A 50,011-nucleotide genomic window follows, 5' to 3' on the forward strand; every position below is an offset into this window, starting at 1 on the left:
GTTCCGGAACCGGAACCGGACTACGAGGTTCCGCCGTCGAGCGCGGCGCGCTCTTAAGCGGGTGTCTCATGTGGGGAGTCTCTTCCAGCAAGTGAGCACGGCGGCGACCGCATCGCGGGCTACCTGATCGCCGACGCGCTCCTCGCGCGCTCGTCCTGCCAGAGGAGAGCGTTGCGCAGGGTTCCGAGATCTTGGCCGTTCCAGCGATCATCAGCCGTTCCAGCGATCCTGTCAACTTCACGACACCGGACGGCTATTCGGGCTGTCGGGCGGGGACGTCACCGCCTTCGTCCGGTGGCGTGCCCGGGTGCGAGCAGGACGGCCCACCATCTCCACCTGCAGGAACATACGAGACGAGGGTTTTCGGCGATGCGAAAAAGATTCCAGCACCACCCCCGAGCAGCGGGGAGACCGCGCCGCGCTAGAGTTTCCGGACTAGTCCGATCATCTCGGATATTTGCTTTTCGACAAACAATCAGGACCAGTGACGATGGCTCTCCGTGACAAACTCGCCGCGCGCGCCCAGCCCTATCTCGCCCCAGGTGAGACCGTGCAGCACGTCTTACAGGCGCAGACCGGGCCGACCCCGTACTTCTTCCTTCTCACCATGTTGATCATTTTCTGGATCGACTACCGCATCGTGGTCGTGACGGACCAGAGCATTCTGGTGCTCAGGGCCGGCAAGCTCGTGCCAACGAAGCCGAAGGGAGACGCGCCGCTCGCGCGCCTGCCCCGCGAGACCGTTCTGGGGCCGGTCAGCGGTCTGTGGGGGACGACGGAGGCGACCGGCGAGAAGCTGCGGATACACAAGCGCTTCCACAAGGACATCGCCGCCGCCGACGCCGCGATCGGGCGGTAGCGGAGCCGCCGCCCGCCCTTCACCGGTCCCGCGCCGGTACCGGGACCGCCCCGTCGGTAGCGGCACCACCAGCAGCACCGGCGCCGGCGCCGGTGCGCAGCAGGGACAGGACGACGATCGCCAGGGCGGCCACGATCGCGGCGAACACCAGGCCGGCGGTGGTCAGGCTCGTCAGCTCGACGAGCAGGCCGACCCCGACGACCGGCAGTGAGAGCGCCACGTAGGCGACGACGAAGAAGGCGGAGGCGGCCTCGGCGCGGCGGTCGGCCGGGGAGGCCGCGTTCACGGCGGCGAGGCCGGCCCGGAAGGCGATCCCCTGGGACGCTCCGGAGATCACGCCACCGATCACGAGGCCAGCGACCGACGACGTCGCCAGGCCCAGCGCGAGCACGCCCATGCCCAGCACCAGCCCGGCGCAGCCGACGGTGAGCCCGATGCGCTCGGGCGGACGTCCTGGTGCGGCGAGCCGGCGGGTGACGACGTCGAGCGAGGCCTGGCCGCAGGCGGAGGAGGCGAAGACCGCGAAGACGACCAGTCCGGTGATGGCCCGGTTCGGCGGATCCAGCACGGCGCCCAGGAAGGCGGGTGCCACGGCCGTGTAGAGGCCGAGGACGGCGAATCCGGCGAAGGCAGCCAGCGCGACGCCGACGAAGACCGACCGGGCGCTCGGTGGCACCCGGGGGCGCTGTGGGCGCAGCCGGGCCGGGCCTGTCACCTCGACGGTCTCGGGCATCAGCCAGATGCCGACCGCGGCCGGGACGAGCAGCGCCAGATCGACCACGAAGGTCAGCCGCAGCGGGTTGGGGGCGTACTGGGAGAGCAGGCCGGCCAGCAGCGGGCCGCAGCCCAGACCGCCCATGTTGGCGATGGTGGCGACCAGGGTGGCGCGTCCCCGCCGGTGCGGTGGCGCGAGGTCGAGGAGCGTCGCGGTGGCCGTCCCGGTGAACACGCCCGCGGACAGGCCGGAGAGCACCCGACCGACGAGCAGGACGCCGACGTTGTCCGCCAGCAGGAAGACCGCGGCGCTCGCGGCCGAGGCGAGCAGGCCGGGCAGCAGCGCACGGCGGCGGCCGACCTGGTCGGAGAGCCGTCCGAACAGCAGCAGGGCCGCGATCACGCCGACGGCGTAGGTCGCGAAGACCACGGTGACCATGAGCTGGGAGAAACCGAACCGCTCACGGTAGAGCGGGTAGATCGGCGTCGGCAGGGTGGTGCCGAGCATGGTGACGACGAAGGCGTACGTCGCGAGGACGAACCCCGCCCGGCGGCTGGTCGACGGGCGCCGCCGGGCCCGGCCGGCTGGGGGCTGAACCGGGGCCGCGCGGGTGGGCGGGGCGGCGGCGTCCGCCGTGGTCCCCGTGTCCGGGCCACCGGAGGCGGCCCCTCCCGGTAGGTCGGCAGAGCCAGCGGCGGACATGCCCCTACCTTGCCCCCCACCCAAAGGCCGGCGATAACGAGACCGAGGTGAGGAGCGTCGCATCCCACCGCGGTGGACGGCCGGCGCCGCACCGCTCGTGGCCGTCTGACCGGCCGGGGGCGGCCTGCCCGGCTGCGGCGACCCGGCCAGATACGGCGGTCTGACCGGCTACGGCAGGATGTCCGATGTGGTCATTCCGATTCACGACATCAATCCGCTGCGGCGCAGGCCGGTCGTGACCTGGCTGCTGATCGCCGCCAACGTCGTGATCTTCGTGTTCTTCACGCCGGTGGTCAGCTCGGTTGCCGGGGTACAGACCTCACGGACGCAGAACGCGTGCGAGCAGCAGCGCTTCTTCCAGGAATGGGGTGCGATCCCGAAGGAGCTGCTGTCGAACGAGCAGCTGTCGGTGGCGAACTCCGGCCGGCTCGCGGTGGACGCGCGGGGCCGGGTGGGCTGCCTGCAGGAGTCACCGCCGACGTTCGACAAGTCGCCGGCCCTGTCGGTGCTCAGCGCGATGTTCCTGCACGGCAGCTGGCTGCACCTGCTCGGCAACATGCTGTTCCTCGGGGTGTTCGGCAACAACATCGAGGATCGGATGGGCCGGCTGCTGTACCTGCTCTTCTATCTGACCTGCGGTTTCACGGCGGCGTACGGCTTCGCCGCGTTCGAGGGGAACACCACCGACACGCTGATCGGCGCGTCCGGGGCGGTGGCCGGGGTGCTCGGCGCGTACCTCGTCGTGTTCCCCCGCGCCCGGGTCATCGGGCTGGTCTCGGTGTTGTTCTTCCTGCCGTTCTGGCTGCCGGCGTGGATCGTGCTCGGGTTCTGGTTCGCGCTGCAGTACGTGTACTTCACCGGCTTCGGGGTGGCCGACGGTGGGAGCGTCGCCTACGGCGCGCACGTGGTCGGGTTCGTCGTGGGGGCCGTGCTGGTCGCGCCCTTCGTCCAGCGGCTGCGCGCGGCCGGGCCCGATCCGCGCCGGGCGGTCCAGCATCGCTGGGTGCGTGAGCCACCCGGATTCGGCCAGCAGCGGCGGCCCCGTCACCGCGGCTGAGCCCGGCGGGCGGGCCCCACAGGGGCGGGCCCGCCCGGGCCACCCTGCGGGTGTGGGGAAAAACCGCTGGTGACGAGCCTGGCGATACGGCACCGTTGGTGCGGCTATGACAACCGCATATCACCGCGCCCTGGCCACGCCGGGTGCCGCCCGCTTCGTCCCCGCCGCGTTCCTGGGCCGGCTCCCGATCGCCATGGTCTCCGTGGGGACGGTGCTGCTCGTCCAGGCCGAGACCGGTTCCTACGGGGTGGGTGGGGCGGTCGCGGCGGCCGGTGCCGTCGGTGAGGCGCTGCTCGCCCCGCGCCTCGGGCGGGCCCTCGACCGGTTCGGGCAGGCCCGGGTGCTGTCCGGCTGCCTGGCCGGTCATCTGGCGGCGATGACCACGCTGACCGTGGCGGTGACCGCCGGCGCTCCGCGTCCGGTGTGGTTCACCGCGTCGGCGGTCGCCGGCGGTCTGCTGCCCCCGGTGGGCGCCTGCGTCCGCGCGCGGTGGAGTGCCCGGCTCGGCGGCGGGGAGCTGCTCGGCACCGCGCTGGCGCTCGAGTCGGCGCTCGACGAGGTGGTGTTCGTCCTCGGCCCCACCCTGGTGACGCTGCTGGCGGTGCTGATCGCGCCGCCCGCCGGCCTGGTCGCGTCGATGGTTTTCCTGGCGACGGGCACCGGTGCGCTGATCGCGCTGCGGGAGAGCGATCCGGGGCCGCGCGGCGGCGGCGCGGCCGCCAGCGCCCGCATGCTGCGCGACGGGGGCACCCGCACCCTCCTGCTGATCTTCCTGTGCATCGGCATCGCGTTCGGCGGGGTGGACGTGTCGATGGTCGCCTTCGCCCGGGAGGAGGGGCTCGCCGCGGTGGGCGGGATGCTGCTCGGGCTGTTCGCGGCCGGGTCGGCCGTCTCCGGACTCGTGTACGGCGCGCGGGCGCACACCCGGCCCCTGTCCGGCCGGTTCCTGCTCGCCGCGGCCGTGATGGCGGTCGGGATGGCCCTGCCGCTGGCCGGGGTGACCCTCGAGCTGATGATCCCGCTCGCGCTGCTGGCCGGGGCGACCGTCTCCCCCACCCTGATCACCGGCAACGCGGTGGTCGAGCGCCTGGTCGGCGCCGGGGCGCGTACCGAGGGGTTCGCCTGGCTCACCATGGCGGTCGTCAGCGGGATAGCCGTCGGGGCGCCGGTCGCCGGCAGTCTGGTGGACGGCGGGGGCGCGCACCGCGGATTGCTGGTGACCGCGGGGGCCGGTGTTCTCATCGGTTCGGCCGCGCTGACCGGCCGCCGCCCGCTCTCCTCAGGTCGACTGGTGGATCATCGTCCACACAACGATTGAACCCGGCTAACCAGCCGTTCACCAGAGTTATAATCTGCATGCTGCACGTGACATACAGCGACGTTCTTCAACGACAGCGGGGTCGGGCGGAGTCAACGGTGTCAGAGGTATCAACGGGCAGTTCCGGGGCCGGCGTGACGCCCGCCCAGCAGTCGCGGGCGGGCTCCATCCGCGTCTTCCTTCTCGACGACCACGAGGTCGTCCGCCGCGGGCTGCGTGACCTGCTCTCCGAGGAATCCGACATCGTCGTGGTGGGCGAGGCCGGGCGCGCCGACGAGGCGATCGCGGACATCATCATGTTGCGCCCGGACGTCGCCGTCCTGGACGCACGGCTACAGGAGGGCAGCGGGATCGAGGTGTGCCGGCACGTCCGGTCGCACGATCCGGAGATCGCCTGCCTCATCCTCACCTCGTTCGACGACGAGGACGCCCTGTTCACCGCGATCATGGCCGGGGCCGCGGGCTACGTCCTGAAGCAGATCCGGGGCACCGCGCTGGTCGACGCGGTGCGCCAGGTGGCCGCCGGCCAGTCCCTGCTCGACCCGGCGGTCACCTCCCGGGTGCTGTTCCGGCTGCGCGAGGGGCCGGTGGAGGACGAGCGCCTCGCCGGCCTCACCGACCAGGAGCGACGGATCCTCGCGCTGATCGCCGAGGGGCTCACGAACCGGCAGATCGCCGCCCGCATGTTCCTGGCGGAGAAGACGGTCAAGAACTACGTGTCGAGCATGCTGTCCAAGCTCGGGATGGAGAGCCGCACGCAGGCGGCCGTGTTCGCCACCAAGCTGTCGTCCTGACAGCCGGCGTGGGAGCCCCGGCCCTGACTGGCCGCTGGGGCGCCTGACGGGGAGCACCGCGCCGCCGGACCGGTTCAGGGCCCACCAGGCCCCTCCGCGGGCCCGACGCCGAGTCGCGGGGCGGGGGTGTTCCCGGCCGGCAGCGCGCATGGTGGCGGGATGGGCTGAACCAGCGGCACGTGCCAGGTCACCGTCGTGCCGATGCCGTCCTCGCCTGGGCCGAACTCCATCCGGCCGCCGAGGTCGAGCGCCCGGCGGCGCAGGTTCGTCAGGCCGCTGCTGCGCGACGCGCCACCCGGGCCGCAGCCGTTGTCGCGCACCTGCACCGAGACGTCGGTGTTGGTGACCCGCACCAGCATCTCGATGCGGGTAGCCCGGGCATGCCGTGCGATGTTCGACAGCGCCTCACGGATGGCCGCCAGCAGGTGCGGATGGATCACCTCCGGGATACCGCGGTCGACCGGGCCGTCGATGCGGGCCGTGGGCCGGATGCCCAGCGCCTGCTCGGCCTGCGACACGATTCCGGCGATCTCGGCCCGCAGGTCGACGGGGCCGGCGGACGCCGTCAGCGAGAAAATCGTATGGCGGATGTCGGCGATCGTCTGATCCAGCTCGCGGACGGCGTCGTTGAGCCGCACCGCGGCGCCCTCGTCGATCACCCGGGCGAGGCCCTGCATCTGCAGACCGGTGGCGAACAGCCGCTGGATGACGACGTCGTGCAGGTCGCGGGCGATGCGGTCGCGTTCCTCGAACACCGCGAGGCGTTCCCTGTCCCACTGCACGCGGGCGAGTTCCAGGGCGAGCGCGGCCTGGCCGGCGAACGCCGCCGCCATCTCCAGGTCGAGCTGGTCGAACGGGACCGCGCCCGGGGCCGCGGTGAGCATGAGCACCCCCAGCGGCCGCCCGGCGGCCAGCAGCGGGATGACCATCACGGTGCCGATCACCAGGCCGTCGACGGCCTCGCCCAGCAGGCTGTGCGCGGCGGGATCGGCGCGCTCGGCGGGGACGAGCACCGCCCGGCCCTCCTTCATGATCTTGAACAGCCCGACCCGCTCGGGCAGCATCCGCCCCCGCAGCTGCTCGGCGAGCGGACCGTCGACGACGGCCACCTCCAGCGACCTCGGGGCCGCGCCGGCCCGCGCGGCGGGCCGGTGGGGCTGGACGCCGAAGCGGCCGGGCCGGGCCGCCTCCGCGCTGTTCACCGGGAGCACGATCGCGGCGAGCAGGGCCGAGGTGATCTGCCTGGCACGCCGGGCGACCAGCCGTAACGCGTCGACGGGCTCGGCCACCGACAGCAGCGCCGTGGTGATCTCGGCACTCGCGGTGAGCCAGGCCTGACGCCGTCGGGTGGCCTCGTAAAGACGGGCGTTCTCGATGGCGAAGCCGACGGCCGCGGCGAGCGCCTCGACCAGGTCCTCGTCCTCCTGGGTGAACTCGGGTCCGTGCTTGCCCACCAGGTACAGGTTGCCGAACGCCTCCCCGCGGACGGCGATCGGGACGTTGAGGAACGTGGTGAAACGAGGCCGGCCGGGCGGGAAGCCGAGCGTCTCCGGCGCGACGACGGCGGTGCCCACCCGCGGCGCGTTCCCGCCCGGGTGGGGGCCGCCCCCGGGCTCGCCGATCAGGCCGCGGCCGGGCGGCATCCGGGCGATGTCGCGGGGAACCTCCTCCCCCGGGCCGACCGCGATCAGCTCGGTGATGGCGCCGTCCTGGCCGAGGACCCCGAGCGCGCCGAGCTCGCAGTCCACCAGGGAGCGGGCCGCCTGCGCGATCCGGCGTAGCGTCACTGGCAGGCTCAGCTCGCGCGCGACATCGACCACGGCGTCGAGCAGGCCGCGCATCCGGCTCTGCACCGCGTAGACCTCCGACCTCGGAGCGGGCTTGAGGCAACGGCCGGCGCCGGTCTGGACCATCCCACGCCTCCCGTCCGATCGCCTCCCGTGACGATAACGAGCGCATGCCCCCCCCGGGGACTCCCCCGCGTATCCGGCGAACTCCTCCCTGCCACGAACGGGGCACCGGGATGGCGTAGAGTCCCTCGTATGGCCGTACCGGGCTTCCTGCTGCACAGCGACCGCGTGACCGACCTGAGCAGGGTCGTCACCGCGGCCTGTACGACCCGGGTCTGACCGCCGGCGGGCTGTTGCCCGCCGCCCGCCAGGCCCGTCCCGCCCGCCCCGCAAGGCCTGACGCCGCGGGGCGCCCTGAAGAGGCACGCCGAAGCCACCAGCCCGCACCCCCGGGGGGCTGATCCCAGCCACCGCACCCGATGCCCCGGGGCCGGTCACCGGCCGCGGCCCGCCCGCGCATGCGCGCCGGTCCGCGGGAAGCGCCGGTCAGCCGGAGACGTCGACGGCCGGTTGGGAGCCGCCCCGCCTGCGCCCGGCGCCGGCTGTCGGCACGAGGCCTCTTCACTCCGCTCACCGATGCGTTCGACCCACCGATGCGTTCGACGTGTCCGCGATGGCGTCACCTGCGTGACGTCCGCCCGCCAGCACTCGCGTCGCGCGTGGCACTCGTGCAAGGAGGCACCGATGCCGCTGATCCACCCTGCGCTGCTCCGTCCGGCTGTGGCGGCCATGCATGAGGCCACGTCGCCCGGCGCCGCACCGCCCGGCGCAACGTCACCCGGCGCCGCGCCGTCCGGCGTCGCGCCACTCGTGCCGGACCGGTTTCTCGTCGACGAGCCGATGACTCTCGGCCTCGCGGACCTGCGCGAACTGGTCGCCCGGCTGGCGGGCGCCGACCTCGCCTGGCGGCCGCTCGTCCGGCACGACCCGGACAGCCGCTGGTACACCCGCCTGCTGCTGTCCGGCGCCGTCGAGGTGTGGCTCATCGGCTGGTACCCGGGGCAGCGGACGGAGATCCACGATCACGGCGGCGCGCTGGGGGCGCTGGCCGTCGCCGAGGGCGCCGTGGACGAGGACGAGTGCGGGGCAGACTGGCAGATCACCCGGACGCACCGGCACGGGGCGGGGGCGCTCGCCGTCTTCCAGCCGGATCACGTCCACCGCATCGTCAACCGCGGGCACGGCCTGGCCACCACGATCCACGCCTACTCGCCGCCCGAGCTGCCGCTGCGGTACGCGCCGGACCTCGCCCGGCGGACGGAGCCGCCCATGCCCCGCGAGTCGCGGGAGTCGCGGGAGTCGCGGGAGTCGCGGGGCATGGCCGCGGTGGTCCCGGCGTGAGCGAGAGCCGGGTCGACGCGATGCTCGGCGCGGCCCGTGCCCGGCTGCGCCGCCTCACCCCCGAGCAGGCCGCGGCGGCGCTGACCGACGGCGCCGTCCTGATCGACATCCGGCCGGCGGCCCAGCGGGCCGCCGAGGGCTCGATCCCGGCCGCCGTGGTGATCGAACGCAACGTGCTCGAATGGCGGCTGGACCCGACCTGCGAAGCCCGGGCCCCCTTCGCGACCGGCGACGACATCGTGCCGATCGTGATCTGCTCCGAGGGCTACACCTCCAGCCTGGCCGCCGCCTCACTCCAGGACCTGGGCCTGCCCGCGGCGACCGACGTGATCGGCGGGTTCCACGCCTGGGCGGCGGCGGGCCTGCCGACCACCAGCTGATCTCCAGCCCAACCACCGGCGGACCGCCGACCGAGCTCGAGTCGATCGCCGGCTGATCCGATCCGAGCTGAGCGCCGGCCGCCCGGCCGCCGGCCGTTGATACGTTTCAAACCCACGGTACCCTCATGTGGTCCTGAGCACATTTCAAGGCCGATGAGCGACGACATCCGGAATCCGGCGGCATTTTGTACCTTTTTTACCTGCCGGCAACCCGCTCCGGAGGCGGCCTCCGGCCGCGCCCGACCGGCGCTCCCCGCACCGACATCTCACCGCCACGGTGCCGTCACACCGATCTTGCTGCCTCTACAGAATGCCTGTACAGCAGCCGCTTGTATGCCTGGGAGACCTAGCGCACAGCGCGCGCGGAAACGGTGACGTAACCGCCATGGACCTGGGAAGGTGAGGTCCGCCGCCCCGGAGCACCACCAATCGGGGGGCCCGGAGGGTTCCGGACGTCGGCGTTCCGGAACCCTTGCTATCCGGTCGAGAGAAGTCTACGTTCCTCGGTTAACGAGACGAGACGGGATCGTTTCCGAGCGGGGCTCCGAGTACACGCCGGGCGCACTGTTGGGAAGCACCTGGGGGCTTCTCGACTCGTGCTGGTAGGCCCGCCTGTCCGGTGTACGGCGCTACGCCGGACGTGCGTTACCGCAGCGCACCTGTCCGCCTTTGCAACGTCAGCAGGAGACGGTATGCCCAGTCAGCCCGGCATGCTACCGGTCGGTAGCCCCGCCGCACCCATGTCCCTGTCGCCGTCCGATTCCGTCCGCGAGGGAGGCAACCGATGAGTGCCGGCGTACCCGTACTTCCCGGTCGTGACCTCCCGCCGCAGCCGTTCGGCGAGGGCTGGCCCGTCTACTGGCGCCAGGACGCCGCGTGCCGCGACGGCGACCCGGACGCCTTCTTCCCGCCGGACGGGCGCAACACCAAAGCACGTGCGGCCGCCGAGACCCGGGCCCGCAAGATCTGTTCCGACTGCCCGGTGCAGCGGGCCTGCCTGGCCACCGCGATCTTCCGCCAGGAAGAGCACGGGGTCTGGGGCGGGCTGACCTCGGACCAACGCTCCGCCCTCGTCCCGCGGGGCCGGCTCAGCGCGGACGACGCGCTCGCCGCCGCGGACCGCCTCCTGCTTTCCATCGCCGTCGCGAGCTGACCCGGCCACGGGCCGCACGTCCTCCGGCCCGGTCATCGTCCCCCCCGGCGATGACCGGGCCGTCCTCGTCGGACGCCTCACGCCACCACATCGAGACCACAGGCCGGTGAGCGGCGTAACGAAGGCATTGACGGAGACCTCCGGCGATGGGCAGTCTGCGAGTCGTCACGGCGCCTGTGCCGGCGCGTTCGACGGGCGTTCGACAGGCGACAGACGGGGAGGACCATGGTGTCCGGTGGCGACGGGTTCGCGCGTGCCGAGGCCGCGCGGTGAGGCCCACCTCGCGCCTACTGCTGCTGCGGCACGCCAAGTCCGACTGGACGTCCGACCCGGAGGTCCGTGACCAGGACCGCCCGCTCTCCCCGAAGGGGCGCCGCGGTATCGCGCTGGTCGCCGACTACCTGGCCGCGTCCGGTCTCGAGCCCGACCTCGTGCTCTGCTCGTCCGCCGTGCGCACCCGCGAGACGGTGGAGCACCTGGCCGACGCGCTGCCCGGCGACGTCCCGGTGCTGGTGGAGGACCGGCTCTACCTGGCCGAGGCGAACGACCTGCTGGCCCGGCTGCGGGAGATCGACGACGGTGTCCCGACCGTGCTGCTGGTCGGCCACAACCCGGGCATCCACACGCTCGCGGTGGGGCTGCTCGCCCCGTCCGAGCGGCACCGCGTGCCGACGTTCCCGACGGCGGCGCTGGCCGTGCACGGCCCCTCGGTGCCGCGCTGGGCCGAGCTCGGCCCGGCCACGACGAGGCTGCTCGACTTCGTCACCCCGCGCTCCCTGCGGACGTCCGCCGGCACCCCCGGGGACCCGGCGGACGACTGAGCCGCCAGGGAGCGACTGGCACCGGCAGGGGCCCGGCCGGGCCGTCAGGCGGGTTGGGCTCGGTCGGGGCCGGTGCTGCGGCGGTGCACCCGGCCGGCGGCCGAGCCCAGCCGACGGGCGGCGTCCCGGGCCACGCCATGGCCACGCGGGCGCGGCGAGAGGCGGTCGAGCGGGCGCATGACCATCGCCTCGTTGTAGGCGATGAGCGTCTGCGGGAGGTCCGGCGAGCCCACCTCCACCGGCTCCCCGAGCAGGAGCGCGAGCGCGAGCCAGGGCAGGTTCAGCCCGGCCGCCGCCGACTGGTAGGTCCCGGAGGCGGCCCGCGTGTTGACCTCGAGCAGCACCGGCGTGGCTCCGCGGTAGCGGACCTGGACGTTGTTCAGGTACGCCAACCCGAACTCCTCGACGACGCGGGTGGCGAGCTCCGTCACGGCCGCGTCCGCCCGCAGGTTGCGGGTCCAGGGCAGGCCGTCCTTGCCTCGCGGCACCGCCGCCAGGACACTGCCGGGCATCGCCACCGGGCCCGCCCCGGGCGCGGGGCTCGTGCCAGAAGCAGGGCGGGAGAGCACGTCGACGCTGAACTCCGGCCCGTCCAGGAACTCGCCCACGACGAGGGCGGGGAAGCTGCCGGCCCGGCCGAGGATGCGTTCCATGGTGGCGGGGCTGACCCGCACCGACGGCGGCTCGAACAGCGCCGTCAGGCGCTCGGCGTCCCCGTCGATGATCCGGAAGCCCTGGCCGCCGTGGTCGACGTCCGGTTTGACGCAGACCGTGCAGCCCGCGGCCGACAGCTCGTCGCAGGCGGCCTCGAACTCCGCGAAGGTTGTCACCGTCCGGGTGTGGGGCACCGGCAGGCCACGGGCCGCCATCGCCGCGTACTGCCCGGACTTGGTAGTGAAGATCCGCGCCGAGGCGGCTGGGGAGCACATGACCCGCACTCCGGCGGCCTCGAACTCGCCGACCCGGGCGGCGACGCCCAACATGTTGCGCCCGGGGACGAACACGTCGATCCCGTGCCGGCGGCACGCCGCCAGTGCCTGCTCGACGAACTCGTCGCCCTCGCCCGGTGGCTCGTCGATGACGGCGTCGCAGGCCTGCAGGAACGGGGTGCTCGGGATCTGGTGGGAACCGAGCACCGTCAGCCGGCCGGGGCCGGCTCCGTCCCGCAGCAGCCCGATGAGCTGGTAGGTGCCGCGCCAGGTCTGGTTGAACCAGAGGCGCGCCGCGCTCAGTACGCCTGCTCCATGATGTTGGAGGCCAGGCCGATGGCGGCACCCGCGACGATCGCCACACCGGCCGCGATCCACAGGGGCACCGAACCGAGGATCAACGCGAGAGTCCCGAAGATGAAGGCGGCGATAATGATGTACACCGCCGCCCAAGAGCCCACGTTGCCCCGCACATGACCGGTCTCCGACACGTCCACTCCTGTCTCGTCGTCCACGGTAACCATGCCCGACCTCCCGCCGAGCGTACCCGCCCGGGAACGTCTCAGGAGAATCCAGCCAGGTGACGCAGATCCGCCAGTTGGTCGTTGAGCCATCGCCGGACGTCGTGCGTGCGGACCTGCTCGGCGGCCGCGGCGAGCCGACGGTGCCGTTCCTCCATCGGCATCGTGAGCGCGGTGTAGAGGGCGTCGGCCATCTGCTGGACGTCGAACGGGTGCAGCGTGACGGCGAACTCACCCAGCTCCTCGTGCGACCCGGCCATCTCGGACAGCGCGAGCACGCCGCCGCGCCGGTTGACGACGGCGACCTCCTTGGCCACGAGGTTCATGCCGTCGGCGATGGCGTTGACCATCAGCACGTCACAGATCGAGTAGGCGGCGACCGCCAGCGCGAAGTCCTCCACCATGCGGAGATCGATGGGCTGGCGCCCCTCCTTGGTGTGCTTGGCGTTGATCTCAGCGACGACCGCGCCGATCAGCGCGATGTAGTCGGCGTACTCCGGGACGTCGGTCCGGCTCGGCTGCAGCAGCGCGAGGAAGCTGACCCGCCCGACGAGCTCGGGATGTTGGTCGAGCAGGGTGCCGAAGGCCAGGAAACCGCGCACCACGTTCTTGCTGGGGTCGGTGCGGTCCACCCGGAGCACGAGCTGGCGGTCCTCGTCGAGGAACACGTAGCGCAGCATCGCCATGTGGGCGGCGACGTCCTCGCTGGCCAGCGTGGCGTCGAGGGCCGCCGGGTCGACGGAGATCGGATAGTAGCGGGCGCTCACCACCCGGTCGTTCACCGTGACGGTCAGGTCGTCGAGGTTGATCGGCAGGCCGAGCAGCTCGCCGGCGCACAGCACGAAGTTCCGGGCGTAACGGCGGGTGTGAAAGCCGACGACGTCACTGCCGAGCAGGCCGCGCAGCAGACGTTCCCGGATGTTCCCGGGCAGCACGCGCCATTCGTCCGGGCCCGGCCACGGAATGTGCACGAAGTGGGTGAGAACCACATCGGGGCACTGTTCGCGGACGTGTTCGGCCACCAGGTAGAAGTGGTAGTCCTGCAGCAGCACCAGCGCCTTGCCGCCGCGGGACCGCACCTCGTCGGCGACGGCGTCGGCGTAGGCCCGGTTCACCGCGGCGTAGCCGTTCTCGAACGCGTCGTGCTCGGCCCGGGTGAGCACCGGAGCCAGCGACCGGCCGTACAGGCCGTGCTGGATGAACCACAGGATCGGGTTCGACCAGACGCTGTAGAAGTCGGCGTAGGCGTCCGGATCGGTCACCACCAACCGGACCCTGATCGACGGGCCGTCCGGCTGCCCCTCGACGACGTGCGGGGTCGGCTGGGTCTGCACCAGGATCGCGCCGCCGTCGTTCTCACCGGCGACGGCGGCGTCCTCGGGGGTCGCGGCGCCGCACACCCAGACCGCGTCGTCGAGGTGCTCGGCGAGGCCGGACAGCGCGGACACCAGCCCGCCGGCGCCACGGTTGACGGTCCGGCCGGACGCGTCACGATCGAAGCTGACAGGACCTCGGTTGGACAGCAGAACCAGCGGAAGATCGAGCAGGTCGATGTCCGACACGGCGGAAGAAGCCCTCCTGGTCGTCATGGTGCCCGGCACCGTCGGTCGGCGCACGGCCGGCAATGTGGGCACTGTCGGCCACGGCCCGCCGAAGGGTCGGGCGCACGGGACAATCCGGACTGTAGTGAGCCTGGCTATCGGATGCACCGCGTTGCCGCCCGGCCAGGACGTTGTTACCCGGACACCCGGCGGGTTACCACCACCGCACAGCGCGTGCGGGTCTCCGTGACACGGACCCCGACCAGTTCGTCCACGTACGCACCACTGCGCGACCAGTGCACATGCCCGGCCGGTCCGGCCGCACCGCGCGCCGCGGTTCTCCCCCGCCGACACCGGTCCCACCGGCAGTGTGTCCGACACCACGCCGGATCCGGGCCGGTGGTACGCCCCCGGTCACAGACCGTCGCGGTAGACCTTGACCTCCTGGACGGCGTTGCCGAGCGCGGCGAGCGCGTTCTCCAGGCTGTCCCTGGTCTCGACCAGCGCACTGGTGAGCTGCTCGACGGCGAGGTGCTCACTGCCGTCGGTGGCCGCCACGACCATCGCCTGCGCTTCCTCGATCATGTTGAGCGCGCCCTCGAGCTGGCCCGTCACATCTTCCGTGCGCCGGAACGCCTCGTCGAGCTGTGCCTTGACGTCGGCGATCGTCCCTGCCACCGTGCACTCCGTTCGTTGACCGACTGGGTCCTCTCACCGGCTGGGTCCTCTCACCCACTGGTCCCCGCACCGGCTGGTCCCCGCACCGGCGCGGGCTGCCCGGCCCCGGCCTCAGCGCCGCCCGGATCCGCCCTGGCCGGTGGGTTTGGACGAGCCGGTGGCCGCGCCGAAGCCCAGCCCGAACCGCAGCGCGAGCGCGAGCACGGCCAGCGAGCCGACGGCCCCCGCCGGCTCGATGGGCACGAAACCGAACGTGGCGAAGACGGCGACCGCCGCCGACGCCGCGGCGAGCAGGGCGCTGCGCACCGCGGCCGCCGCGGACGAGCCGGTGGCCGCGACCACCGCGATCGCGCCCACTCCCCCGGCCGCGGCGAGGCACGGCAGGGCCGGCGCCGCCACGAACACCCGGGCCGCCACCGTCAGCGCGCCGCCGAGCGCGCAGCACAGGGCGGTGACCAGCCCCGCGGACATCCCGGAGGCGCCCTTCGTCACCGCGCGCAGCTCGGCGGAGCGGGCCATCACCTCCAGGCACAGCCGGTAGGCCAGCTTCTTCGCCCGCTCCGGGTCGACCAGGCCGTCGGCGCCGACCAGGCCGCCGGACGCCGCGCCGAGCCGCTTCCCGCCGCGCTGACCCATGGAGGGCTGCTCGTCGACACCGCGGGCCCGCGAGCCGCGCGACGCGCGGCGTCCGCCCGCCGCGTCGATCGTCACAGCCGTGGGACGGCCGCCGCGGCCACGGTCGAGCCCGTCCAGATCGCCGGCGTACCGCTGGTAGACGGCCTCGAGGTCGGGCCCCTCGCCCCTGCGGGGGCGCACCTGGTCGAGCTCACCCAGGCCGTGCGGGGCCAGCGACCCGCCGACGCTCCCCCAGACGACGCCGATGCGTGTGCGTATGTCGTCGGCCGCCGAGCGGTGCCGGCGGGCGATCACGTCATGCCCCTCCTGGCGGGCGGCGAGGCTCTCGGCCAGCCGGGCCCGCACCGCGTCGGAGGCCCCCATCAGCTCCCGGTACCGGTTGGCCGCTACCAGCGGATGGTCGAGCTCCCGCGGCACGAACGCGCCGGGCCGGGGCGGCACGGCCGCGGCGGAGCCGGACCGGGGGGTGGGAGCGGTGGCGCCTGAGGGCATGGTCGGCACGAGCGGCCCGTCCGGGATCTCGGCGAGGCCGGAGCCGATCGTCCCGCCCGCCCCCGGGGCGCTCCCGCCGCCGCTCACGCTCCCGTTCCCCCGCCCGTGGCCGAGGTTGGGATCGGGACCGGAGCCGGGGTCGGGAGGCCCCAGCCCGCCGCTGGCACCCGCCCCGGCAGCGTCGGGACCCGTCGGGAGTCCATATGGATCAGCCACCCTCCGCGCATTCCCCGCCTCGGGCGGATCACTCACCCCACGCCGGCCCGCGCCGCTCACACCGCCGCTCCGCTCTCGGCCGCCGACCCCGTGCCGAGCGGGGCGAACGGGACGACGGTGCGCGGCTCGGCCTGGGCGTGCCGGTCGAACAGCACCGCCCGGTTCGGCGTCGTGCCCGCCGTGACCGGACGGTGTCCCGCCAGGCCGAACAGGTCACCACCGGGCAGGCCCGTCGCCGCCCAGGCCGCGATGTCGTCCCGGTGCCCCGGGCCGAGGTCGTCGACGAGCCGGGACGGCGCCCGCCACCAGCAGAGCAGGTGCACGCCGGTGGCCGGGCCACGCCGGGTCAGCGTCCGCAGGTCGTCGAGACCGGACCGGCGCGACGCGTCGTCGCGCGCCTCGAGCCCGGCGCGGCCGGCGTCCATCGCGAACACGACGATCAGCCGCATGCCCGCGGCGGCCTCGCCCCGCCCGGCCAGCGCGGCCTCCTCCCGGGCCCGGATCTCCGCCGCGGCCGACCCCAGCACCCCGCGCAGACCGGTGACGTCCGTGACATGGGTGGGATGCCCGGAGCGCCGCAGGACGTCCGCCATGACCTCGGCCGCGGCCACCGTGGCCGGATCGGCGGCGACCACGTCGACGACCAGCCCGCCGCGCGGCGTCTGGGCACCGACGGACACGGCGGCCGCCTGGACCATGCCGACCGCCTCGCGGCGCAGCGGGCCGAGGATCGCCAGGTGCCGGCCCGGCAGCCGGGCGAGCCGCACCCCCACCGCCGGCGGGGCCAGGTCCAGCGGGACGCCGACGAAGGCCAGCGGGTCCCCCGCCGCCTCCCCGGGCAGCGGCGCCGGCCGCCCGGCCAGCGCCTGGAAGGCCGGGTTGTCGGCGAGGACGGCCGGCGCGTGGCCGACGAACACCCGCGGCGCCCGCATCGGCGGGACGGCCCGGGCCACGAGGGCCTCGATCCGCTCCCGCAGCCCGGCGATCACCTTCGGGTCGGGATAGGCCACCCGGACGTGCTCGTTACCGATCGGATGGCCGTTGCGCCGGTTCACGATGGCCTCGCCGACCCCGGACAGCGCGCCCGCCGCCTCGTTCGCGGTCGACAGCAGAACCCGGGACTCGGAGATCGACGTCCGCAGCGCGACGCGCAGCGCGAACTGGCCGAAGATCGATCCGCGCTTGCCCGCGGTCGCGTCCAGCGCGTCGATGCCGGACAGCGTCTGGCTGGCCAGCAGCAGGTGGATCCCGTAGGCGCGGCCCTGGCGGGCGATCACCTCGAGCAGCGCGACCGCCTCCCGGGCGACCGCGTCGAGTGGGGTGAGCATGACCTGGAACTCGTCGATCACGATCAGGGTGCGCGGCCAGGCGGAGCTGCGGTCGGCGGCACGCAGCCCGCGCAGGTCGCGCGCGCCGACGGCCCGCATCGTCACCGAGCGCCGCTGCATCTCGTCCCGGGCGGCGCGCAGCACCGCGACGCCGAACTCCCGGTCGCTCTCGATGCCGACGGTGTCGGCGTGCGGAAGGTAGAAGGGGTCGCCCGGACGCGCGGCGAACTGGGCGAACTCCAGGCCCTCCTTGAAGTCGAGGAGGTGGAAGCGGAGCTGGTCCGGGCCGTAGCGGGCGGCCAGCCCGTAGACCACGTCGAGCAGCAGGGTCGACTTCCCGGCCCCGGCCTGGCCGCCCACGAGGCCGTGCACGGTGTCGTCATCGAAGGCGAGGGTGACCTCGCCGTCCGGGCCGTGCGCCACCGGGACGGAGACCCCGGCCGAGCTCTCGTACTCCCAGAGCCCGGCGGGCAGCAGGCCACCCAGGTCCGGCGCACGGGCGGCGGCGCGCTCCACCCCGGCCGCGACCCGGGCGGTGACGTCCGAGACGACCACCGACGGTGGGGGGGCGTCCAGGACGCAGCCGAGCAGGCCGGACAGGGTGGTGCGCCAACCGCCGGGCATCCCGCCGTCGCTCTCGCCGCGCAGGGCCAGCAGCTCGACCGCGGTGATCGTCTCCGCGTTCGGCAGCCGCCCCGCGGCCCGCCCGCCGGGGACGTCGACCCCACCGCCCCCGGGTTCGACGACCGCGATGACGTGCACCCCGCACGAGGGGCCCTGGGAGGCCACCGCGTCCAGCGCACGGGCGGCCTCGTCGGGCAGGGACGGCCAGCCCAGCAGCACCAGCAGCCGCCACGGCTCCGACCGGGGCAGGCCGGCGTCCTCCCGTTCGCGTAGCGAGTCGAACCGGCCGGCGAGGCGTTCGACGGTGATCCGACCGACCTCGCCGGAGAGCTCGGCGAGGGCGAGCTCGAGGCGCGCGCGGCTGGTCAGCGTCGGGCCGACGACCCCGGCCACCCGCAGCGGGGCGAAAGCGGCGAGGCCGGCCCCGAGCTCGTGCGGGTCGTAGACGGTGATCCGGACGCCACCCGGGGGGACGCTCGCCAGGATCCGGGTGAGCAGGCCGCGGACCAGGCCGACCGCCTCGCCGCGGCGGGGGCGGGTGGTCTCGATCTGGAGGTTTCCCGCGTCGAGCAGCGGCACCGCCAGCGGCACCTCGACGGTGCGCTCGCCGCGGGCCAGCGGCGGCACGAGGATCCGGCCCAGCCGCCACAGCCCCGGCCGGACCGGTGGCCCGGGCGTGGGGTCGGCGCCGCCCGCGGGCAGTGTTCCCCGCCACTCCGGCGCGTCCCAGCCGGCGCCGGCGAACGCGGGCGCCTGCCGCCGGGCGAGCGCGCCGGCCTCGCTCAGCGCGAGCGCGACCTGGTCGAGATCGCCGGCGAGGTCGGCCGGCACCGCGCCGAGCGTCTCCGGGTCGAGCGCGGCGGCCGACGGGACGGGCAGCGCGCCGGAGGCCAGCTCGGTCGCCTGCTCGTCGAGCTGGTCGGCGAGCGCGAGCGCCGCCTCCAGGCTCTCCGTGATGCCGGAGACGAGCAGGCGTGCTCGCCGCGTGCCCGACACCGCGACCTCCTCGCGACAGACGACCGGAACGTCTCCTGACCGGGCCGCGTCCGCGACGCCACGACACCCGCCGCCACCTGACCTGGTGCCAGCTGGCGGATCACCACCAGCGATCAGTCACTGGCACACCACGCTAGCGACCGTTGCGTCACGTCGGGCCGTTTCACCGCATGCGGAACCGGCGACCACCCGGGTGTCTCCGGCCGGTGTCCCCGGCCAGTTCAGCCGATAACCGTGGGAAACACCCGATGATGAACTGGACCGTACCGGATGCCCGCCGGGACACCGACGGTTTATCCGCTGTGTCGCGCGTGTTCAATGGCCCGGCGGAGGAGCATCGACGTGGACGCCGTACGGGAGGCACACAAGTGGCGGATCCGGGGCGCATGTCCGGCCTGGACGCGGGGTCGGAGACCGAACCGGACGGGCTGGCGGGCCCCGGGGCCCCGGCCGGCGTTTGTGGCGGCGGCGGTGCGGGCGACGTGGATAGCGTGACCGGTATGGAAGGCGTGGCTGGTCTCGACAGCGTGGCTGAAGTTGACAGCGTGGCGGGTGGCCCGCTTCAGGCCGCCGCCGCGGCGGAGGCGCCGGCGGACCGACCGCTGGCCGTCATCGACGTCGACGGGGTGGTCGCCGACGTGCGGCACCGCCTGCGCTTCCTGCGGGCCCGCCCCGGTGACTGGGACGCGTTCTTCGCTGCCGCGGACGTCGATCCGCCCCTGGTCGAGGGGGTGGAGCTGGTGCGCTCGCTCGCCCGCGACCACGAGGTGCTCTGGTTGACCGGGCGCCCGGAGCGTTCCCGGGCCGCGACCGAGCGCTGGCTGCGGGAACAGGGGCTGCCCCTCAACGAGCTACGGATGCGCCCGGACGCGGACCGCCGCCCGGCGCGGATCTTCAAGCGCTCCGAGCTGCGCCGGCTCGGCGTGCACCGCCGGGTCGCCGTCGTGGTCGACGACGACCCGGCGGTCGTGGAGCTGCTGCGCGCCGACGGCTGGCCCGTGCTGCGCGCCGACTGGGTCGCCTACGAGCCCACCCTGGGCAACGCCCAGAACACCGAGGGACGCACCTGAGGCCGCGGCCCGCCACGATCGGGCCCTGCCGCGATCCGGGCGGCCTGATCTCGCGGCCTCGTCAGCCTGCGGCGTCCCTTCGGAAGGCCCGGACGGCCAGCGGCCCGAACAGCAGCAGGATCCCGCCGCACCAGGCGAGCGAGAGCAGCAGGTCGTCAGCCACCGGGCCGCCGAGGAACAGGGCGCGCACGGCATCCACCGTGACGGTGACCGGCTGGTGGTCGGCGAACGCCTGCAGCCAGCCCGGCATCGTGTCGACCCGGGCGAAGGCGGAGCTGGCGAAGACGAGCGGGAAGACCCAGATCATCCCGCCGGACTGTGCCGCCTCCGTGCTGCGGACCGACATGCCGATCACCGCCGACACCCAGGAGAAGGCGTAGGAGAAGATCAGCATCACGCCGAATCCCGCCAGGATGGCCGGAACCGTGGTGTCACCGAAGCGGAAGCCGACCGCCAGGCCGACCAACAGCATGATCAGGATGATGAAGGCGTTACGGACCAGGTCGGCGAGTGTCCGCCCGGTCAGCAGGGCCGAGCGGCTCATCGGCAGCGACCGGAAGCGGTCGATCAGCCCCTCCTCCTTGTCGTTGGCGAGGCCGATCCCGGTCATCATCGCGCCGAAGATCACTGTCTGCACGAAGACGCCGGGCATCAGGAAGTCGACGTAGTCGAGATCCGGGCCGACGTCGATCGCGCCCCCGAACACGTAGCTGAACAGCAGGACGAACATCACAGGCTGGATGGTCGCGAAGACCAGCAGCTCAGGCACCCGCCAGGTCTTCATCAGGTTGCGCCGGCACATCACCCAGGCGTCGAGGAGCTCCCAGGTCAGCCGGCTCCGCCGCGCGACGGGTGTCAGATCGAGAGTGGTCATGCCTTCACCAGATCCCGCTCGTCGTCGCCGGTACGCGGGCCGGGAGGCCCGTCGTCACCGCCCGGCCCGCCGGGGCCGGTCGCACCCGTCGGGGCGGCGCCGTGACCGGTCAGGGTCATGAAGACGTCGTCGAGGGACGGGCGGTGCAGCGCGACGTCGACGATCGTGACCCCGATCTCGTCGAGGCCGCGCACGACCTCGGCGAGGATGCCCGCGCCGGAGACCGGGACGCTCACCCGGCGCTCGTCGGCGTCCACGGTGGCCGCGCCGGTACCGGACCGGGCCAGCACCTCGGCGGCACCGCCGAGGTCGCAGCCCTCGGCCACGGTGATGTCGAGCCGGTCGCCGCCGATCTGGCGCTTGAGGTCGTCGGTGGTTCCCTCGGCGATGACCCGCCCGGTGTCGACGACGGAGACCCGGTCGGCGAGCTGGTCGGCCTCCTCCAGGTACTGCGTGGTGAGCAGCACGGTGGTGCCGTCGCGCACGAGGTCGGCGATCACCCGCCACATCGCCTGGCGGCTGCGTGGGTCCAGCCCCGTCGTGGGCTCGTCCAGGAACAGCACGGCCGGCGCCATGATGAGGCTCGCCGCGAGGTCTAGGCGCCGACGCATGCCGCCCGAGTACGTCTTCGCCTGCCGCCCGGCGGCCTCGGCGAGGTCGAAGCGCTCGAGCAGCTCGGCCGCCCGCGCCCGCGCGGTGCGGGCTGACAGCCGGTACAGCCGGCCGAACATCTCCAGGTTCTCCAGGCCGGTCAGCCGCTCGTCGACGGCCGCGTACTGGCCGGTCAGGCCGATCCGGGGACGGACCAGCTGCGGCTGGCGCAGCACGTCGACCCCGAGGACCTCGGCCCGCCCACCGTCGGCGGCGAGCAGCGTGGCCAGGATGCGGACAGCGGTCGTCTTGCCGGCCCCGTTGGGGCCGAGAACGCCGTGGACCGTGCCCTCCGCGACGAGGAGGTCGAGCCCGGCAAGGGCCGTATGTCGGCCGTAGCTCTTGCGAAGGCCCTCGACGAGGACCGCGGGATGATCCGTCACACGGGGACCGTACGCCAGGCCACCGACAGTTCCCCAATGGTTTTTCCCCGCGGGGCGTGCCGATCAGGCCGAGCTGCGCCGCCGCCGGCGGTGGGCCAGCTCGTCGCCGGGGTGCGTCGCCGCCGGGTTGCCGGGGCGCTCGCAGGGCAGCTCCGCGAGCTGGCCGCGCATGTCCTCCAGCGCCCGCCCGACCGCGATCGCGAAGACGCCCTGACCACCCCGGACCAGGTCGATCACCTCGTCGTCCGAGGTGCACTCGTAGACGGTCGAGCCGTCGCTGATGAGGGTCAGGTGGGCGAGGTCCGCCACTCCCCTGGTCCGCAGATGGTCGACGGCGGCCCGGATGTTCTGCAGCGACACCCCGGCTTCCAGCAGCTTGCGGACGACCCGCAGGACCAGCACGTCGCGGAACGAGTAGAGGCGCTGGCTGCCGGACCCGCTCGCCCCGCGCACGCTGGGCACGACCAGGCCCGTGCGCGCCCAGTAGTCAAGCTGGCGGTAGGTGATGCCGGCCGCCGAGCAGGCCGTCGGCCCGCGGTATCCGACGTCGTCACCGGGCGGCTGCGGGATCTCGTCGCCGAAGAGCTGACCCTGCTCGATCATGGTCGTCCGCTCGGCATCCACCCAGGCGGGATCGGCTTCCTCCGGCGCCACCCGCGCGGCTGCTCCGATCGAGGTGCCACCATTCACCAGTCCCATCCTCCGGACAGTCCGGGAGCCTCACGGCCCGCCCGCTGACGACACCGCCCACACCGGCGCCGCGCCACACGCCCACCAGCCCGGGCCCGCGCCGCGTCGGCGGCGGGGCACCGTGGCCGCCCCCGGCGGCGAACGGCGACGCATCCCCGCGCCGGCCGGCGCACCGGATGGGCAGTCGGTTCGCCCGACCGTAAGGGCGGGGCATCGTCTCTTCAATGATCCAAGCCGGCGTGTCCGTAGTCCAGCGGACATGCTGGCCGCACCAGGACAAGTGTGCGCCCAACCGGACGAGCTACCCCGCTCGGGTCACATCCGGCGCGGCACCGGGGCCTCGCGGCCCTCCGAGCCTGGTTCAGGAGCCCGGCGTGTTGAAATCCTCCGGCGAGATGGTGTCCAGGAACTCCCGGAACTTCTCCAGCTCGCTCTCCTGCTCCTGTTCCTGCTCCTCCGGGACGGTGATCCCGGCCTCGGCCAGGACCGCCTCGACCCCGTACACGGGCGCGCCCATCCGCATGGCCAGGGCGATCGCGTCCGAGGGGCGGGCGGAGACCTCCACGCCGTTACCGAACACCAGCGTGGCGAAGAAGACTCCGTCCTGCAGGTCGGTGATGGTGACCTGGGTCAGCTCCGTCTGGAGTGCCCGCAGCACATCCCGCATCAGGTCGTGGGTCATCGGCCGGGCCGTGGTGATGCCCTCCTGGGCGAAGGCGATCGCCGTCGCCTCGACCGCGCCGATCCAGATCGGCAGGTACCGCTCCCCGCCCACCTCCTTGAGCAGGACGATCGGCTGCTTCGACGGAAGCTCGACACGCACGCCGACGATGTCCAGCCGATGCACCGATCTACCTCCTAGCGCAGGTGGGGTAGGGCGGGACGCTGTGACCGGAGCCAGAAAACCCCACGGGGAGACAGTATCCCCGCTACCGCCCCGCGTCAGCGCGCCCGCCAGTTCTCACTTTCCGTGGAAGATGGCGCCGTTTTGGGTGACCGTGCCCCGCTAGCCTGGCCGGCTGCCGGTCAACCGGGTCCGCAACAGCGCGGCATGCATGCGCACCAGCAGGGTGGCGAGCTCGTCGGCGGTCTCCGCGGCGCGACCATCCGACTCCGACAGACGACCGGACCGCAGCGGCGCGACCGCCGCCTCGATGAGACCTGCCTCACGATCTGCCGCCGCGCGGGCGGCACGCAGGTGCCGCGCCTGGACGCCGTGCGCCGCGAGCAGGGCCACGGTACGGGCCACCAGCAGGGCGTCGGAGTCGTAGTAGCCGCCGCCCGCGATCGGGCCGACGAGCCCGTTGCCCTCCAGTTCGGCCAGCGAGTCGTCGTCGAGGCCGCTGGCGGCGAGCAGCTCGCGGCGGGACAGACGGACCCGCTCCGCGCCCAGCAGGCCGTCCAGGCCGCGGACAGCCGGCCGGTCGGGCACGGCACGCGGGCCCGTCCGGGGCAGCGGGGTGTCGCCTCGGTCGAGCGCCGCGAGCTCCTCCTTGATCACGCGCAGCGGGAGGTACCGCTCACGCTGGGCGTGCAGCACGTGCCGCAGGCGCATGACGTCGTCGAGCGAGTACTTCCGGTAGTTCGCGCTGGTGCGCGCCGGCTCGACCAGCCCCTCGGACTCCAGGTAGCGGATCTTCGAGAGGGTGATGTCGGGGTACTCGGTGCGAAGTCTGTCCAGCACCTCGCCGATGTTCAGGGTCTTCGCGGCATCCTCGGGCCGCTGTCCCGGGCCGCCCCGCCGCGACGATCCCGGCCGGGACTCCTCCGCACGACCGGACGAGCGCATGGGTTCCGCCGCGGCGCTGCTGCCGCCGCTCACCTCGTCGTGGACCTGTTCACCGAACCCCGACCCCCCCATAGGTCGCGCCCGTCAGGAAGACCAGGCGGAACTTGCCGATCTGGACCTCGTCGCCGCCGGTGAGCTCCGCGGAGTCGATCCGCTCCCGGTTCAGGTAGGTACCGTTCAGGCTGCCGACGTCACGCACGGAGAATCCCTTGGTGTAGGGCGACCGGTGGAACTCGGCATGCCGCCGGGAGACCGTGACGTCGTCGAGGAAGATGTCGCTCTCCGGATGGCGCCCGACGGTGGTGAGATCGGCGTCGAGAAGGAACCGGCTGCCCGCGTTCGGGCCTCGCTTGACGACCAACAGGGCCGAGCCGGGCGGAAGCGCGTCGACGGCGGCGACGGCGTCGCGCTCGGTCGACTCGTCGACGTGGTCACCCTCGATGCCGGAGAGCGCGGCGGCCAGGTTGAGCGTCGACGTCTGCTCCGCGGGTCGCTCCGGCGCCACGGGCTCGCCCGGACGCACCAGAGGCGACCCGCACCGCGCGCAGTACAGCGCGTCGGACGGGTTCTGCTGGCCGCACCTCGTGCAGAACACAGTCTCGTCCGCTTCCTGCCGGATGCCCGCAGGCGGGAGCCCGGCCGCTCGGTCCGCCGCCCTGACGGCGGCAGGAATGTTCCCCGACAGGGGCCTGACCCGATGTGATCGGGCACTCACCCCGCGCGAACGGCCGAACGCGGCGGTGTCCGCGGCCGATGCCGTCACGGCGCACTTCGAGGCTAGTGCATCAGGCGCACCGTCGTGAAAAGGGTGCGTCGGGTGTTTGTTCGGCGTGGCGCCACCGCACACGGGCGGTGGCCGCCCTTCACTTGACATCGGACGAGGTAGGACATAACCAGGCCAATGCGCATAGCACCGTCCAATGACCGCGCCCGCCCCGGGAACGCCCGTCCCGGAATGACAGTCCGGCCACGAACTTCACGCCGGCCGCGAACTTCCCGCGCGGCTACTGCTCCTTGACGTGCTCGCGGTAGGCGGCGGCGTCGAGCAGGTCGTCGAGGACGGCCGCGTCCACCACCGTGACCTCGACCAGCCAGCCCTCCCCGTAGGGGTCGGAGTTCACCAGCTCGGGAGCGGCGACGAGCGCCTCGTTGCGGGCCGCGACCTCGCCGGAGACGGGCGCGTAGATGTCGGAGACGCTCTTGGTCGACTCGACCTCGCCGCACGGCTCCCCGGCCGAGACGGCCTGCCCGACCTCGGGCAGCGACACGAAGACGATGTCGCCGAGTGCCTCCTGCGCGTACGCGGTGATGCCGACCCGCACCCTGTTCCCTTCGGCCCGGGCCCACTCGTGCTCACGGGTGTACTTCAGGTCGTCCGGGTACACCGGAATCGCCTCCTGCGGTCGTGGTGCCGAGCGCCGGCACGGGCGTCGACGGACGCATGGGACCGTCCGGACGGCCGGCGCCCACCGCGACGGCGTCGTCGCGGGGCACGCCCCTCAACCGGCTGGACGGGCAAAACGGGGGGTCGGAACGGCCCGCAGCGCCCTGATCTCGATCCGATCCGAGTTCGTGACCTCAGCATGCGCGCCATCCCGGGTAGCTACCGTATCGAGCACTCCGCCAGGAATCCGCATTGCCTGGGCAAGCGTGTGCGCGTCCCCGACCACGCGCAGGTCGTAGGGCGGCACGACACTGCCGCCGTCCACGGTCATACCGCCGCCGGGAGCGTCGACAATGTAGGTGGAGGCCACAACACGGACACCGGAGAGCTCGATCGCCTCGGCACCGGCGTCCCGCAGCTCCTGCAGGGCGTCGACGAGGATCCACGCCTCGACGGTCCCCCGCGGGTCGTCGATGCGGAGGGTGACGCCCGGCCCGGTCGCCGGGCCGGTGCCGGCGAGTACCGCCAGGGCCTCGGCCTCGCGGCGGGCCCGGTCGAGGTCGGCGTCGCCGCGCGCGCCGTCGGCGACCGCGGCGCGGGTCTGCTCGAGACCGGTGGCCTCCACCTCCAGCCGCCGCCCGGCGACGGCGAGGTCCTCCAGCTCGGTGGCGAGCTCGTCGGGCCGGGCCGCCGCCAGCCGCTCGGGCGTGTCGGCGATCCGGATCATCACGACGACACCGAATCCCAGCACCGCGAGCAACAGAACCGTCACGTATCGCAACAGCCGCACCCGGGAGCCGGTGCCGCCGCTCGTCGCCTTCCCGACAGTCGGGCGCACGACAGCGGGGCCGCCGCCGGCCGGCCCCGTGGTGTCCGGCGGCTCCCCGAGCGGCGGCTCACCGGGAGGCGACTCGCCGGGCGGCGGCACGTGGAGCCGAGGAGTGCGGGACGGCAGCTCGTCGGTCACAGTTTCAGCAGCGATCGGCGGACCGCGCTCGCGTTGGTGAAGATCCTGATGCCGAGGACGACGACCACCGCGGTCGACATCGCGCCGCCGACGCCGAGCGCGTCGCCCAGCGCGACGAGCGCCACGGCCAGCAGCACGTTCGACAGGAAGGACACGACGAAGACACGGTCGGAGAAGACCCGCTCCAGCGCCGCGCGCAGGCCCCCGACCGCCGCGTCCACCGCGGCGACCACCGCCACCGGCAGGTACGGGTCCAGCCAGGTCGGGGGCTTCGGCGCGACGAGAAGCCCGGCGACGACGCCGACAACGAGCGCGAGCAGGCCGGTGATCGCACCTTCACGGGTCAAGATCCGCTCCCTCGGGCATATCGGAGGCTCGGGCTGGGGGCCGCCGGCACGGTGACGTCGTCCAGGCGGGCGACGGTCACGGCGTTCGGGGGCGCGCCCATCCGGGTGCGCAGGCGCAGCGTGACCGCCGCGGCGGTCACCCCCGGAACGATCGTGTCAGGGTCCCCGACGACGTCGACCACGTAGGGTGCCGCGACCGGGCTCAGGCCGACCAGGATCGTGTCGCCCGCGGCGCGCACCGCGCTCAGCGCGGTCAGCCGGACCCCGTTCACGGCGATGGCCTCGGCGCCGGTGGCCCACAGCGCGTTCACCATGTCGGCCAGGTCGTGGTCGGCGAGCCGGCCGTCGGGGCCCTGTGCCGTCGGCCGCGGGTTGCCCGCGTCGGCGGGCGGCCCGGCCGACGGGTCGACGAGGGTCACCCTCGCGCCGGGGCCGCGTGCCGGCGCCAGGCCGGCCGGCGCCGCGAGCGCGTCGATCTCGGCGTTCGCGACCGCCCAGAGCCCGTCGGCCGTCCGGCGCCGGTTCACCAGGCCCTCAGTGGCGGAGCGGAGCACGGCCACCGAGGAGGCGAGGCCGTCCCGGTGGGTGGAGCGGGCCTCGTACTCGGCGCTCAGCCGCGCCCGCAGCCGCTCCCGGGACGGCGCGCCATCGACCGCCTGGCGCACGCTCACGGCGACAAGCAGGCCCGCGAGAAGCAGCGTCAGGGGCAGCAGCAGCCGCCTGGCCCACCCGTCACCGCGCCGACCGCCACCGCGCCGACCGGCTCCGCGCGCGGCGTTGGAGTCCCGCGCGTAGGCGGGCTCGAGCGCGTCGGCCACGATCCGCTCGAGCACCGTCGCCGCGGCGCCGCCCGCCAGCGGGCTCCCCCCGCTCGCGCGCGTGGTCAGCCGTGTCCGTCCGTGCACATCCGGCATTCTCGCCGATGGCCGGCTGGCCACTGTGGCATACCCGTCGCGTTCCGCCGCCGGGAAGCCATTACGATCATGGACGGTTGACGGGAGCCTGCTCCGGCGGCACCGTCTCCACGACGGCGCTCCACCGGCGCACCAGCTTCTGCGCGCCACCCAGATCCGCCGCCTCGGCCCACAGGTGGGTCACCGCCTCGGACGGGTCGGGCAGCACCAGCACCCAGGATCCGTCCGGGCCGACGACGCGCACCCCGTCGGTGGTGTCGACCTGGTCGCCCGAGTCGACGTCCACCGACTCGACGACGCGGCGCATGACGGTGCCCTTCTCCGCCCACGGTGTGGGCACCGACGCCCGCACCATCGCGACCGGAGGGATCCGCGCGTCTATCGCGCTGAGCGTCAGCCTGGTCCGGGCGACCAGCGCGACCAGCCGGACGAACGCCGCCAGGCCGTCGATCACGGGGGCGAACTCCGGCACGACGAACCCGCCCCGCCCGTCGGCGGCGAAGACGATCGGCTCGGCCTGCACGACCCGGGAGAGCTCGGAGCCGGACATCGACATCCGCCGCACGGTCAGGCCGTGGAAGCGCCCCACCTGGTCGGCGACCCGGGTGGTGGTGACGGGCACCGCCGCCTGGGCGCCGCGGTTCTCCGCCGCGACGAGGTCGAGCATGACCAGCAGGGCCCGCTCGTCGCTGATGAGGTCGCCGCGCTCGTCGACGATGGTGATCCGCTCGCCGATGTGGTCGAAGCGGACCCCGAACGCGGCGCGCGAGCTCGCCACGAGCGCGCCCAGCCGGTCCAGGGCCCTGCGCTCCTGCTCGGCGCCGGGCTCGGGGTAGGTCTCGTCCAGCCGGCCGTTGACGGTCAGCACGTCGACGCCGAGCCGGCCGAGCAGGGTGGGCAGCAGCAGCGACGCCGCTCCCCCGGACGGGTCGACGACCACCTTGAGATCCGCCTCGGCGAGCCCGCTGGTGTCCACCCGGTCGAGCAGGTCCTGGGTGTAGACGTCGGCCGTGCGCGCCGGGAAGCGCAGGTCGCCGATCTCGCCGGGGAACGCTCGGCGGAACTCCTGCCGGGTGAACACGCGGTCGAGCTTGCGCTGCGCGGCCGGGGAGAGATCGTCGCCGTCGGCGTCGAGGAAGACGATGTCGATGCGCTCGGCGTCGCCCGGCTTGGAGCGCAGCATGATTCCGCCGGCCGCGTCCGAGGTGCGGACGTCGAAGCGCGCGACCGGCAGCGGGGCCACCTCCAGGTCACGGACGTTGATCGCGCCGGCGGTGAGGGCGCTGATCACGGCCCGTTTGAGGGCCCGGGCCGCGCGCGAGCCGTCCCGCGCGGTGGTGACGGTGGAGCCCTTCTTCAGCGTCGTCGCGTACGCGCTGGCCAGGCGGACCACCAGCTCCGGTGTGATCTCCGCGTTGACCAGTCCGGAGACCCCACGCGGGCCGAACAGCGACCGCTGCCCGCGCGACTCCCAGATGACGCTGGTGTTGACGACCGCCCCGGCCTCGATGGTCTTGAACGGGTAGACCTTGACGTCATGGGAGACGAACGCCTCCTCCTGGATGACGCACTCGTCGCCGATGACCGCGCCCTCCTCTATGCGCGCGGCCCGCAGCACGTCCGTGCTCTTGCCGATCACGCAGCCGCGCAGGTTCGTCCGCGGGCCGATGAGCGCGTTGTCCTGGACGACCACCCGGTGCAGGAAGGCCCCCCGCTTCACCACCACGTTGCTGCCGAGCACGGTGAACTCGCGCAGCTCGGCGCCGGCCTCGACCTTGCTGTAGTCGCCGACGACCAGCGGTCCCTTGAGGATGGCGTCAGGATGGACGTCGGCGTCCTCGCCGATCCACACCCCCGGGGAGACCTCGAACCCGCCGATCGAGACGTCCACCTGCCGGTTCAGCACGTCCGCCTGGGCGCGCTGGAAGCTGGCGATGGTGCCGACGTCCTCCCAGTAGCCGCCGGCGACATAGCCGAACACCGGCGCCCCGGCGGCGACCAGCCGGGGGAAGACATCCCCGGACCAGTCGACCGCCTCGCCGGCCGGGACGTGGTCGAGGACCTCCGGCTCCATCACGTAGATGCCGGTGTTGACAGTGTCGGAGAACACCTGGCCCCAGGTCGGCTTCTCCAGGAACCGGGAGATCCGCCCGTCCTCGCCGGTGATCACGATGCCGAACTCGAGCGGGTCGGGCACCGACTTGAGCGCGACGGTGACCAGCGCGCCCTGCGCCCGGTGGTAGGCGACGAGGTCGGTCAGGTCGATGTCGGTCAGGGCGTCACCGCTGATGACCAGGAACTCCTCGTGGCGCAGCGCGTCCTCGGCGTTCTTCACGCTGCCCGCGGTGCCCAGCGGCGTGGTCTCCGTCGCGTAGGACAGGTGCATGCCCAGCTCGTCGCCGGAGCCGAAGTAGTTGCGGATCATCGCCGCGAGGAACTGGACCGTCACCACGGTCTCGTCGAAACCGTGCCGCTTGAGCAGCCGCAGGACGTGCTCCATGATCGGGCGGTTGACGACCGGCAGCAGGGGCTTCGGCAGGTTCGCGGTCAGCGGCCGCAGCCGGGTGCCCTCGCCGCCCGCCATCACGACGGCTCTCAAGGGTTACCTCCCTATTTTCGCGCCGCGGCCAGGCGGGCGCGTTCCCCGGCCAGCCGGCGGGCCTGTTCTGCGTAGAGGAGGCCGGACCACCAGTAAAGAGCGATACCCCAGATGGCGAACGCCCACCCGAGCGGGCGGGCCGCCGTCGCCAGCCACGAGTCGCCGGCGGACAGCAGCAGGAGCGGGAAGGCGTACAGCAGGTTGAAGGTGGCCGCCTTGCCGAGGTAGTGGACGGGCAGCGCGGTGCCCACCCCGAGCCGGCGCAGCACGGGCACCAGGCCCAGCAGCGCGACGTCCCGGGCGACGAGCGCCAACGCGAACCACAGCGGGACGATGTCGCGCAGGGTGAGCGCGGCGATGGTCGCGAAGATGTAGAGGCGGTCGGCCAGCGGGTCGAGAGTCACCCCGAGGCGGCTGGTCTGGTTCAGCACCCGGGCGAGCTTGCCGTCCAGGTAGTCGCTGATGCCGGCGAAGGCGAGCACACCCAGCGCGGCACCGTCCGCCTCCGGGCCCAGCGCGAGCCAGAGGAAGAGCGGCACGCCCAGCAGGCGCAGACCGGACAGCAGGTTCGGGATGGTCCAGATCCGGTCGGAGGCCTGCGTCTCCGCCGTCACGCCGCGTCCCTCCTCCCCGACCCGGCCGCACGAAGACGGGCGCCGACGGCTCGCGCGCCGACCGCTGGACGCGGGTCGTCGGCTCTGACGCTAGCGGATAGGCGCCGGCCGGGTCGCCGAGTGGTCGCCGCCGTCCGGGCCCGGCGTGGTGCGGGACGGCGCGCGGCCAGGTGCGGGAGCGCGGAGCGGCACTCGGCCCGAACCGGGCCGAGTGCCGCCCCGCGCGTCACATGATCCGGCCGACCTTGTAGGTGGAGCTGTAGATCGGGCGGAGCGACACCACACCGCCGGTCTGCGGCGCGGCCCACATGTAGCCGTTCCCGGCGTAGATGCCCACGTGGTAGATGTTGCCCTCGGTCCCGTAGAAGATCAGGTCGCCGGGGCGCTTACCGGACTGCGGCACGTGGGTAGACACGTTGTACTGGCCCTGCGCGGTGCGCGGCAGGGAACGTCCGAGCTGCTTGAAGACGTACTGGACCAGGCCGGAGCAGTCGAACGAGTAGGGGCCCTCCGCCCCCCACACGTACGGCTTGCCCTTCTGCAGCGAGGCCAGGTAGACGGCCTTCTCCCCGATCGAGCTGCCCGGGATCACCGACGGGATGGCCTGGCTGACGGCCGGGCGGGGCGCCGTCGGCGCCTTGATCGTGATCGTGGCCGCGCCGGCCAGCGAGGGCCGCAGCGCGCTCGTGCCGTCGAAGACGGCGGTGATCGTCGTGGTGGTCAGCAGCCGCGCGGTGATCTGGGCCTGACCGTTGGTGTCGGTCGTCAGCGCCGTCGAGGTCTGCCACTTCGGCCCGTTCACCACGACGATGCGGACCCGCTGGTTGGCCAGCGGAGCGCCGCCAGCCTCATTGGCCCGGACGGTCAGCACCACCGGGGCGTTCGGCGCGACCGTGGTGTTGTCCGCCGTCAGTGAGACCTTGGTGAACATCGGCTCGGAGGACGCGATCGCCCCCGCCAGCGGCGCGGCGGCGGCGGCGGCCGCGGCGGCGGCCGCGGCGTCCGGCGCGGCCGTCCCGCCCTGGCCCGGCAGAACGGAGGCCGTCTGGGTCGCGCCCGGGTCGATGGACGCGGTGCCGTCCGGGGTGGCCGGCACCGTGGCGGCGAAGGCCGCCGTCGAGGCCGCGAGCGTGCCCGTGGTGAACGCGGCGATCGTCGCCGCCCGACGAGGCGGCTGGGAGGTGCGCCGCCGGGCGCCCGTACCCGATCGGGCGTTCGAGGGGCGCTGTCGCCCCTTGACGAACTGCTCCCAGTCCTCGGGCAGCCAGGCAATTCCACGACGGGGCAACGCGTGTCCTTCTCTCTACCGGCGCCTGTGAGGCGCTCTGCCGCGCTCGGCATCGCACACCGACCTGCCGGCCAGCACGGCCGGCAGGACCGGATCGGCCGTCCGGCGGCCGGACGGATCGCCCGGTCACCGGGACCGCCGAGGTCCCTCGTCCTGCCCCGCCTGTCTCGGAGGGGTCGTCGGGCCGGGGGCAGGACACGGCGCTTCGGCTCGACGCTTTACATACATCGGACGGTGCTCGGCACTCTCAAATAGCTGTGCACGCAGGTGCCGATGCTGAAGATAGTGGACTTCGGCACTTGCCCGACAATCACCCCCCTCACAACAATCGCCCACCTTCCCGGAACGCGAGGGTTCGATCACGACATGGAAATAGCCGCTTACTTTCCGTCGGATCAACACCCGGCGGGCGTGGGGCGGGCGGGCCGTGACGGCACCCGGGGAGAGGCCGCTGATGCCTGCCTGATATAGGCATTCGGGCTTCCGGCGCCAGCCGGGCGGATCATCAGGGCGACGCGCGCCGGAACGCCCCCGCACGGGCCGCCAGACCGCCCCGGACGTGGCCTTTTGGGTCCGGGCGCCAGCGACGGCGGGTCTGCGCGGCCACACCGGGCAATACGCGTGAAACAGAATGGGCGGGGCGGGCTCGACCTTCGTGGGGGGCGCGCGACCGCCGCGGAGCGCCCGCAAAGCACATTGGGGCCACCGCGAAACATCCGGCGAAAGGTCGCCGGCCGGCTCAGCCGGTTGGGGCCGGCGGAGCGGGGGCGTTCGGCGCCGCGCCCGCGCCTGGCACGGGCGCGGCGGGCGCGGGCATGGCCGTAGCGGGCGTAACAGGCACAGGCGCGACAGACACCGGGGCTGCGGGTGCCACCCCGACCGGCACAGGGATGGCGGGCGCCGGCGCGACTGGAGCGGGCACAGCCGGCGCGGACACGGCCGGCGCGACTGGAGTGGACACGGCCGGCGCGGACACGGCCGGGGACGGGGCGCCGGCGGGCGGCGCCCCGGCGCCGGGCGGCTGGGCGCCCGGCACGGACGGGCTGTTCGCGTGCGCGTAGACGATCAGATTGCTCAGGTAGTGGTTCGTGTCCTCGTCGAACGCCCCGCCGCAGGTGATCAGCCTCAGCTCCGGCCGGCCCACCTCGCCGTAGACGCGATCGGTCGGGAACGCCTTCTTGGTCGTGTCCTCCGTGCGGTCGACCGTGAATGTCGTGCGCAGCCCGGTCGGCGAGGTGACCTCGATCTGGTCCCCGGCGCGCAACGCCCGCAGGCGGTAGAAGACGGCCGGCCCGGAGGTCGAGTCGTAGTGGCCGACCAGCACCGACGGGCCGAGCGCGCCGGGCGCCGGGCCCCGGTCGTACCAGCCGACCTCCTGCCACTTCTTCGGCACGGCCAGCGAGCCGTCGGCGTTCAGCCCGAGCCGGACGATCGCCGCGTCCACTCCGATCGCCGGGATCCGCACCCGCGTCGGGTCGGTGACCACGACCGGCGGGAGCGCCGGCACCGGCGCGGCTGCCGCCGGGCCGGTGGGCGCACCCGTCCCGTCCAGGGCGCCGGCCTGGTCGATCGCGGTGCCGAGGCCGGCGACGTCGACCCTCTCGGTGTCCGAGGGCGGGGCGGGATCGGACTCGGTCAGCCGGAACCCGCTCCCGACGACCAGTACCACGCCCGCGACGAGCAGCAGGCGGGAGAACGTCATACGCACCGGCGACCGCTCCGTCGCTCCACGCTTCACGACTGTCTCCGTCCAGCGACCGTCCATCGACACCGACCCACCAAGAACTACGCAAGGTGATGGTATCGAGCCTCGGTGGTAGCCGAGCGTAGTTGCGCGCCGCGTCGCGTGACGCGAACGACCCACGCCAGGACCACATCCGGCAAGGAGGTGCGAGGCGGTCGCGCGCCGCAGCTCAACCCATGTCCCGCAATGGATGCCGGTCCCGCGCCGGTCGCACCCGCGGCCCGTTCGGACCCGTCGCACCACGCCGTCTCGCTGCGTCCCATCCCGACCACTCCTCGCTATGGTGTCACTCTCAGCGACCAAGCAATAACCATGCGTGAGAGAGGGGACCAGATGAGGAAGGGAATGGGACGGAGCGCCGCGCTTCTCGCCATGTCGAGCGCGGCAACCGTCATCCTCAGCTTCGGACCCGGACTGACGGCCGCGCACGCCGACACCTTTGACGACAAGGGTAGGTGCGACGACAAGAAGTCCGAGGAGTGGGACATCTTCGACGACAAGGACAGGGACGACAAGGACCGCGAAGGCGACAAGGAGGCCCGTGCCTTCGTCGACGACAAGGACGCCGTCAAGGACGACAGAGACAAGGACGACAGGGACAAGGACGACGACTGGTTCGACGACAGGGACAGGGACTGCCCGGTCGGCGTCGCCGGTGTCGGTGTCGGTGTCGGCGCGGGCGCCGGTGTCGGCGCGGGCGCCGGTGTCGGCGCGGGCGCCGGAGGGGCCCCGGTCGGCGGCGTCGGCGCGGGCGGTGGCGGCACCGCGGACAGTGGCAACTCGCCGCTGCTGCCGATCGCCGGGGCCGGTCTCGGTGCCATCCTGATCGGCGCGGGCATGCGCCGCCGCGGCCACGGGTCGATCTGAACCGACCGCCCCCCAGGAGCCTAGGACGGATCGGCCGGCGTGGTCATGTCGCGCCGGCCGATCCCCCGGGACGGACCTGAGCCGGTGTGTGAGATCGACCCCCACCACAGCGCCGGATCTCCGGTAGGGTAACGTTCGTCAGCACGGGACGTGGCGCAGCTTGGTAGCGCACCAGACTGGGGGTCTGGGGGTCGCAGGTTCAAATCCTGTCGTCCCGACACAAAACGGTTCACCGCCCGCTGGACAGGCAGAAGCCTGGTCAGCGGGCTTTTTCGTGCTGTCGGGACCACCTGGCCGATCCCGGTTGAAGGGCTCCGCCTCGTCCCCGTTGGGACCTCGGGACCTGATCCGTCAGGTGCCGCGCCGCCCGGCGGCTCCCCGCTTCCGGGCCACGACGAACCGACGGCACCGGATGCAGGAACGTCACGCTGTCGTCAGCGCGAGGTATGTCCACCCGACTCCCGTTGTTTGCGATCAGGCGCCCGACACCTCCTCCTGCATGACTGGATGCATGTCCGGGGTGATGCACTCTGTCGGGAGCGAGCTCATTCCGCAGCCGTGTCTTGATGGCCAGGGACGCCAGCTCAGGCAGGAAGACGATGAACAGCACTGCGTCCGAAGCTCATCGGGATCCGGTGCTCACCCCGCAGGATCCCCGCCAGATCGGTCTCACGTTCGGGATCCCGGGCGGATTCGTGAAGGGCTGCGGCAGGCTGGCACCGCCTACCAGTTCCGCCATGCCGAGCTACAACGGCACCAGGCCGAGCGGCCGTGCTCTGCTGTACCGGCACACACCGCTCCGTCACCACCGAGAAGGACCGCGGGTACGACAGCACGGCTCAGCCCCGGGGCTAGCGGTGGCGGTCGGGACGCTCGCGGACCCGGATCGAGATCTCGATGGGCGTGCCGGCGAAGCCGAAGTCCTCGCGCAGTTTGCGCTCCAGGAAACGCCGGTAGGCCGGCTCGAGGAATCCGGTGGTGAACACGACGAAGCGCGGCGGGCGCACCCCGGCCTGGGTCGCGAACAGCACCCGCGGCAGCTTCCCGCCCCGCGACGGCGGCGGCGTGGCCGCCACGACCTCGCCGATCCAGGCGTTGAGGCGACCGGTCGGGATGCGCGTTCCCCACGAGTCGAGGGACGTCCGCAGCGCCGGGGCGAGCCGGTCGGTGGCGCGGCCGGTGCGGGCCGAGATGTTCACCCGCGGCGCCCAGGCCACCCGACCCAGCTCGCGGACGATCTCCTGCTCCAGGTCGAGACGGCGCTCGGTGTCGAGCGTGTCCCACTTGTTGAAGGCGAGGACGAGGGCCCGGCCGGCGTCGGTGACCATGCTGATGATCCGCTGGTCCTGCTCGGTGACCGGCTCGTCCGCGGCGAGCAGGACGATCGCGACCTCGGCGGCCTCCAGCGCGGAGGCGGTGCGCAGCGACGAGTAGTACTCGGCGCCGGAGGCCTCCTTCACCCGCCGCCGCAGGCCGGCGGTGTCGATGAACATCCAGGTCTCGCCGCCGACGGTGACGAGCTCGTCCACCGGGTCGCGGGTCGTGCCCGCGACGTCGTGCACCAGCGAGCGCTCGCTGCCGGCCAGTTTGTTGAGCAGGCTGGACTTGCCGACGTTCGGCCGCCCGATCAGCGCCACGCGCCGGGGGCCGTCCTCCTCGGTGAACCGCTCGCGGGGTGCCTCGGGCAGCACCGCGAGGACGGCGTCCAGCAGGTCGCCGCTGCCCCGGCCGTGCAGCGCGGACACCGGATACGGCTCGCCCAGCCCGAGGCTCCACAGCGCGGCGGCGTCGGCCTCCGTGCGGGCGTCGTCGACCTTGTTCGCGGCGAGGATCACCGGCCGGCCCGACCGGTGCAGCACCCGGGCGACGGCCTCGTCGGCGTCGGTCGCGCCGACGGTGGCGTCGATCACGAACAGCACGCCGTCGGCGGTGTCGAGCGCGGCGCGGGCCTGGTCGGAGACCCGGGCGGCGAGGCCGCGGGCATCGGGCTCCCAGCCGCCGGTGTCGACGAGGGTGAACCGGCGGCCGTTCCACACCGCGTCGTAGGCGACCCGGTCACGGGTGACGCCGGGGACGTCCTCGACGACGGCCGCGCGGCGGCCCAGGATGCGGTTGACCAGCGTCGACTTGCCCACGTTCGGCCGGCCGACGACGGCGAGGACGGGCTGTCCTCCCGCCAGCGGGAGGGCAGCGCCCACAGGGCCGTCGTCGACGGACGCGGCGAGATCTTCGGTGTTCATGACGGCTGCACTCCGCTTGGGCTGGACATCTCGGTGAACTGGCTGCGAGCTGTCCTTCCGCGGACGGCGGACCCGTCCGGCGCACTCGGAACAAACAGCGATCCGGTAGAACTTACTCCGCCGCCGACGAATCCCGGCTCTCGCCGGCACGCACCGTCGCCAGATGATCCGCCAGCCGGACCCGGATGTCCTCCGCCACGGCGGCCAGCGCCCGCCGCGAACGCGGGTTCGCCGGCACCTCCACCTCGAACGGCTTGCCGAACACCACCCGGACCTTCACCGACCGACGCGGCCACTTGGCGCCCCGGGGCAGCGCGGCACCGGTGTTGATGCAGGCCACGGGAAGGACACGGCAACGCCCGTGCACGGCCAGGTAGGCGATGCCGTGCTGGACGGCGGCCATCTCACCGCTGCCCCGGGTGCCCTCGGGGAACACGCCGATGGCGCCGCCGCGGGAGAGCTCGTCGAGCGCGGTGTGCAGGGCGTCGCGGTCCGGGCGGCCGCGGTTGATCGGGATCTGGCCGACGAACAGCAGCAGCCTGCCCAGGATGCCCTTGTACATCTCGGACTTCACCAGGCACCGCACGGTGCGCGGCGCCTCGATGACGACGAGCGGCCCGTCCATCCAGCTGCTGTGGTTCCCCGCGAAGATCAGAGGCTCGCCGTGCGGGACGTTCTCCCAGCCCTCGTGGACCACGTTCATCACCAGGTGGTTGAGGACCTGGCGGACCGGCGGCTTGAGCACGCGGTGGGTGATGTCGTTGAACGGCTTCGACGCGGCACCGCGGTGCGCCGGCGCCCCGACCGAGGTCGCCGGACGGACCCGCTCGGCCCGGGCCCCACTCGTCGCCGACTCGACGCCGCTCGGAGCTGGCACGACGGCCTTCGGCGCCGGCTCGACTCCGCCCGCGGCCGGAGCCGCCGGAGCCGACTCGACCGCGGCGGGCTCGACCGGAGCGGGCTCGACCGGAGCGCCGGCCCCGGCTACCGGCTCGGCCACCGGCCCGTCCGGCGTGTCGAGCCGGCCGTCGGCGGCGGTCATGAGGTCGTGGCGAGCACGTGCTCGCCCTGGCGCAGGACCTCGTCCACCACCTCGGGGACCGACAGCGCGCTGGAGTCGAGGACGATCGCGCCCGCGGGAATGGACAGCGGGTCGACCGTGCGCGAGCTGTCGAGGGCGTCACGGCGGTCGAGCTCGGCCAGGGTGCGGGCCACGTCGTCGACGCCCTTCTCTCCCAGCTGCCGGGACCGCCGCAGCGCGCGCACCTCGGTGGACGCGGTGAGGAAGACCTTGACCGGGGCGTCCGGCGCGACGACCGAGCCGATGTCGCGGCCCTCGACCACGATGCCGCCGGCGACGAGGGCCTCGGCGATGATCTCGCGCTGCTGCGCGACCATCCGGGCCCGCACGGCGGGCACGGCGGCGACCGCGCTCACGGCGTTCGTCACCGCCCGGGTACGGATCTGCTCGTCGACGTTCACCCCGTCGACGGAGATCGACGGGCGGTCGGGATCCGTGCCGACCGTGAGGACGGTGCGCTCGACGACCTCGGCCACCGCGGCCGGGTCCTCGATGTCGATGCGGCGCTCCAGGGCGACCTGGGTGACCGCCCGGTACATCGCCCCGGTGTCCAGGTAGCGCAGGCCGAGCCGGCGCGCGATCTCCCGGGAGACGGTGCTCTTCCCGGAGCCGCCCGGGCCGTCCACCGCGACCACGAGACCGGTGGGGGCGGCCCCGGCGGTCACCGGGCCCGGTACCGAGGGCGCCACCGTCGTCCCGGGGCCCCCCGTCCTGAAAGCATCGTCGTGGCTGCCGGTGGCCGAAGCCCCCGGCGAAGCGGACCCGTCGTCGGGGCTCACCCGTCTCCTCCGTCCGGACGCGTGTCTGTGCGACCCGCATGTTCCTTCGTCCACGCCAGGCCGGCGGCGTCTCGGACCCGGGCCGACGGCCCGGTCGCGGCCGGGGCGGCGCGGCGCGCCCACCCCGACTGTCTCCGGGCCGGAAGTCCCAGGCTGGTGGTCCCTAGAACACCTGCCGGACGGCCAACCCGGCTCAGGCTACTCGCTGGTCCGTCACGAGCGCCGATATGCCGTCCATCCGGCCCGCGTCAGCCGTTCGACGAGTCCGTCCGCGCCGTCCGGATCGACCGCGATCTCGACGATGCCGGCGGGGGCGTCCAGGCTGTGCTCGAACGGCCCGACGTCCTCGATGTTGACGTCCCACTCGCCGATCACGGCGAACAGCGCCGCGAGCTGGCCGGGACGGTCGTCGAGCACCACACCGACCCAGCCCCACGGAAGTGCCCGGGCGCCGGCCTTGCGGGGCAGCAGCGACCGGCCGTGCCGCCCGCCGTGGATCGCCGCCGTGACCGCCTCGACCACCTCGTCACGGGTCCCCTCGGCGAGCACGTCCGCGAGGTGGGTGAACTCCCGCCCCAGCCGGCGCACGCGCTCGGCGATGGGCCCGCGGTTGCCCTCAATGATCGACGCCCACAGGACGGGGTCGCTGTCGGCGAGGCGGGTCGTGTCGCGGAAGCCCTGGCCGGCGAACGGCAGGTCGTGCGAGTCGAGGCCGAGCAGGCTCCCGGCGAGCACGCTCGCCACCAGCTGCGGAACGTGCGAGAGGACGGCCATCGCGGCGTCGTGGCGCTCGGGGGTGGTGCGCACCGGTGTCGCGCCGCAGGCGAGGGCGAGGGCGGCGGTCGCCGCGATCGCGTCCGCGCCGGTGTGTGCCACCGGGCAGACCGCCCACACCCGCTCGGCGAACAGGTCCGCGCGGGCGGACACCGCCCCGTGCCGCTCCCGCCCGGCGATCGGATGGGCCGGGCACCAGGCCCCGAGATCACAGCCGAGCTGGACGGCCTCGACCAGCGGGCGGGTCTTCACGCTGCCGGCGTCGCTGACCGTCGTCGCCAGGCCGCCGCGCTGCAGGTCACGCAGCTCGGCGGCGACGGTGGGCAGCGGCGTGGCGATCACCGCGTGGTCGACCCGCTCGCCCTGCCAGGGCCGGCCGGCGCCCATCGCCTCGGCGAGCTTCACCTGGGCGCCGTCGGAGTCGCGCAGGAACACCTCCACGCCGCGCCCGGACAGCGCCAGCCCGATGCTCGTGCCGATCAGCCCGGACCCGACGACGGCCACCCGGCGCAGCTCGGGCAGGTGCGCCGGATCCCACGCAGGCGAGCCCCCCGCGGCCGCCTCGACCCCCGGGCGGACGTAGGGCGGCGAGAACCGCCCGGCCGCCGTGGGGGGCTCGCCGGGACTCACAGCCCGGTCGCCTTGTAGAGCGCCCCCACCTCGTGCCGGGTGAGATGGCGGGCGCGGCCGGCCCGCAGCGTGCCGAGCGTCACCGGGCCGAACGAGACCCGGACGAGGCGGTGCACCGGGTGCCCCACGGCCTCCATCATGCGGCGGACCACGTGCTTGCGGCCCTCGTGCAGGGTGAGCTCCATCATGACCCGGGACGCGGCGACGTCGACGATCCGGGCGGCGTCGACCGAGACGGGGCCGTCCTCGAGGGTCACCCCCGAGCGCAGCCGGCGCGGGACGTCGCGGCGGACCGGGCCGCTGATCTCGACCAGGTAGGTCTTCGGCACGCCGAAGGACGGGTGGGTGAGCCGGTGGGCGAGATCGCCGTCGTTGGTGACGAGCAGCAGGCCCTCGCTGTCGCCGTCCAGCCGGCCGACGTGGAACAGGCCGACGGAGCCGAACTCGGTGAGAAAGTCGGCGATGGTCGGCCGGCCGCGGTCGTCGGACATCGCCGACAGCACACCGCGCGGCTTGTTCAGCGCCAGGTGCACCAGCCCGGTGCGGGTGACGACGCGCTCGCCGTCGACCTCGATCACCGCCGTCTCCGGGTCGACCCGACGGCCCTGCTCGCGGACCACCTCGCCGTCGACCCGGACGCGACCGGAGTCGATCAGTTCCTCGTTGTGCCGGCGAGAACCGATGCCGGCGGAGGCCAGCACCTTCTGCAGACGGATGCCCTCGGACGCCGGGTCCCGGCGGCGGGTGCCGGGGGACTCGGATTCGGTGCCGTTCATGACGCCACGATGTCATCGACATCGTCCACACCCGGCAGCAGGGGTGCGAGCGGGGGCAGTTCGTCCAGGTCACGCAGGCCCATGCGTTCCAGGAAGTAGTCGGTGGTGCGGTACAGGATGGCTCCCGACTCGTGGTCGTGGCCGCATTCCTCGACGAGGTTGCGGGCGGTGAGGGTACGGATGACGCCGTCGGCCGAGACCCCGCGCACCGCGGAGATCCGGCCGCGGCTGACCGGCTGCTGGTAGGCGACGATCGCCAGCGTCTCCAGCGCGGCCTGGGAGAGGCGGGCGGACTGGCCGGCCAGCACGAAGCGCTCGACCCACGGGGCGCACTCGTCGGCCGTGTACAGCCGCCAGCCCCGACCCACGTGACGCAGCCGGAAGCCGCGCCCGTCCCGCTCGTACTGTGCGGCGAGCTCGGCGAGCAGTGCCTCGACCCGCCGGGCGGGGATGTCGAGTGCGGTGGCGAACTCGGCCACGCCGACCGGGTTCTCCGCGACGGTCAGCACCGCCTCGACGAGCGCGATGTCGGATGGCCGCTCGCCCGCGGGCGGAGCCGGCGGCACCCGCGGGCCCGGCGACCGGGGCGGAGCCGGCGACCGGGGCGCGGGAACCGCCCCGTTCGTGCCAGCGGGCGCGCCCGTGCCGGTGGGCCCGTCGGTGCCGGCGAAGCCGTCGGCGCCGACTGGCCCGTTGGTGGAATCAGGGGTCACGCGGTCGGTCTCCTCGGTCGCCTCGGCCGGCGGCGGCCGTCGAGCGGATCGTCCTCAGCTCCGGTGCCCTCCCCCGCTCCGGCACCGGCACCCGCACCGACGGCGGCGGTGTCCCCGGCGGGGGCGGTGCTCACCACAGGGGTGAAGGGCTCGTCCGGCTCATCCTCGCCAGAGTAGAGCGAGGCACCGACAGGACGGTCGTCGTCCTCGGGGCGCGCGACCCAGCGGACGACGAGCTCACCGAGCGGGCGCTCCTGCTCGAAGACGATCCGGCCCTCCCGGAACAGCTCCAACAGGGCCAGGAAGCGCGCGACGACCTCTATCGTCTCGGCCAGGCCCGCACACAGCGCGGTGAACGACGCGGCACCCAGCTCCCGCAGCATCCCGATCACCGCGATCATGTGCTCGCGGACGCTGACCCGGGGCAGGTGGACGTGGTCGGTGGCCACCTGCGGGGGCAGCGGCGGCTCACGCAGCCGGTCGGCGAGCGCGGCGAGCTCGGACGGCCCGATGCTGATCTGCACCTCGGGCAGCGCGGCGGCGTAGCGCGGCTCCAGCGGCACCGCCCGCGGGACGAACCTCGACTCCAGCGCCATCATCGCGGTGAAGATCGCGGCAGCCTCCTTGTAGGCCCGGTACTGGAGCAGCCGGGCGAACAGCAGGTCACGGGCCTCCAGCAGGGCGAGGTCCTCGGCCTCGTCGTCGGAGATCGCGCCGGGCAGCAGGCGGGCGGCCTTCAGGTCGAGCAGCGTCGCCGCGATCACCAGGAACTCGGTGGCCTGGCCGAGGTCGAAGTGCTTGCCCAGCCGCCTGATGTGCGCGACGAACTCGTCGGTCACCTGCGACAGCGCCACCTCGGTGACGTCCAGCCGATGCTTGGCGATCAGCGAGAGCAGCAGGTCGAAGGGGCCGGAGAAGTTCTCCAGCTCGACGACGAACGGCTCGGTGCGCCCGCCACGCGCGGTCGGCACGGCGGCCCCGGCAGGCGCGGCGGGCGCGGCGGCCTTCATCGGCCTGGCGGGTCCGGTGGACCCTGTGGGAGCAGTGGGCCCGTTGGGCACCGGTTCGTCCGCTGCCGGGCCGAGCACGCCCACACCGGTGGCCGTGTCTGTCCCGGACGAGCTCATACGGCCACGTTACGCCCTGTGACGTATCATCCCGACGTGCACACCGGCCGCACCCACCTGGGCCCGCCTACGGCAGATCGATCCCGATCAGGGAGCCCAGGCCGCGGGTGAGCGGCCAGATCAGCTGACCGATCACCGACGGGAACCCGGGGAACAGCACCGGCAGGATGATCACCGCGAGGAGGATCACCACCCCGACGTTGCCCTCGGTGAGCCGGTGGTTCGCCTTGCGCCAGCCCTCGGACTGCGGGCCGAGCAGGAACAGGATGCGCCCGCCGTCCGTCGGCGGCACCGGGACGAGGCTGAGGATGCACAACGACCCGAAGGTGATCGCCATCCACAGCAGCAGCTCCACCGAGAAGGTGCCGCCGACGATCTCGGCCGCGCGGTCCCCGGTGTCGATCACTGCGCGCTGCGTGAGTGCGCGTGCGCCGGCGAGCGACGCGAGCGCGAGCAGCGCGTAGGAGAGCGGGCCCGCGAGCAGGGCGGCGGCCACGTGGAAACGGCGCTTGCGCCAGACGTCGTTCATCCGGATCGGCTCCGCCCACCCGGCACCGCCGATGAGCACGCCGACCCAGCTGAACGGGCTGATCCGCTGGGTGCCCACCCCGGCGGTCAGCCGCCCGGAGCGCCTCGGGATCGGGTCACGGGCCAGCCGGGCCGCGAGGATCTGCGCACCGTCGTGGACGACGATGCCGATGACGAAGGCGAGCACGATCCCGAGCAGCGCCGCGGGCTCGGCGAGGTGAAACAGCACGGCTTGTCGTCCGTCCCCGATCCGTCGTCCTACCTCCAGGACCCGCCGACCGGGTCCCGCTGCCTACCGGCCCACCGGCTGGCCGACAGGTCAGCCGGTGGGCCGGCCCGGGTCACCCGACCGCGGGCGGCGTCGCGTAGCGCGCCATCAGCTCCCGGGCCAGCCGACGGTATCCGGCCGCACCGACAGATGTCGGCGCGTAGGTCGTGATCGGCTCCCCGGCCACGGTGGTCTCCGGGAACCGTACCGTCCGGTTGATCACCGTGTGGAAGACCTCTTCGGGAAACCGCTCGACGACCCGGGCGAGCACCTCGCGAGCGTGCAGCGTACGAGCGTCGTACATGGTCGCCAGGATGCCCGCGAGCTCCAGGCGGGAGTTCAGCCGCTCGCGCACCTTGTCGATGGTCTGCAGGAGCAGCGCCACCCCGCGCAGCGCGAAGTACTCGCACTCCAGCGGAACCATGACGGCGTCGGCGGCCGTCAGGGCGTTGACCGTGAGCAGGCCCAGCGACGGCTGGCAGTCGATGAGGATGACGTCGTAGACGTCCATCACCGGGGCGAGGGTGCGGGCCAGGCTGTGCTCGCGGCCGACCTCGGTGACCAGCAGCACCTCGGCGGCCGACAGGTCGATGTTGCTCGGCAACAGGTCGAGGCCCTCGACCTGGGTCTCGACGATGGTGTCCTGGATGTCGGCGTCGCCGCCGAGCAGCAGATCGTGCACGGTGACCTCGAACTGCATCGGGTTGATGCCCAGGCCCACCGAGAGCGCACCCTGGGGGTCGAAGTCGACGAGCAGCACCCGCCGGCCGTACTCGGCGAGCGCGGCCCCCAGGTTGATCGTGCTCGTGGTCTTGCCCACGCCGCCCTTCTGGTTGCACATGGCGACGACCCAGGCGGGGCCGTGTGAGCTCAGTGCCGGCGGGACGGGGAACACCGGCATCGGACGCCCGGTCGGACCGGGCTTGCCGACACCCTCGTCGGGTTCCTCGCCCCCGACCTCAAGCCGGCCGTCCTCGGACAGGCGGGGCTCGCCGACCGTCACCTCACCGTAGTAGCGGCGGCCCGGCGGACCGGAGACCGCGGCGGAGTCGGAACGGACCACGGTGTACCTGCTCCTCACGACTGCTCGGGCAGTCCCTGCGTGAATACCTCTGGTTCGGGTGCCCCTGCTTCGGCTGTCTCAGCTTCGGGTGCGTCCGCATCAGCTGATACCGCATCAGCTGTTACAGCGTCGGCTGTTACTGCTTCCCGGCGGAGGTCTCCTCCTGTGACGAGCAGAAACGGACCGGTTGGAGCGTACCGACCCGGACCCGGTATCGGCGGTCTCGGGGGCCGCCAGTCGGCGTGTCGCGTTCCTCGCCTCATGTGTGACTCGAACTTCGGTGCCCACCCGGCGCGTTTCGCGGCGATATCTGCGGTACTTCATCTTGCGCTCCATGTACCCGAAGCGCACGTTGCCGCACACCGTCGCCTACGTCACCGCGTACCCGCCGCCTACGTCGCCGCCGCCGGACCGGACGCCGCGGGCGCAGAGCCGCTCCCCCGCCCGCCGGCTCCGGTTGCGCGACGACATTGCGGTGAGATGACGGTCGGGTGTTGGCTGACGTCCAGGTGAGTCGGTGATGACACGGCGATGGTGAAAGGGAGTGCCATGACGGATGGCCCGCAGGCAGTGACGGTGGAGGCGGTCGTCGCGGTCGAGAAGGGCGCGCCGGTGGCGCTGACACGGATCATCGTGCCGCCGCCGGGCCCCGGGGAGGCCCGGGTCCGGGTGCAGGCGTGCGGGGTGTGCCACACCGACCTGCACTACCGCGAGGGCGCGATCAACGACGACTACCCGTTCCTACTCGGCCACGAGGCGGCCGGGACGGTCGAGTCCGTCGGCGAGGGGGTCGCCTCGGTCGCCCCGGGTGACTACGTGGTGCTGGCCTGGCGGGCGCCGTGCGGGACGTGCCGGTCGTGCCTGCGCGGGGCGCCCTGGTACTGCTTCGACTCCCGCAACGCCGTCAACCCGATGACGCTGCAGGACGGCACCCCGCTCTCCCCCGCGCTGGGCATCGGCGCCTTCACGCCGCTGACACTCGTGGCCGCCGGGCAGTGCGTCAAGGTCGACCCGGCCGTTCCGCCGCAGGCGGCGGGCCTGATCGGCTGTGGGGTCATGGCCGGCTTCGGCGCCGCGGTGAACACCGGACGGATAACCCGCGGCGAGACGGTCGCCGTCTTCGGCTGCGGCGGGGTCGGCGACGCGGCCATCGCCGGCGCGTCGGTCGCCGGCGCGCGCCGGATCATCGCCGTCGACGTGGACGACCGCAAGCTCGAGTGGGCCCGCGGGTTCGGCGCGACCCACGTCGTGAACTCCCGGAACGAGGACCCGGTGGAGGCCGTGCGGGCGCTGACCGACGGCAACGGGGCGGACGTCGTGATCGAGGCGGTCGGCCGCCCCGAGACCTACCGGCAGGCCTTCTTCTCCCGCGACCTGGCCGGACGGCTGGTGCTCGTCGGCGTGCCCGACCCGTCGATGACCGTCGAGCTGCCGCTCATCGAGGTGTTCAGTCGCGGCGGCTCGCTGGCGTCGTCCTGGTACGGCGACTGCCTCCCGACCAGGGATTTCCCGATCATCATCGACCTGCACCGCGGTGGCCGGCTCGACCTGGCCGCGTTCGTCACCGAGACGGTCGGCATCGGGGACGTCGAGCGGGCCTTCGAGCGGATGCGGCGAGGTGACGTGCTGCGCAGCGTCGTCCTGATCTGAGCGCCCTCCCGTTCCGGTGAATCCGGACGGGTACAGCGGGCCGACGAAGTGCCTCAGGGGCAGGCCGGACGGGTACGGTCGTCCCGGGTCGGCCGGTGCACGAACCGGCGCGGAGAGGAGTTTCCTGTGGCGGTCAGCGGCGGTCAGCGGATCGATCGGGTGATCACCCGCGGTGACTTCACCCTCGACGGCCAGTCGTTCACCGTCGACAACAACGTGTGGCTCGTCGGTGACGAGCAGTCGGTGGTCGTCGTCGACGCGGCCCACGACCCGTCCGTCATCGAGGCCGCGGTGGACGGCCGGCGGGTGTCCCTGATCATCGCGACGCACGGCCACAACGACCACATCAACGCGGCTGCCGAGCTGGCCGACCGGGTGCGCGCCCCGATCGCGCTGCACCCGGCCGACGCGGTGCTGTGGCGGCAGGTCTACCCCGAGCGCGGGCCGGACGAGGCGCTGCGCGACGGCCAGGTGATCCCGATCCCGGGCGGTTCCCTGCGCGTGCTGCACACCCCCGGCCACTCCCCGGGCGGCGTCAGCCTGTTCGGGGAGATCAACGGCGACCCCGTGCTGTTCAGCGGGGACACCCTGTTCCGCGGCGGCCCGGGGGCGACCGGCCGGTCGTTCTCCGACTTCCCGACCATCCTGAGCTCCATCCGGGCGAAACTGCTCACCCTGCCCTCCGGGACGGTCGTGCACACCGGCCACGGCGACGACACGACCATCGGCGAGGAAGCCGTGGACTACGACGACTGGGTGCTCCGCGGCCACTGAGCTATTCCGGTGCGGCGATCACCGTGAAGCCGTCGGCGGCGCGTTCGAAACAACCCGCGTTTGAACGTGAAGGCGGCGCGCCTGTCGTGCGGTACGCGGTGTGCGGGACCGGCCGTTCCCGCGGGATTTCCCGCCGAGATCCGAGGCGGGATCAGAGCCGATCAGAGCCGGGATCAGATCAGCGTTCGTGCGCCGCATTCGCCGGGCTGATCGCCTTCGTATTCGCCTGGGCATCGGCGGTAACGAACCACCGGTCGAGGCGAAGGCGAAGTCCACGAAACCCGGACAGATCATGATGACCGGCGCGACCGGCCGGCAGAACACACCGGCAGAACCAGCGGATCGGCTGATCCGTGCACCCGGCCCGGTTCACCCGGTCGAGCTCGATCTGTCGGGTGAGGCGGGCCGGGTGGCGGAGCGGAAGGGTCAGCCGGCTCGGGCGGCTCAGGCGGCTCGGTCCTCCCGGCGGAGCTGGCGCAGCTGCCGGCGCAGCCTGATCTGTGGGATCACGCCGATCAGAAGCCCGACCAACAGCCCCGCGGCGGCGGAGGCGGCCAGCGCGGCGGCCACCGACATCACCTGGGTCGACCCGAACAGCCAGATGCTCACCCGCTGGTCGTTCTTCACCACGAACACGATGACCGCGATGGCGATCAGCAGCACCAGCACGGTGATCGCGTAGGTCGAGTAGGCGACGCCCCGGCGGGCGGCCCGGCCGGCCCCGCGACCGGTGGGCCCGGTACCGGTGCCTGGCGCGCCGGGAACCGCTCCGGGCACCGCCGGCGGAACGGCACCGGACGCAGGCGGCGCCGGCGGGACCGCGCCGGCCGGCGGGTACGAGCCCGGGACGGAGGTCGGCGGGCCTCCGACCGGAACGCCCGCGGCCGGCCCGGAGGCCACCGGACGCGGCTGCTCACCCCCGCCACCTGGCTGCTGTGGTGCCGTCATCGCCCGCCCCCTACCCATCGGTACCTGTCGGGCCCGCGCGGTCGGGAGTCGCTCCCCCCCGCCGCCTCACCCCGTGCCCGAAGTCTAGGACGGCCAGTGCCATATGCTGAGCAGCGCGGACGAGTTGGCCGGACGGTCGCGTCGGTACCGGGGCGCGAGCCCGGGTGCCGCCGAGGAACGTCCGGGCTCCACAGGGCGGGGTGGTGGGTAACGCCCACCCGGGGTGACCCGCGGGACAGTGCCACAGAGAACAGACCGCCGGTGCCGCCATGGCGCCGGTAAGGGTGAAACGGTGCGGTAAGAGCGCACCAGCGCCCGGGGTGACCCGGGCGGCTAGGTAAACCCCACCCGGAGCAAGGCCAAGAGGCCCCGGCCGGTCACGGTCGCGGGCTGCGCAGGCGTCTGAGGGCTGCTCGCCCGAGCCTGCGGGTAGGCCGCTGGAGGCCGTCGGCAACGGCGGTCCTAGATAGATGACCGTCACCGGCAAGCCGCGAGGCGACCCGGAACAGAACCCGGCGTACAGGCCAACTCGTCCGCGCTACCAGCGCAAACACCCGGATCATCCGCCCTACCAGGGCGTTTGACATTGCTACATCTTTCGTGCCCTTGCACTCCCTCTCGACTGTCACGGTCCAGAGACGGTCCAGAGATCAAGAACGGCCACCCGATCGGGTGGCCGTTCGTCGTTGCAGAGCGTTATCCGTCCGCCTTGTCTGGACGGTTCTTCGTGATCCATTCTTCGACGTCGCCTTCGGCCCACACGCGGATGTGGCCGACCTCGCCCACAGGTTCCGGGAAGTCCTCGCGATGGGAGAGCTGACGGACGCGTTCGGAGCTGACCTTGAGTCGGCTCGCGACGTCCTTCGACGTCCAGAGCTTCGGAATTCCCATGGGCGAATCCTACTTGCGCAGCGCCCAAGGGATGCGTAGGTTGGGCAGTGCCCAAGTGGTCCCGACCGGAGCTCTCACCCTCCAGTCGGGACCCGATCCGACCCTGAGCAAGCAGGAGCCGAACCGTGCTGTCCACGATCCCATCTCTCGCCCCCGGCGGGCACCTGAGTCCCACCGGCCGGGCCCGCGTCCGCCAACTGCTCGCGCGCCGTCTCGGCGAGGGCCTGGCGGCCACCCGCGCGACCGTGCTCGCCGAGCTGCACACCTCCCGCCCGGCCGCCGGCGGCATCACCCCGGTAGACATCTCCGTCACGCTGGTGACCAGCCCTGACCGCCCGGACGCCACCCCCGATCCGACCCCCGACGCGCCCGTCACCTTCGCCGCGGCGGCCGACCGTCTCGGCGTCAGCGTGGCCACGGCCAAGCGGTACGCCGCGCCCTCCAGTGGCAAGCTCGCCCGCCTCGGTGACGGCATCTCCCGCGTCTCCCTCGAGGCCATGGCGGCAACGCGATGAACCCGTTGATCCCCGCGGCCGACCTCGAGCCGACCGCCGAGCAGATCGCCGAGGAGCGGGCGCGCTTCGCCCGGTGCGCCAACTTCGACGCGGCCCGCGGCGAGCTGTCCGTCGCCATGGTG

Annotated in this window: 46 protein-coding genes, 1 tRNA gene and 1 other RNA gene; 15 read left to right on the forward strand and 33 right to left on the reverse strand. The window is 73.2% G+C overall.

Annotated features, from left to right (window positions below):
- Positions 1-490 precede the first annotated feature (490 nt).
- A complete protein-coding gene (locus AC559T_RS24790; RefSeq protein WP_112108858.1) occupies positions 491-859 on the forward strand; it encodes a hypothetical protein in 369 nt (122 codons plus the stop codon).
- A 19-nt stretch (positions 860-878) separates the two neighbouring features.
- Here the strand turns inward: AC559T_RS24790 and AC559T_RS24795 are convergent, their stop codons facing one another.
- Positions 879-2,276, reverse strand: a complete 1,398-nt coding sequence (locus AC559T_RS24795; protein ID WP_498870264.1) for an MFS transporter — start codon at positions 2,274-2,276, stop codon at positions 879-881.
- A gap of 187 nt (positions 2,277-2,463) precedes the next feature.
- On the opposite strand from AC559T_RS24795, the gene AC559T_RS24800 reads away from it, so the two are divergent.
- The 3 genes from AC559T_RS24800 to AC559T_RS24810 all read left to right on the forward strand — a co-directional run bounded on the left by AC559T_RS24800 (position 2,464) and on the right by AC559T_RS24810 (position 5,445).
- The gene (locus AC559T_RS24800) at positions 2,464-3,333 is read left to right on the forward strand and encodes a rhomboid family intramembrane serine protease (RefSeq protein WP_071063700.1); all 870 of its coding nucleotides are present in this window, start codon (positions 2,464-2,466) and stop codon (positions 3,331-3,333) included.
- A gap of 106 nt (positions 3,334-3,439) precedes the next feature.
- Positions 3,440-4,651, forward strand: coding sequence for an MFS transporter (locus AC559T_RS24805; RefSeq protein WP_498870265.1), 1,212 nt, complete (start codon positions 3,440-3,442; stop codon positions 4,649-4,651).
- A gap of 98 nt (positions 4,652-4,749) precedes the next feature.
- Positions 4,750-5,445, forward strand: a complete 696-nt coding sequence (locus AC559T_RS24810) for a response regulator (protein ID WP_083391024.1) — start codon at positions 4,750-4,752, stop codon at positions 5,443-5,445.
- 74 nt (positions 5,446-5,519) lie between these two features.
- Here the strand turns inward: AC559T_RS24810 and AC559T_RS24815 are convergent, their stop codons facing one another.
- Complete coding sequence (locus AC559T_RS24815) at positions 5,520-7,358, reverse strand: GAF domain-containing sensor histidine kinase (protein ID WP_498870266.1); 1,839 nt, start codon at positions 7,356-7,358, stop codon at positions 5,520-5,522.
- Positions 7,359-7,979: 621 nt separating this feature from the next.
- Here AC559T_RS24815 and AC559T_RS24820 point away from each other — a divergent pair.
- The 4 genes from AC559T_RS24820 (at position 7,980) to AC559T_RS24835 (ending at position 10,990) form a co-directional block, all read left to right on the forward strand.
- Positions 7,980-8,636: a cysteine dioxygenase gene (locus tag AC559T_RS24820; RefSeq protein WP_498870267.1), complete on the forward strand. Its 657-nt coding sequence runs from the start codon at positions 7,980-7,982 to the stop codon at positions 8,634-8,636.
- Entirely contained in the window at positions 8,633-9,016 is a 384-nt protein-coding gene (locus AC559T_RS24825; protein WP_112106298.1) for a rhodanese-like domain-containing protein, read from the forward strand. Before AC559T_RS24820 ends, AC559T_RS24825 begins: the two co-directional genes overlap by 4 nt.
- Before the next feature lie 784 nt (positions 9,017-9,800).
- A complete protein-coding gene (locus AC559T_RS24830) occupies positions 9,801-10,169 on the forward strand; it encodes a WhiB family transcriptional regulator (RefSeq protein ID WP_020462464.1) in 369 nt (122 codons plus the stop codon).
- A 269-nt stretch (positions 10,170-10,438) separates the two neighbouring features.
- A complete protein-coding gene (locus AC559T_RS24835; protein WP_071063710.1) occupies positions 10,439-10,990 on the forward strand; it encodes a SixA phosphatase family protein in 552 nt (183 codons plus the stop codon).
- 44 nt (positions 10,991-11,034) lie between these two features.
- Here AC559T_RS24835 and AC559T_RS24840 read toward each other — a convergent pair whose 3' ends face one another.
- From AC559T_RS24840 to AC559T_RS24865, 6 genes are all read right to left on the reverse strand, one after another.
- Complete coding sequence (locus AC559T_RS24840; protein WP_498870268.1) at positions 11,035-12,126, reverse strand: ATP-grasp domain-containing protein; 1,092 nt, start codon at positions 12,124-12,126, stop codon at positions 11,035-11,037.
- Between the two features lie 92 nt (positions 12,127-12,218).
- Complete coding sequence (locus AC559T_RS24845; protein ID WP_071063712.1) at positions 12,219-12,443, reverse strand: hypothetical protein; 225 nt, start codon at positions 12,441-12,443, stop codon at positions 12,219-12,221.
- A gap of 38 nt (positions 12,444-12,481) precedes the next feature.
- Entirely contained in the window at positions 12,482-14,002 is a 1,521-nt protein-coding gene (locus tag AC559T_RS24850) for an alpha,alpha-trehalose-phosphate synthase (UDP-forming) (protein WP_071063714.1), read from the reverse strand.
- A gap of 393 nt (positions 14,003-14,395) precedes the next feature.
- Positions 14,396-14,659 (reverse strand): hypothetical protein, encoded by a 264-nt coding sequence (locus tag AC559T_RS24855; RefSeq protein ID WP_018499991.1) that lies wholly within the window; start codon positions 14,657-14,659, stop codon positions 14,396-14,398.
- A gap of 111 nt (positions 14,660-14,770) precedes the next feature.
- Complete coding sequence (locus AC559T_RS24860; RefSeq protein WP_498870269.1) at positions 14,771-15,874, reverse strand: hypothetical protein; 1,104 nt, start codon at positions 15,872-15,874, stop codon at positions 14,771-14,773.
- 185 nt (positions 15,875-16,059) lie between these two features.
- On the reverse strand, positions 16,060-18,951 hold the full coding sequence (locus AC559T_RS24865; protein ID WP_112107825.1) for an FtsK/SpoIIIE domain-containing protein: 2,892 nt from the start codon (positions 18,949-18,951) through the stop codon (positions 16,060-16,062).
- Between the two features lie 500 nt (positions 18,952-19,451).
- Here AC559T_RS24865 and AC559T_RS24870 point away from each other — a divergent pair, with 500 nt between their 5' ends.
- Positions 19,452-20,021, forward strand: coding sequence for a phosphatase domain-containing protein (locus AC559T_RS24870; RefSeq protein WP_420849170.1), 570 nt, complete (start codon positions 19,452-19,454; stop codon positions 20,019-20,021).
- Between the two features lie 61 nt (positions 20,022-20,082).
- On the opposite strand, the gene AC559T_RS24875 is transcribed toward AC559T_RS24870, so the two are convergent.
- The 14 genes from AC559T_RS24875 to AC559T_RS24940 form a co-directional block, all read right to left on the reverse strand.
- The gene (locus AC559T_RS24875; protein ID WP_020462472.1) at positions 20,083-20,895 is read right to left on the reverse strand and encodes an ABC transporter permease; all 813 of its coding nucleotides are present in this window, start codon (positions 20,893-20,895) and stop codon (positions 20,083-20,085) included.
- Positions 20,892-21,929: an ATP-binding cassette domain-containing protein gene (locus AC559T_RS24880; protein ID WP_112107824.1), complete on the reverse strand. Its 1,038-nt coding sequence runs from the start codon at positions 21,927-21,929 to the stop codon at positions 20,892-20,894. The genes AC559T_RS24875 and AC559T_RS24880 overlap by 4 nt, the downstream gene beginning before the upstream one ends.
- 63 nt (positions 21,930-21,992) lie before the next feature.
- The gene (locus AC559T_RS24885) at positions 21,993-22,619 is read right to left on the reverse strand and encodes a MerR family transcriptional regulator (RefSeq protein WP_112107828.1); all 627 of its coding nucleotides are present in this window, start codon (positions 22,617-22,619) and stop codon (positions 21,993-21,995) included.
- A 361-nt stretch (positions 22,620-22,980) separates the two neighbouring features.
- Complete coding sequence (locus AC559T_RS24890; RefSeq protein ID WP_006540374.1) at positions 22,981-23,466, reverse strand: bifunctional nuclease family protein; 486 nt, start codon at positions 23,464-23,466, stop codon at positions 22,981-22,983.
- A gap of 159 nt (positions 23,467-23,625) precedes the next feature.
- A complete protein-coding gene (ftsR, locus tag AC559T_RS24895) occupies positions 23,626-24,441 on the reverse strand; it encodes a transcriptional regulator FtsR (RefSeq protein ID WP_071063911.1) in 816 nt (271 codons plus the stop codon).
- A gap of 16 nt (positions 24,442-24,457) precedes the next feature.
- Positions 24,458-25,003, reverse strand: a complete 546-nt coding sequence (locus tag AC559T_RS24900; protein ID WP_020572244.1) for an FHA domain-containing protein — start codon at positions 25,001-25,003, stop codon at positions 24,458-24,460.
- A gap of 409 nt (positions 25,004-25,412) precedes the next feature.
- Positions 25,413-25,793 carry a glycine cleavage system protein GcvH gene (gene gcvH, locus AC559T_RS24905; RefSeq protein ID WP_112107823.1) on the reverse strand — a complete coding sequence of 127 codons (381 nt, stop codon included), beginning with the start codon at positions 25,791-25,793 and terminating at the stop codon, positions 25,413-25,415.
- A 114-nt stretch (positions 25,794-25,907) separates the two neighbouring features.
- Positions 25,908-26,759 (reverse strand): DUF881 domain-containing protein, encoded by an 852-nt coding sequence (locus AC559T_RS24910; protein ID WP_498870270.1) that lies wholly within the window; start codon positions 26,757-26,759, stop codon positions 25,908-25,910.
- Positions 26,756-27,106, reverse strand: a complete 351-nt coding sequence (locus AC559T_RS24915; RefSeq protein ID WP_112107821.1) for a small basic family protein — start codon at positions 27,104-27,106, stop codon at positions 26,756-26,758. Before AC559T_RS24915 ends, AC559T_RS24910 begins: the two co-directional genes overlap by 4 nt.
- Positions 27,103-28,020 carry a DUF881 domain-containing protein gene (locus tag AC559T_RS24920; protein WP_498870271.1) on the reverse strand — a complete coding sequence of 306 codons (918 nt, stop codon included), beginning with the start codon at positions 28,018-28,020 and terminating at the stop codon, positions 27,103-27,105. Before AC559T_RS24920 ends, AC559T_RS24915 begins: the two co-directional genes overlap by 4 nt.
- 67 nt (positions 28,021-28,087) lie before the next feature.
- Positions 28,088-30,604 (reverse strand): mannose-1-phosphate guanyltransferase, encoded by a 2,517-nt coding sequence (locus AC559T_RS24925; protein WP_071063728.1) that lies wholly within the window; start codon positions 30,602-30,604, stop codon positions 28,088-28,090.
- A gap of 26 nt (positions 30,605-30,630) precedes the next feature.
- Positions 30,631-31,233: a cardiolipin synthase ClsA gene (clsA, locus tag AC559T_RS24930; protein WP_071063730.1), complete on the reverse strand. Its 603-nt coding sequence runs from the start codon at positions 31,231-31,233 to the stop codon at positions 30,631-30,633.
- 226 nt (positions 31,234-31,459) lie between these two features.
- Positions 31,460-32,521, reverse strand: a complete 1,062-nt coding sequence (locus AC559T_RS24935) for a C40 family peptidase (RefSeq protein WP_498870272.1) — start codon at positions 32,519-32,521, stop codon at positions 31,460-31,462.
- Between the two features lie 739 nt (positions 32,522-33,260).
- Complete coding sequence (locus AC559T_RS24940; RefSeq protein ID WP_498870273.1) at positions 33,261-34,259, reverse strand: class F sortase; 999 nt, start codon at positions 34,257-34,259, stop codon at positions 33,261-33,263.
- Between the two features lie 339 nt (positions 34,260-34,598).
- Here AC559T_RS24940 and AC559T_RS24945 point away from each other — a divergent pair, with 339 nt between their 5' ends.
- Both AC559T_RS24945 and AC559T_RS24950 read left to right on the forward strand, forming a co-directional pair.
- On the forward strand, positions 34,599-35,132 hold the full coding sequence (locus tag AC559T_RS24945) for a hypothetical protein (RefSeq protein WP_498870274.1): 534 nt from the start codon (positions 34,599-34,601) through the stop codon (positions 35,130-35,132).
- A gap of 144 nt (positions 35,133-35,276) precedes the next feature.
- Positions 35,277-35,350, forward strand: a tRNA-Pro gene (locus tag AC559T_RS24950).
- 633 nt (positions 35,351-35,983) lie between these two features.
- On the opposite strand, the gene der is transcribed toward AC559T_RS24950, so the two are convergent.
- The 9 genes from der to AC559T_RS24995 form a co-directional block, all read right to left on the reverse strand.
- Entirely contained in the window at positions 35,984-37,372 is a 1,389-nt protein-coding gene (gene der / locus AC559T_RS24955; RefSeq protein ID WP_071063738.1) for a ribosome biogenesis GTPase Der, read from the reverse strand.
- Between the two features lie 112 nt (positions 37,373-37,484).
- Complete coding sequence (locus tag AC559T_RS24960; RefSeq protein ID WP_112107816.1) at positions 37,485-38,414, reverse strand: lysophospholipid acyltransferase family protein; 930 nt, start codon at positions 38,412-38,414, stop codon at positions 37,485-37,487.
- Positions 38,411-39,142, reverse strand: a complete 732-nt coding sequence (cmk, locus tag AC559T_RS24965; RefSeq protein ID WP_498870279.1) for a (d)CMP kinase — start codon at positions 39,140-39,142, stop codon at positions 38,411-38,413. Before cmk ends, AC559T_RS24960 begins: the two co-directional genes overlap by 4 nt.
- Before the next feature lie 303 nt (positions 39,143-39,445).
- Positions 39,446-40,636 (reverse strand): prephenate dehydrogenase, encoded by a 1,191-nt coding sequence (locus AC559T_RS24970; protein WP_071063744.1) that lies wholly within the window; start codon positions 40,634-40,636, stop codon positions 39,446-39,448.
- A complete protein-coding gene (locus AC559T_RS24975; protein ID WP_071063746.1) occupies positions 40,633-41,412 on the reverse strand; it encodes a pseudouridine synthase in 780 nt (259 codons plus the stop codon). The genes AC559T_RS24970 and AC559T_RS24975 overlap by 4 nt, the downstream gene beginning before the upstream one ends.
- A complete protein-coding gene (gene scpB, locus AC559T_RS24980) occupies positions 41,409-42,125 on the reverse strand; it encodes an SMC-Scp complex subunit ScpB (protein ID WP_020462537.1) in 717 nt (238 codons plus the stop codon). The genes AC559T_RS24975 and scpB overlap by 4 nt, the downstream gene beginning before the upstream one ends.
- Entirely contained in the window at positions 42,122-43,252 is a 1,131-nt protein-coding gene (locus AC559T_RS24985) for a segregation and condensation protein A (RefSeq protein ID WP_498870275.1), read from the reverse strand. The genes scpB and AC559T_RS24985 overlap by 4 nt, the downstream gene beginning before the upstream one ends.
- A 67-nt stretch (positions 43,253-43,319) precedes the next feature.
- The gene (locus tag AC559T_RS24990; protein ID WP_071063752.1) at positions 43,320-44,009 is read right to left on the reverse strand and encodes a M50 family metallopeptidase; all 690 of its coding nucleotides are present in this window, start codon (positions 44,007-44,009) and stop codon (positions 43,320-43,322) included.
- Positions 44,010-44,121: 112 nt separating this feature from the next.
- On the reverse strand, positions 44,122-45,111 hold the full coding sequence (locus AC559T_RS24995) for a ParA family protein (RefSeq protein ID WP_112107811.1): 990 nt from the start codon (positions 45,109-45,111) through the stop codon (positions 44,122-44,124).
- A 549-nt stretch (positions 45,112-45,660) separates the two neighbouring features.
- Between AC559T_RS24995 and AC559T_RS25000 the strand changes: the two genes are divergently transcribed.
- Positions 45,661-46,761: an S-(hydroxymethyl)mycothiol dehydrogenase gene (locus AC559T_RS25000; RefSeq protein WP_498870276.1), complete on the forward strand. Its 1,101-nt coding sequence runs from the start codon at positions 45,661-45,663 to the stop codon at positions 46,759-46,761.
- 126 nt (positions 46,762-46,887) lie between these two features.
- Positions 46,888-47,535 carry an MBL fold metallo-hydrolase gene (locus tag AC559T_RS25005; protein WP_112107809.1) on the forward strand — a complete coding sequence of 216 codons (648 nt, stop codon included), beginning with the start codon at positions 46,888-46,890 and terminating at the stop codon, positions 47,533-47,535.
- Positions 47,536-47,979: 444 nt separating this feature from the next.
- On the opposite strand, the gene AC559T_RS25010 is transcribed toward AC559T_RS25005, so the two are convergent.
- Positions 47,980-48,483 carry a lipopolysaccharide assembly protein LapA domain-containing protein gene (locus tag AC559T_RS25010; protein WP_071063760.1) on the reverse strand — a complete coding sequence of 168 codons (504 nt, stop codon included), beginning with the start codon at positions 48,481-48,483 and terminating at the stop codon, positions 47,980-47,982.
- Positions 48,484-48,603: 120 nt separating this feature from the next.
- Here AC559T_RS25010 and rnpB point away from each other — a divergent pair.
- Positions 48,604-49,019: RNase P RNA component class A (gene rnpB, locus AC559T_RS25015), an RNA gene on the forward strand.
- A 160-nt stretch (positions 49,020-49,179) separates the two neighbouring features.
- Here the strand turns inward: rnpB and AC559T_RS25020 are convergent.
- Entirely contained in the window at positions 49,180-49,374 is a 195-nt protein-coding gene (locus AC559T_RS25020; protein ID WP_498870277.1) for a helix-turn-helix transcriptional regulator, read from the reverse strand.
- 125 nt (positions 49,375-49,499) lie between these two features.
- Here AC559T_RS25020 and AC559T_RS25025 point away from each other — a divergent pair, with 125 nt between their 5' ends.
- A complete protein-coding gene (locus tag AC559T_RS25025; protein WP_498870278.1) occupies positions 49,500-49,889 on the forward strand; it encodes a hypothetical protein in 390 nt (129 codons plus the stop codon).
- Positions 49,890-50,011 lie beyond the last annotated feature (122 nt).

The organism is Frankia sp. Hr75.2 (assembly GCF_949319125.1).
Lineage (GTDB): Bacteria > Actinomycetota > Actinomycetes > Frankiales > Frankiaceae > Parafrankia > Parafrankia soli.

Bases quoted from the DNA above. Each gene is read 5' to 3' on its own strand.
- AC559T_RS24845 (WP_071063712.1), bottom strand. From the start codon at position 12,443: ATGGTTACCGTGGACGACGAGACAGGAGTGGACGTGTCGGAGACCGGT.
- AC559T_RS24805 (WP_498870265.1), top strand. From the start codon at position 3,440: ATGACAACCGCATATCACCGCGCCCTGGCCACGCCGGGTGCCGCCCGC.
- AC559T_RS24985 (WP_498870275.1), bottom strand. From the start codon at position 43,252: ATGAGCTCGTCCGGGACAGACACGGCCACCGGTGTGGGCGTGCTCGGC.
- AC559T_RS24925 (WP_071063728.1), bottom strand. From the start codon at position 30,604: ATGGCGGGCGGCGAGGGCACCCGGCTGCGGCCGCTGACCGCGAACCTG.
- AC559T_RS24920 (WP_498870271.1), bottom strand. From the start codon at position 28,020: ATGCCGGATGTGCACGGACGGACACGGCTGACCACGCGCGCGAGCGGG.
- AC559T_RS24945 (WP_498870274.1), top strand. From the start codon at position 34,599: ATGAGGAAGGGAATGGGACGGAGCGCCGCGCTTCTCGCCATGTCGAGC.
- AC559T_RS24875 (WP_020462472.1), bottom strand. From the start codon at position 20,895: ATGACCACTCTCGATCTGACACCCGTCGCGCGGCGGAGCCGGCTGACC.
- AC559T_RS25000 (WP_498870276.1), top strand. From the start codon at position 45,661: ATGACGGATGGCCCGCAGGCAGTGACGGTGGAGGCGGTCGTCGCGGTC.
- AC559T_RS24830 (WP_020462464.1), top strand. From the start codon at position 9,801: ATGAGTGCCGGCGTACCCGTACTTCCCGGTCGTGACCTCCCGCCGCAG.
- AC559T_RS25010 (WP_071063760.1), bottom strand. From the start codon at position 48,483: ATGACGGCACCACAGCAGCCAGGTGGCGGGGGTGAGCAGCCGCGTCCG.
- AC559T_RS24790 (WP_112108858.1), top strand. From the start codon at position 491: ATGGCTCTCCGTGACAAACTCGCCGCGCGCGCCCAGCCCTATCTCGCC.
- AC559T_RS24870 (WP_420849170.1), top strand. From the start codon at position 19,452: ATGGAAGGCGTGGCTGGTCTCGACAGCGTGGCTGAAGTTGACAGCGTG.
- AC559T_RS24820 (WP_498870267.1), top strand. From the start codon at position 7,980: ATGCCGCTGATCCACCCTGCGCTGCTCCGTCCGGCTGTGGCGGCCATG.
- AC559T_RS24815 (WP_498870266.1), bottom strand. From the start codon at position 7,358: ATGGTCCAGACCGGCGCCGGCCGTTGCCTCAAGCCCGCTCCGAGGTCG.
- AC559T_RS25020 (WP_498870277.1), bottom strand. From the start codon at position 49,374: ATGGGAATTCCGAAGCTCTGGACGTCGAAGGACGTCGCGAGCCGACTC.
- AC559T_RS24975 (WP_071063746.1), bottom strand. From the start codon at position 41,412: ATGAACGGCACCGAATCCGAGTCCCCCGGCACCCGCCGCCGGGACCCG.
- AC559T_RS24795 (WP_498870264.1), bottom strand. From the start codon at position 2,276: ATGTCCGCCGCTGGCTCTGCCGACCTACCGGGAGGGGCCGCCTCCGGT.
- der (WP_071063738.1), bottom strand. From the start codon at position 37,372: ATGAACACCGAAGATCTCGCCGCGTCCGTCGACGACGGCCCTGTGGGC.
- AC559T_RS24960 (WP_112107816.1), bottom strand. From the start codon at position 38,414: ATGACCGCCGCCGACGGCCGGCTCGACACGCCGGACGGGCCGGTGGCC.